The 57671-nt window shown below is 50.8% G+C and carries 44 protein-coding genes (1 of these 44 running past the window's edge); 15 read left to right on the top strand and 29 right to left on the bottom strand.

The genetic code is table 11. The annotated features are described in order from the left end of the window. Window positions 1-1293, bottom strand: the 5' portion of a protein-coding gene (locus AC1S52_RS20480) for a malic enzyme-like NAD(P)-binding protein (RefSeq protein WP_482030904.1). It extends 99 nt beyond the left edge of the window; 1293 of the gene's 1392 nt are visible here — the first part of the coding sequence; the start codon lies at window positions 1291-1293; the stop codon falls past the left edge of the window. Between the two features lie 166 nt (window positions 1294-1459). Between AC1S52_RS20480 and AC1S52_RS20475 the strand changes: the two genes are divergently transcribed. Then, window positions 1460-2383 (top strand): DMT family transporter, encoded by a 924-nt coding sequence (locus AC1S52_RS20475; RefSeq protein WP_482030903.1) that lies wholly within the window; start codon window positions 1460-1462, stop codon window positions 2381-2383. Window positions 2384-2636: 253 nt separating this feature from the next. On the opposite strand, the gene AC1S52_RS20470 is transcribed toward AC1S52_RS20475, so the two are convergent. Then, on the bottom strand, window positions 2637-3842 hold the full coding sequence (locus tag AC1S52_RS20470) for an urease accessory protein UreH domain-containing protein (protein ID WP_482030902.1): 1206 nt from the start codon (window positions 3840-3842) through the stop codon (window positions 2637-2639). A 148-nt stretch (window positions 3843-3990) separates the two neighbouring features. Between AC1S52_RS20470 and AC1S52_RS20465 the strand changes: the two genes are divergently transcribed. Further along, entirely contained in the window at window positions 3991-5061 is a 1071-nt protein-coding gene (locus AC1S52_RS20465) for a heme-dependent oxidative N-demethylase family protein (protein WP_482030901.1), read from the top strand. Between the two features lie 196 nt (window positions 5062-5257). On the opposite strand, the gene AC1S52_RS20460 is transcribed toward AC1S52_RS20465, so the two are convergent. Then, window positions 5258-7786, bottom strand: coding sequence for an endonuclease MutS2 (locus tag AC1S52_RS20460; protein WP_482030900.1), 2529 nt, complete (start codon window positions 7784-7786; stop codon window positions 5258-5260). 135 nt (window positions 7787-7921) lie between these two features. Next, complete coding sequence (arfB, locus tag AC1S52_RS20455; RefSeq protein WP_482030899.1) at window positions 7922-8338, bottom strand: alternative ribosome rescue aminoacyl-tRNA hydrolase ArfB; 417 nt, start codon at window positions 8336-8338, stop codon at window positions 7922-7924. A 179-nt stretch (window positions 8339-8517) separates the two neighbouring features. Between arfB and glgA the strand changes: the two genes are divergently transcribed. Next, entirely contained in the window at window positions 8518-9996 is a 1479-nt protein-coding gene (gene glgA, locus AC1S52_RS20450) for a glycogen synthase GlgA (protein WP_482030898.1), read from the top strand. A 201-nt stretch (window positions 9997-10197) separates the two neighbouring features. Here the strand turns inward: glgA and AC1S52_RS20445 are convergent, their stop codons facing one another. The 4 genes from AC1S52_RS20445 to rppA form a co-directional block, all read right to left on the bottom strand. After that, window positions 10198-10848 (bottom strand): SAM-dependent methyltransferase, encoded by a 651-nt coding sequence (locus AC1S52_RS20445; RefSeq protein ID WP_482030897.1) that lies wholly within the window; start codon window positions 10846-10848, stop codon window positions 10198-10200. Between the two features lie 53 nt (window positions 10849-10901). Then, the gene (locus AC1S52_RS20440; RefSeq protein WP_482030896.1) at window positions 10902-12266 is read right to left on the bottom strand and encodes an APC family permease; all 1365 of its coding nucleotides are present in this window, start codon (window positions 12264-12266) and stop codon (window positions 10902-10904) included. Between the two features lie 758 nt (window positions 12267-13024). Further along, entirely contained in the window at window positions 13025-14335 is a 1311-nt protein-coding gene (locus tag AC1S52_RS20435; protein ID WP_482030895.1) for a sensor histidine kinase, read from the bottom strand. Next, window positions 14295-14975: a two-component system response regulator RppA gene (gene rppA / locus AC1S52_RS20430; protein WP_482030894.1), complete on the bottom strand. Its 681-nt coding sequence runs from the start codon at window positions 14973-14975 to the stop codon at window positions 14295-14297. Before rppA ends, AC1S52_RS20435 begins: the two co-directional genes overlap by 41 nt. A gap of 364 nt (window positions 14976-15339) precedes the next feature. Between rppA and AC1S52_RS20425 the strand changes: the two genes are divergently transcribed. Continuing rightward, window positions 15340-15768: a hypothetical protein gene (locus tag AC1S52_RS20425; protein WP_482030893.1), complete on the top strand. Its 429-nt coding sequence runs from the start codon at window positions 15340-15342 to the stop codon at window positions 15766-15768. An 84-nt stretch (window positions 15769-15852) separates the two neighbouring features. On the opposite strand, the gene AC1S52_RS20420 is transcribed toward AC1S52_RS20425, so the two are convergent. The 8 genes from AC1S52_RS20420 to aroA form a co-directional block, all read right to left on the bottom strand. Next, window positions 15853-15990 (bottom strand): hypothetical protein, encoded by a 138-nt coding sequence (locus tag AC1S52_RS20420; RefSeq protein WP_482030892.1) that lies wholly within the window; start codon window positions 15988-15990, stop codon window positions 15853-15855. A gap of 117 nt (window positions 15991-16107) precedes the next feature. Continuing rightward, a complete protein-coding gene (locus tag AC1S52_RS20415) occupies window positions 16108-17430 on the bottom strand; it encodes a ferredoxin reductase family protein (protein ID WP_482030891.1) in 1323 nt (440 codons plus the stop codon). A gap of 25 nt (window positions 17431-17455) precedes the next feature. Beyond that, window positions 17456-18220, bottom strand: a complete 765-nt coding sequence (locus AC1S52_RS20410; RefSeq protein ID WP_482030890.1) for a superoxide dismutase — start codon at window positions 18218-18220, stop codon at window positions 17456-17458. Between the two features lie 142 nt (window positions 18221-18362). Continuing rightward, window positions 18363-19082, bottom strand: a complete 720-nt coding sequence (locus AC1S52_RS20405; RefSeq protein WP_482030889.1) for a class I SAM-dependent methyltransferase — start codon at window positions 19080-19082, stop codon at window positions 18363-18365. A gap of 8 nt (window positions 19083-19090) precedes the next feature. Then, window positions 19091-20320 (bottom strand): PQQ-dependent sugar dehydrogenase, encoded by a 1230-nt coding sequence (locus AC1S52_RS20400; RefSeq protein WP_482030888.1) that lies wholly within the window; start codon window positions 20318-20320, stop codon window positions 19091-19093. A 258-nt stretch (window positions 20321-20578) separates the two neighbouring features. Further along, a complete protein-coding gene (locus tag AC1S52_RS20395; protein ID WP_482030887.1) occupies window positions 20579-22762 on the bottom strand; it encodes an amylo-alpha-1,6-glucosidase in 2184 nt (727 codons plus the stop codon). 226 nt (window positions 22763-22988) lie between these two features. Continuing rightward, window positions 22989-26876, bottom strand: coding sequence for a PAS domain S-box protein (locus AC1S52_RS20390; RefSeq protein ID WP_482030886.1), 3888 nt, complete (start codon window positions 26874-26876; stop codon window positions 22989-22991). 346 nt (window positions 26877-27222) lie between these two features. Then, window positions 27223-28596 carry a 3-phosphoshikimate 1-carboxyvinyltransferase gene (gene aroA, locus AC1S52_RS20385; protein WP_482030885.1) on the bottom strand — a complete coding sequence of 458 codons (1374 nt, stop codon included), beginning with the start codon at window positions 28594-28596 and terminating at the stop codon, window positions 27223-27225. A gap of 121 nt (window positions 28597-28717) precedes the next feature. Here aroA and AC1S52_RS20380 point away from each other — a divergent pair, with 121 nt between their 5' ends. Next, complete coding sequence (locus AC1S52_RS20380; RefSeq protein WP_482030884.1) at window positions 28718-29209, top strand: hypothetical protein; 492 nt, start codon at window positions 28718-28720, stop codon at window positions 29207-29209. Window positions 29210-29366: 157 nt separating this feature from the next. On the opposite strand, the gene AC1S52_RS20375 is transcribed toward AC1S52_RS20380, so the two are convergent. From AC1S52_RS20375 to AC1S52_RS20365, 3 genes are all read right to left on the bottom strand, one after another. Continuing rightward, on the bottom strand, window positions 29367-31079 hold the full coding sequence (locus AC1S52_RS20375; protein WP_482030883.1) for an iron uptake porin: 1713 nt from the start codon (window positions 31077-31079) through the stop codon (window positions 29367-29369). A 455-nt stretch (window positions 31080-31534) separates the two neighbouring features. Next, window positions 31535-32842, bottom strand: coding sequence for a DNA methyltransferase (locus tag AC1S52_RS20370; RefSeq protein ID WP_482030882.1), 1308 nt, complete (start codon window positions 32840-32842; stop codon window positions 31535-31537). Window positions 32843-33004: 162 nt separating this feature from the next. Further along, a complete protein-coding gene (locus AC1S52_RS20365) occupies window positions 33005-33661 on the bottom strand; it encodes a DUF938 domain-containing protein (RefSeq protein ID WP_482030881.1) in 657 nt (218 codons plus the stop codon). 280 nt (window positions 33662-33941) lie between these two features. On the opposite strand from AC1S52_RS20365, the gene bchD reads away from it, so the two are divergent. Beyond that, window positions 33942-36017, top strand: coding sequence for a magnesium chelatase ATPase subunit D (gene bchD, locus AC1S52_RS20360; RefSeq protein WP_482030880.1), 2076 nt, complete (start codon window positions 33942-33944; stop codon window positions 36015-36017). Window positions 36018-36034: 17 nt separating this feature from the next. Here the strand turns inward: bchD and AC1S52_RS20355 are convergent, their stop codons facing one another. After that, complete coding sequence (locus AC1S52_RS20355) at window positions 36035-36445, bottom strand: YggT family protein (protein WP_482030879.1); 411 nt, start codon at window positions 36443-36445, stop codon at window positions 36035-36037. Window positions 36446-36856: 411 nt separating this feature from the next. Between AC1S52_RS20355 and AC1S52_RS20350 the strand changes: the two genes are divergently transcribed. Next, the gene (locus tag AC1S52_RS20350) at window positions 36857-40675 is read left to right on the top strand and encodes a PAS domain-containing sensor histidine kinase (protein ID WP_482030878.1); all 3819 of its coding nucleotides are present in this window, start codon (window positions 36857-36859) and stop codon (window positions 40673-40675) included. 134 nt (window positions 40676-40809) lie between these two features. Here AC1S52_RS20350 and AC1S52_RS20345 read toward each other — a convergent pair whose 3' ends face one another. Beyond that, the gene (locus AC1S52_RS20345) at window positions 40810-41706 is read right to left on the bottom strand and encodes an Rpn family recombination-promoting nuclease/putative transposase (protein WP_482030877.1); all 897 of its coding nucleotides are present in this window, start codon (window positions 41704-41706) and stop codon (window positions 40810-40812) included. A 127-nt stretch (window positions 41707-41833) separates the two neighbouring features. Beyond that, on the bottom strand, window positions 41834-42400 hold the full coding sequence (locus AC1S52_RS20340) for a type III secretion system chaperone (RefSeq protein WP_482030876.1): 567 nt from the start codon (window positions 42398-42400) through the stop codon (window positions 41834-41836). A 164-nt stretch (window positions 42401-42564) separates the two neighbouring features. Between AC1S52_RS20340 and AC1S52_RS20335 the strand changes: the two genes are divergently transcribed. Further along, complete coding sequence (locus AC1S52_RS20335) at window positions 42565-42744, top strand: hypothetical protein (protein WP_482030875.1); 180 nt, start codon at window positions 42565-42567, stop codon at window positions 42742-42744. 344 nt (window positions 42745-43088) lie between these two features. Here AC1S52_RS20335 and dapB read toward each other — a convergent pair whose 3' ends face one another. The 4 genes from dapB to AC1S52_RS20315 form a co-directional block, all read right to left on the bottom strand. Continuing rightward, window positions 43089-43916, bottom strand: a complete 828-nt coding sequence (gene dapB, locus AC1S52_RS20330) for a 4-hydroxy-tetrahydrodipicolinate reductase (RefSeq protein ID WP_482030874.1) — start codon at window positions 43914-43916, stop codon at window positions 43089-43091. A gap of 124 nt (window positions 43917-44040) precedes the next feature. After that, a complete protein-coding gene (locus AC1S52_RS20325) occupies window positions 44041-44232 on the bottom strand; it encodes a hypothetical protein (RefSeq protein ID WP_482030873.1) in 192 nt (63 codons plus the stop codon). A gap of 135 nt (window positions 44233-44367) precedes the next feature. Then, entirely contained in the window at window positions 44368-45192 is an 825-nt protein-coding gene (locus AC1S52_RS20320; protein ID WP_482030872.1) for a DNA adenine methylase, read from the bottom strand. 64 nt (window positions 45193-45256) lie between these two features. Continuing rightward, the gene (locus AC1S52_RS20315; protein WP_482030871.1) at window positions 45257-45781 is read right to left on the bottom strand and encodes a hypothetical protein; all 525 of its coding nucleotides are present in this window, start codon (window positions 45779-45781) and stop codon (window positions 45257-45259) included. A 759-nt stretch (window positions 45782-46540) separates the two neighbouring features. Between AC1S52_RS20315 and AC1S52_RS20310 the strand changes: the two genes are divergently transcribed. Beyond that, a complete protein-coding gene (locus AC1S52_RS20310; protein WP_482030870.1) occupies window positions 46541-47326 on the top strand; it encodes an FHA domain-containing protein in 786 nt (261 codons plus the stop codon). Between the two features lie 33 nt (window positions 47327-47359). Here AC1S52_RS20310 and AC1S52_RS20305 read toward each other — a convergent pair whose 3' ends face one another. Beyond that, window positions 47360-48124, bottom strand: coding sequence for an HAD family hydrolase (locus tag AC1S52_RS20305; RefSeq protein WP_482030869.1), 765 nt, complete (start codon window positions 48122-48124; stop codon window positions 47360-47362). A gap of 21 nt (window positions 48125-48145) precedes the next feature. Continuing rightward, complete coding sequence (locus AC1S52_RS20300) at window positions 48146-49543, bottom strand: SGNH/GDSL hydrolase family protein (protein WP_482030868.1); 1398 nt, start codon at window positions 49541-49543, stop codon at window positions 48146-48148. Between the two features lie 544 nt (window positions 49544-50087). Here AC1S52_RS20300 and AC1S52_RS20295 point away from each other — a divergent pair. The 5 genes from AC1S52_RS20295 to AC1S52_RS20275 all read left to right on the top strand — a co-directional run bounded on the left by AC1S52_RS20295 (window position 50088) and on the right by AC1S52_RS20275 (window position 56170). Then, entirely contained in the window at window positions 50088-50234 is a 147-nt protein-coding gene (locus tag AC1S52_RS20295) for a hypothetical protein (protein ID WP_482030867.1), read from the top strand. Between the two features lie 93 nt (window positions 50235-50327). Next, entirely contained in the window at window positions 50328-50738 is a 411-nt protein-coding gene (locus AC1S52_RS20290) for an Npun_F0494 family protein (protein ID WP_482030866.1), read from the top strand. A 238-nt stretch (window positions 50739-50976) separates the two neighbouring features. Continuing rightward, window positions 50977-52452 carry a cobyric acid synthase CobQ gene (gene cobQ / locus AC1S52_RS20285; RefSeq protein WP_482030865.1) on the top strand — a complete coding sequence of 492 codons (1476 nt, stop codon included), beginning with the start codon at window positions 50977-50979 and terminating at the stop codon, window positions 52450-52452. Between the two features lie 134 nt (window positions 52453-52586). Next, entirely contained in the window at window positions 52587-53420 is an 834-nt protein-coding gene (locus tag AC1S52_RS20280; RefSeq protein WP_482030864.1) for a Uma2 family endonuclease, read from the top strand. 23 nt (window positions 53421-53443) lie between these two features. Next, complete coding sequence (locus tag AC1S52_RS20275; RefSeq protein ID WP_482030918.1) at window positions 53444-56170, top strand: CHAT domain-containing protein; 2727 nt, start codon at window positions 53444-53446, stop codon at window positions 56168-56170. A 52-nt stretch (window positions 56171-56222) separates the two neighbouring features. Here the strand turns inward: AC1S52_RS20275 and AC1S52_RS20270 are convergent, their stop codons facing one another. Then, window positions 56223-56873: a hypothetical protein gene (locus AC1S52_RS20270; protein WP_482030863.1), complete on the bottom strand. Its 651-nt coding sequence runs from the start codon at window positions 56871-56873 to the stop codon at window positions 56223-56225. 419 nt (window positions 56874-57292) lie between these two features. Here AC1S52_RS20270 and AC1S52_RS20265 point away from each other — a divergent pair, with 419 nt between their 5' ends. After that, window positions 57293-57502: a hypothetical protein gene (locus tag AC1S52_RS20265; RefSeq protein ID WP_482030862.1), complete on the top strand. Its 210-nt coding sequence runs from the start codon at window positions 57293-57295 to the stop codon at window positions 57500-57502. Window positions 57503-57671 lie beyond the last annotated feature (169 nt).

Raw genomic sequence — 57671 nt, 5'->3', positions numbered from 1 at the left:
CCGGTTCAGGTCGGTGGGTTTGATCAGCGAGGCGATTGCCTGGGCGGCTTCCAGATACATGCTGGTGGTCAGACTGGAGGCACGGCAGTCCAGCGCACCCCGAAAAATCCCTGGAAACGCCAGGACATTATTGATCTGGTTGGGATAGTCGCTACGTCCGGTTGCCATGACTGCGACATCTTCTGCAATCAGTTCAGGCTGAATTTCGGGAATGGGGTTTGCCATGGCAAATACAATCGGGTCTTTTGCCATAGAGCGCACCATTTCTGGAGTCACCACTCCCGGTGCGCTGACCCCCAGAAAGACATCGCTATCTTTCATGGCAACTGCCAGGGTACCGGCTTGCTCAATCGCGAATTCGCGCTTTTGTTCGGTCAGGTCGAGGCGACTATTACAAAGAATGCCTTTTGAGTCACACAGGCAAATCGACTCCGCTCCAGCTTTACGCAAGAGACGGGCGATCGCCACGCCTGCGGCACCTGCCCCATTAATTACAATCTTGACTTCTGCCATTGACTTGTGAACCAACTTGAGCGCATTGAGCAACGCCGCCAGCGTGACAATGGCGGTTCCATGCTGATCATCGTGGAATACGGGGATGTTCAGTTCTCGTTGAAGGCGGGCTTCAATTTCAAAACAGCGAGGAGCGGCAATGTCTTCCAGATTGACACCCCCGAAGACTGGAGCGATATATTTAACCGTTTTGACAATTTCATCCACATCCTGAGTTGCCAGACAGATGGGAAAGGCATCCAGCCCACCAAACTCCTTAAACAGCATGGCTTTGCCTTCCATCACCGGCATCGCTGCCTCCGGTCCCAGGTTGCCTAACCCCAGAACCGCACTGCCATCAGTGACAATGGCAATCATATTCTGCTTGATGGTCAGGTTGTAGACCTCCTCAGGGTTTTGGGCGATCGCAGTACAGATCCGTCCCACACCGGGTGTATATGCCATTGCCAGGTCTGCCTGCCCCCGCAACGGAATGCGGCTTTCGACACTAATTTTGCCGCCCCGGTGCAGGGTAAAGGTGCGATCGTAAACCTCCAGTACTTTAATTTCAGGCAGTGCCTTGACCGCATCCACAATGGTTTCAGCATGTTCTGTGCTGGCAGCATCCACCGTAATGTCTCGAACCGAGATCTGGCGCGTCTGCTCAATCAGGTCAATTTGTCCCATACTGCCACCCAGGGTTGAAATGGCTTGGGTGACACTTGCCAGCATACCGGGACGGTTTGGTACCTGCAAACGAATCGTCAGGCTGAAACTGGAATTTGGAGTAAGGTCAGTCATGGTGTAAGAGGTGAGAGGTAGAGGAAAAGATGGGGAGACGGGGAGGATGGGGGAGTAAAGGGAATCATACCGGCTCCTAGCTTAAAAAAATCTCCGACTCAGGATTGTACCAAGTCACACCAACGAATGGGGTGTTGCTGAAAAGCGGGATAAAGGGAATGGGTGGATGAAGCTAAAGCAACCTGCAAACTGGCAAATCGGGCTGATTCTGCTAACTGGAATTCTGGCAACCTCGACGGCGGCAATTTTGGTGCGACTGGCTATGGCGGCGGCTGAAGTATCGGGGGTGGGCTTCAGTCTGGTACTGGCGGCATCTCGGTTAACCCTGGCGGCGATCGCGCTATTGCCCACCTGGCGAACCATTGGTCACAATCAGCCTGGGCTGTCTGCCTTTGGCTTTGCTGGGGCGGCTGGTATTGCCCTTGCGATTCACTTTGCCACCTGGATTACTTCCCTCTCTTACACGTCGATCGCCGCCTCCACGACTCTCGTTACCACCAATCCAGTCTGGGTTGCGCTGCTGTCCTGGCTTTGGTTGGGGGAGAAACCCGCCCGATTAACCTTACTTGGAATTGGAGTTGCTCTCTCTGGAGGCATTCTGATTGGGTTGGGCAGTGTTGAAACCACAAGTTCCGGTGTTAATCCCCTCTTGGGGGATGGGCTGGCACTGGTAGGTTCCTGGGCTGCCAGCCTGTACTTTCTGCTGGGGCGAGAAGCACAACGGCATGGGTTGAGTGTGGGTCACTATGCAACCGTTGCCTATAGTGTGGCAGCGATCGCCCTCCTGCCCCTGCCGCTGCTGGCAGGAGCTTCCTACAGGAGCTATCCTGCCCTTGCCTATGGTTACATGGTGCTGATGGCACTTTTGCCCCAACTGGTCGGTCATACCAGCCTTAACTGGTCGATCCGCTGGGTGTCCCCCACTCTGGTCACCCTGGCGATTTTATTTGAGCCTGTCGCTTCCAGCCTGCTGGGGTACCTGATCTTTGCTGAGTTACCAGGTTTACCAGTACTGGTAGGTGCGGCAGTACTGCTGGTCGGCGTAGCGATCGCTGTAATCCCTATCAATAGACCTAACCAGGACGTATAGCGGTTATTCTCTTATCCCCTACCCCCTATCTACCAATCCATCTCGCTGTGACTAAGATCACACAAGTGGATGATCCTAATCGCGCCATCCTGATGGCATCACCAACATACTAAAGGAGACTCAACTTTAGCCGAGTCATCAACAGGGAACACACGACTGGCCGACAGGTTTCTTTATAGAAGCTGTCGGTTTTTTATTGGGAATTCTTAGGACATCCTATTTGCTTACCTTCTATTTGCCTACCTTCTACGGCTCACGCAGCCCTATCTGTTCCTAAAAAAGACCCTATCCACCGGGAGCGGAGGAGCAGGACAGCGAGGGAGATCGCGGCAAGCAGGGCAGACAGACCTTTTTGGGTGGTTGTCCATTCCAGTCTGCCCAGGTAGCTGGAACCGATCAGGATGGCATGGGCAACGGCTAAAAGTAGGGCAGGAACGGTCAGCAAATGGAGCCATCGCCAGTATTTGCCCAGGTGTTTCACCATCCAGTCAAAGCTGGTGAGGGCAGCAGGTAGCAGGAGCAGGAGGGCGATCGCCCCGGACCAGATTGCCGCCCGGTGCATTGGCAACATAAATGCCAGGGCTTCAGAATTCCAGTTGAAGGTGTGGTCAATCATGTGCAGGGTATGGGCAACCGAGAGTAGGAATGCTCCGACCCCCAGGGCACGGCGATACTGCAAAGGCTGTGCCCAAAACCGGGCAATGGGTCGAGCAATCAGTGCCAGAATCAGCAAAAGTAGAGCAGCGTGCCCGGTGTAGTCCACCATCTGGTCTGTGCGCAGCAGGGTAAGGATGCCGATCGCAAGTGTGACCCAACTACCTAAACGGAATAGCTGGCTGCGTTGGTCTGTGCTTAACAAAGAACTAAAAAGTCCAATTCCCAGCATTGAGGGAACGGTGCCCAACCCAAATGCCAGCATGGTGGCTGCGCCCTGCCAGAGATCCCCGGTTTCTGCCGCCTTAATTTGAGCGGCGTAGAGAAAGCCACAGGGAATTAGCCCCCAGGTGAACCCCAACAGTGCTGGGGTTAGCCAGCCAGACCGTTGGGAAAGCTGCATCATGGCCCTACTTAATCGCTCGTGTAGAGGACCTTTCATCAAGGGATGGAGGAGGGGAATGCGGGGGAGCGATTGGGGCGAAATTTGAGCTAGCCCCACCCAGATCAGCAAACACCCTGTGACGATGGTGAGCGATCGCCGTAAAACACTGTCAATGCCAGCCAGTTGCCCTCCAGCAATTAGCACAGAACCAACGGCTCCAATCCCAGCACCAACCAGGGCATAGCTCACAATCCGTCCCAGATTCAGCAGCCCATGAAAAGCGAGCTGCCGTTTCCAGCCAGGAGCAGCCGTTTGCTGGGGTGTGAATGAGAAGGCAACGGTCAAGGGTCCACACATGCCGACACAATGACCAAAACTTCCCAGAAAACCCAACGCCATTACCAGCAACCAGTCAAGCATGGCAATCTACACGCCTTTTGCAATGAATGTAGCGCTCCTCCCATTCGTTTAGGATATCCTGCAAAGATTTGAACATTTGAACTGGATTTTAGTCATTCAGGCTTTTTGGATAGGCTTTAAATGTTGCAGTAGGGAGATCCATCGCAGCATGAATCATATCAACTGCTGGTTACAGGAAGCCAGGACGGTGGAAACGATTGAAGATGCGCCCCGTTACTTTCCGCTTGAAACCGGACGCTATGAGATCAAGCCGGGAATGGTTCCCCTCAGTCATGATTTTGGTAACGGGCAGGTAGACGGGCAGGTGTTTCAGTTTGACCGTGGTTTTTCTCATTATTACCAGATGAAACGGCTGGCGCGGGCTGAGCGACTGAGCAAGTATTATCAAACCCATCACTATACAGATGCCGCCGCAGGGGCGATCGCCCATTTCATCGTCCAGCGTTTAACCCAGGAGCATCCCCACCGGTTTCAGGCTGATCGGCTCAAGGATGGCAGTACTGTCCTGCACTGCCAGCAAACTGGAGAAATGCTGTATCTGGATGAAACAGGACGACTACAAGAGGTGCATCAAAAAGGGGTGCATCAAAAAAAGGGGCACCAAAGGGGACAATCTGAGATTCAGATTCAACCTGTGCCGCCCTATGTCTCTGCCTTAGATGCCCTTGCTGCTCAGGTTCAGGAGGATTTGACCGTGGTTTGCCGGAATGGAAATCATCACTGGGTCAGTGCGATCCATCTTTGCTTTCCGAATCACTGGTCTGCCGAAGGGAAAATTGGCAGGGATTTTTCTACTGTCCATGCCCCGGTTGCCGGAATGGAGAAAATCAGCCAGCGGGGAGGGGCGATCGTCGATACGATGATTACCCGCCGACCCACCGTGCGGTTTGCCTGGGGCATCAGTACAGATACCCGTCTGAACCACCATCCTGAAGCGCCTGCCCAAGTTCTGGTCAATGAGTGGCATGGCAGATCCTTTGATCGCCAGAACCCACGCCTTTACCTGCGAATTGAACGGCAGGTGATCTGGGGTTTTCCAGAACAGGAGGCGGCTTTATTCACGATCCGCGGCTATTTCAGAGATTGCAGCCTGCTCAAGCAAGACCCTACTCTGTGTGACAAACTCATTTCTGCGATCGAATCAATGACCCCTGAATCCTTGAACTATAAGGGGTTAGCTGATAGTAAAGATCAGATTTTGGCATGGTTATCGGGGTAGCGAGATTGGGAATAACGGACTCTTCACCTCACCCCACCCTGCGGGAACGCCAAAGGCGAGCACCCCTCACACCATTCCTTTCCCCTTAGGGATGTGCCCCAAAATAAAGTACCCGCTAGACAAGCTGCTCCACGATGGATTCCCGCCTGCGCGGGAATGACGTTGGGACTTTATTAATTTGCGAGTCCCTTATCTCTCATCGCAAATAAGCAACCGTCACCCCTGCCCCGCCCTCTTCCCGTTCGGCTAACTGGTAACGCTCAATCTGAGGATGCTGTTGCAAAAAGGCGTGAACTCCCTGGCGCAGTTTGCCGGTTCCGTGCCCGTGGATAATCCAGAGGGCACCTGCATCCTGTGCCTGGGCGATCGCCCGCTCAATCAGCGGTTCTGCATCGGCAACCCGACTGCCGCGAATATCAAGGGTGTTGCGGGAAGTACGGATGAGGGGAGTGTCGGTTGGGGCAGGTAGATTATTCCTTGGGACCTCTGCCCCTCTGCGCCCCTGCTCCTCTGTTCCCTTGCTCCTCTGCTCCTTCTGGCTAACGGGCTTCTCCCCATCCAGCGACTCCACATCTTCCAGGGCAACGGTCATTTTCATGAAGCCAAAACGGACAGTCAGTTCGTTGTTGTCGTCGGGTGCCGTGATCACTTCAGCCGTTTGACCCAGGCGGGGAATGCGGATGCGATCGCCCACCTGGGGTTGAAAGCCCGGTTTGGGTTTGGGCTTTTGGCGGGAAGGCAGTTGGCGCTCGGCAATTGTGTTAACCGCATCGGTTGCCTGTTGAGCCGCCTGGGCAGTCATGGGTCCTTGCTGCAACTGGCGAATGACCTGGGCAATTTCCTGCTTTGCCTGGGCGATCGCTGCCTGAACTGCCTGCTCCTGTGCCAGTTGAAGTTGCTGTTCCCGTTGCTTGAGCGCTGCCGCTTTGCGGGACACTTCCTGGTGTAGCCGCTCGGCATGTTCCAAAATTTTAGCCGCTTCCTCAGACTTGGTTTCCTGGCGGCGGCGTTGTGCCTCCAACCCGGCAATCACCTGGTTTACATCCTCCGATGCCCCTCCCACATAGGTCTGAGCCTGGTTGACGATTTCCTCATCTAGACCCAGACGACGGGCGATCGTCAGGGCATTGGAGCGTCCCGGAATCCCCCACAGTAGACGGTAAGTGGGAGACAGAGAGACATCATCGAACTCCACGGAAGCATTCTCAAACCGCTCATCCTGATATTTCAGTGCCTTCAGTTCGCCAAAGTGGGTTGTGGCAATGGTCAACCCGGCGTGGTCTGCCAGGTACTTGAGCAGAGCGATCGCCAGGGCACTGCCCTCGGTCGGGTCGGTTCCGGCTCCCACTTCGTCGAGAAGAATGAGGGAATGGGGGATGGGGGGATGGGATGGGGGGATGGGGAGAGTTGTTAGTGGTTGGTTGTTCGTTGTTAGTGAGCTTAGGGTTTCTGTCGCTCCCTCTGCGCCCTCTGCTCCTCCTCTCCCCTCTCCACCTAAAGCACCCAAAATTCGACTGATTCGCCGGATGTGCCCGGAGAAGGTAGACAGGCTTTGCTGGAGGGATTGCTCGTCGCCAATATCTGCCAGGATTTGATCGAACCAGGGGAGTTCGACGGGTTCGCGGGCAGGTACGAATAGTCCCACCTTTGCCATCAGAACAGCTAAGCCCAGGGTTTTGAGGGTGACGGTTTTACCCCCGGTGTTGGGTCCGGTGATGGCAACCACCCGAATTTGGGGCTGGATGACCAGGTCAATCGGGACGACGGGTTTTCCCTGCTCGTGCTGCTGCTGCCAGACCAACAGGGGGTGGCGCAGATGGCGGAGGACGACAGGGTCGGGGGCTTGAACAAATCGGGGAGGGTTCGCTTCCAGCCAGAGGGAATAGCGGGCACGGGCAGTGGCGAGGTCAAGGGTGGTGGCGATCGCCAGTAGCCTTTCCAGATCGGCTTTAACGGTAGCGACTTGTTCGGTCAGGGCACGACGGACGGCTTCGGCTTCGGCTTCTTCCTGGCGCTGAAGCTGACGGAGCTGGTTGTTCAGGTTGATAGTGGATTGGGGTTCCACATACAGGGTGGCACCGCTCATGGAGGTGTCGTGGACAATGCCGGGGATGGCATCTTTCTGAGGCGCTTTGACCGGAATCACAAAGCGCCCTTCGCGCTGAGTGATCAGATGTTCTTGAATGGCGTTGGCTTTGCGCTGGAGAATGCCTTGCAGAATGTCGTAGACGCGATCGCGCAGGTGCCGCTGCTGGTCTCGAATGCCTGCCAATTTTGGAGTTGCCCGGTCAGCAACCTGTCCCCGCTCATCAATACAGCGATGGATTTCCTGCTCCAACTCTGGATAGGTGCGCAGGTCTGCCACAAGCTGGTTCAGGGTTTCCAGATCGACGTGATCGTCAATCACCCGGCGCAGGTTGCGGGTGCCTGCCAGGGTCGTCGCGATCGCCAGCAGTTCTTCACCAGCCAGAATCCCCTTGTGGACGGCTCGTTCCAGCGACTCTCCCACATCGCTGATGCCTTCAAAACTCAAGCCACGAGCCAGACGGCTTTCTAACTCGTAGACCTCCTTGGTCTGATTTAGCAGCGTTTGGGTGTCTTTTAAGTGGTCAGGAATTCTCAGATGCCGAGCCGCGATCGCCCCTAACTTTGTTGCGGCAAAGGTTGAGAGGTGATGGCAAAGGCGAGTCCATTCCAGCAGTTCGAGCGTTTCAGCCTGAATCAAATGTTATTCATCCCCAGTAGTACTTTTCCTATTTTAGAGAGTTACGAGGAGGTGATGGGTAGCAGCAAACCTCATCTTCCACCACTTACAGCCGTTTCCCCTTTCACCCCTGACCCCCTCATCCAAAAAACACCCTCACTCATCAGATACCTTTCCCCTCGCTGCCTTAATCTGACTCCGCTTACTTTTGCTATCCAGACGCTTTTGTTGAGAACGACGAGTCGGCTTGCTCCGTAATCGAGGTTTAGGCATCACCACGGCACTCTTAATCAGGTCTTGCAATCGTTGCAGAGCTTCCTCGCGATTCTGCTCCTGGCTACGGTGTTCCTGAGCCTTAATGACCACCACGCCTTCCTTGGTAATCCGTTGATCGTTTAGCTTGAGTAACCGCTGCTTGTAGCGATCGGGTAGTGAGGAAGCCATAATGTCAAAGCGCAGGTGAATGGCAGTCGCCACCTTGTTCACGTTTTGCCCCCCTGCCCCCTGAGAGCGCACTGCACTCATCTCAATCTCATACTCTGGAATGTTGATGGTGTTAGAAATTCGTAGCATGGTGATTGAATCAATCAGGGACAGGGCTTTTTCAGAAAACTTTGTCGGAATACGAGCGGTATCCCTCCGTGGGGTTACCTGAGTGGGCTTACTTGAGTGAGGTTATTTGTTGAACAATAGATTGTATACTTTCGTAAAGATAAGGAAAAATACTTATTTGAAAGAATGAGGTTATAAGCATGTACATCGTACAAATTGCTTCTGAGTGTGCCCCCGTCATCAAAGCTGGAGGCTTAGGAGACGTGGTTTATGGACTCAGTCGCGAGTTGGAGAGCCGTGGTCATTGTGTTGAAATCGTTCTCCCCATGTACGACTGTATGCGCTATGACCACATCTGGGGACTGCATGATGCCTATCGGGATCTGTCGGTACCCTGGTATGACGGGATCGTTCGCTGTACTGTTTTCTGTGGTTGGGTGCATGGACGGTTGTGCTTCTTTATTCAACCGCACTCTGACGATGGTTTCTTCAACCGGGGCTACTACTACGGTGCCAGTGATGACGACATGCGGTTTGCCTTCTTTAGCAAAGCTGCAATGGAATTTTTATTGGTCAGCAACAAACGTCCTGATGTGATTCATTGCCATGACTGGCAAACAGGTCTGGTACCAGTTTTACTATACGAAATTTACAAATGGCACGGAATGGCGAATCAGCGAGTGTTGTATACCATTCATAACTTTAAGCATCAGGGTGTTACAGGAATGGAAACCCTGCGGGCAACCGGATTGAACAACCCAGCTTACTATTTTGATTATGAGCGGCTGCGCGATAACTTCAACCCCTTCGCCCTCAATTTGATGAAGGGAGGCATCGTTTATGCAAACCACATCAATACGGTTTCGCCCCACCACGCCTGGGAGGCACATCATGGAAATGAGGGTTATGGTCTGGGGCACACGCTGCACACGAAAGAATATAAATTCAGTGGCATTCTGAATGGGATTGACCCAGAAATTTGGAACCCAGAGGTCGATCGCTACATTCCCATCCAATACGGTAAAGCAACTCTGGAAGCGAAAGCTAAAAACAAGCAGGCGCTACGGGAACGGCTTTTGCTGCGGGATGATCCTGAAAAGCCCTTAATTTGTTATATCGGACGCCTGGATGATCAAAAGGGAGTCCATCTGGTTCACCATGCGATCTACCATGCGCTGAACCGGGAAGCTCAATTTGTGTTGCTGGGATCGGCAACGGAGGCAGCCATCAACGCCTGGTTCTGGCATGAAAAGCATTTCCTCAACGACAACCCCGATGTGCATTTAGAGCTTGGCTTTAATGAAGAACTTTCCCACCTGATCTATGCTGGGGCAGACATGATTGTGGTGCCCAGTAATTTTGAACCCTGCGGTTTGACTCAGATGATTGGTTTGAAGTATGGCACGGTGCCCATTGTTCGCGGTGTGGGTGGACTGTTAGATACGGTCTTTGACCGGGACTATGATGAAACCCACCTCCTAGAAGAGCGCAATGGTTATGTCTTCTACCAGACCGATTATACTGCGCTGGAATCGGCAATGGATCGGGCGATTGGGTTATGGAAGTATTACCCAGAAGAGTTTGAAAAGCTCATACTTCAGGGAATGAATTATGACTATTCCTGGAAGAATCCTGGCACAGATTACGAAAACCTTTATGAATACATCCGGCACAAGTAGGGTGGACTACGACAATAGCACGATCGCTACTCTACCGAAGGATGGGTAGATGTAGAAAACCCATCATTCTCAATCGGCAGCAAAACAAAAAAAGGCTGGGTTTGACAAAGGTTCAACCCAGCTTCAAAATCGGCGATCGCACTCGAAGCTAACGGTACATCAGGCGATGCTAACGCACCGTTAGCAATCCTGAAGCAACCACTAGGATGCTGCTTTCTCAGGCACAACCCAGTAATAAACCGTTCTACCTTCTACTTCCACAACTCTTTCAGGTTTCCAGTCGCCCATATCAAATTGGTGAGAAACAATACGGGTACCGGGTTTCAGTTCTGCCAATAGCTTAGGACGCAGCTTCAGGTTGACCTCTGGCAACAGGTAAAGCGTTACGACCGTAGCGCTACTGAAATCGGTTTCAAATAAGTCCTGCTGCCGAAACTCTACGCGATCGCCAACACCGGCTTCCTGAGCATTTTGCTTGGCTTCTTGAACCCGCTGGGGATCGAGGTCTACCCCGACTCCAGGGGTGCCAAACTTTTGAGCGGCGGTAATGACAATGCGTCCATCCCCACTCCCCAAGTCATAGAGGACATCGTCTCCCGTCACCTTTGCCACTTGCAGCATTTGCTCAACCACCTCTGGCGGAGTAGGCACATAGGGAACATCCAGCGATCGCGACTGGGTTTCAGTGGTCGTGCTTTGGGGGGATGGGGAAGTTTCGGGTTCTACCTGGCTGGTATTGGTTTGCTGACCTGCATCGGCACCAAAGTTGCGTTGTTGGTCACATCCAACAATGCCTAGACCGACAATACCCGTTCCAACAATCAGTAAGCGAAGTAAGGGTTGTAATTTCATGACAATATTCCTTGTTTATTTAGGTTGATCTAGGGAGCTAACGGGAGCGAAATTTAAGAGCGAGACGATCGCTGACGGTTCCATTGCACAAACGGAATTCCCAGGGCAACGACTGCGACACCAACTAACGCACCAATGCCGGTGTAAACCAGACTGGAGTAGAGCAAGTAGCCACAGACGATACAAAACAGAATCGGCAACACGGGATAGAGCGGCACTCGAAACGGACGTAAGCGGTGCGGCTCTCGAAATCGCAGCACCAGGAGGGACAGGGTGCTAACGAGGAAGAAAAACCAGAAGATGGGAGCCGTGTAATCTACCATAGTTTCAAACCCATTGCGGGTGATGGTACCCAGGATGACCAGAGCCAGGGCGATCGCGGCTTGGACCATAAATCCGGCTTTAGGGCTGCTGGGGCGGGGTTCCCAGCGTCCTAGAAACCGAAACCGGGGAACGTCCTGCCCCAAGGCATAGTTTGTGCGAGCGCCGGTAAAAATGGTGGCGTTAATACTGCCCAGGGTAGACACCACTACAATCAAGCTGATCATTACAGCGCCCATTTCTCCCACGGTTTGGCGAAGCAGGTCGGCTGCAATGGCTTGTGACTGCGCCATCCCTTCCAGTCCCAGCACTCTCAGGTATGCCCAATTAATCAGCACATAAAGAGCCGTGATGATGCCCAGACTCCAGAGCAGCGATCGCACAATATTGCGATTTGGGTGCTTGATTTCAGCAGAGATGTAAGCGGCTTCATTCCAACCACCGTAGGATAGCAAGACAAACACCATTGCTAACCCCCAGGAGCTAGAGACGGAACCTGCGGCAGGGGGAGCGGCGACAGGAGCAGGGGCAATCGTAAACCCGATCAGGATCACCAGTAGTAACCCCAAAACCTGAGCCGCTGCCAACCAGTTTTGAGCCAGGGTTCCCTGCCGCAACCCAACAATATTGACGGCAGTGAGCAGAGCAATCGCCAGGGCAGCATAAAGCGAAGGTGAATAGGGACCCAGTGGAAACAATTGGGAAGCGTAGTCACCAAAGACAAATGACAGTAGGGCAATCGACCCTGTTTGAATGACTGTCATCCGTGCCCAGGCAAAGAGAGTGGCGATCGGCTGACCAAAAGCCCGCTTCAAGTAATAGTAGTTACCACCGACGTGGGGGTACGTGGTTGCCAGTTCTACGTAGCACAATGCCCCAACTAGTGACACCACTCCGCCCAATATCCAGACCTGTAAAACGGCTCCCCAACTGCTCATATTGGCAGCAACGAGGGAAGGCGTTTCAAAAATCCCGGCACCAATCACAATCCCGACAATAATAGCGATCGCGTTGAGCAGAGTAATCGATGGTTTTGGAGTGGAAGGATTAATGGTTACTGATTTTTCCAGCAGGTTTGATTGCTCAACTCGATTCACAATGTAAATTCCTATCAAACAGTGGTTGGTTCAGGCTTAAACCTCATCCCGTTAAGAGGGGCTTTAAAGGTTCGACTGGTGGTCGCAAATCGTATAGATCCCCCTAAATCCCCCTTGAAAAGGGGGACTTTAATGCGGTTTCCCTCCTAAGGGGGCTAGGGGGGATCTCTGAGTGCTCAACATCACAGCCAACAACTTTTCAAACAACCTCTAAGAACCGGAGATTTTCCCAGGAAAAACTACAGGTTTCTAATATCAATCCTCTTTGAAGCTGCACAGAAGAAAGCCTGGTAGACGAGGGGCTTAAGCCCTTTGTTAAGTGCAAACTCATATTGAACTGGTATAAGTGGGTGAGATTTATTAGCTAGGATTCAACGGGGGCAGTCTTCAAGCACTACTACAGATGTAGTTTCAAAACAAGCAATCTGTAAAGCATAACTGGTAGGGGCGACCCCTGTTGATCGTGAGTTCAAAGCATCTTTACCTTTAGATAGTCGCCTGCAAATGTGACTAAAAAATGACAGGTTGTTTTTTTAACAACCCTTTGTCAGAGTCAATTCCTTGCTGGCAAAGATGTATATCCAACATATTAATAAACGTTTTATAAAGGCTTTGGTTCCAAAACAATTCGCATATCTCTAGTGATTCTATTTGAATTATAAAAAGATTTTTTTGGAATTCCATTTTTCCAAGCCTCCTCTTTTCACAACTGATTTAGAACTGCTATACATCTATATATAGGATATAGGAATCGAAACTTATTTTGATTCCAGTGGCAGCTCAATTTGAAATAGCGAACCTTTACCCATTTCACTGGCAACGCTAATGCGCCCTCCATGCGCCTCCACGATTTGATGGGCGATCGCCAGCCCCAGCCCAAACCCTCCCGTTTCGCGATCGCGGGGTTTATCCACTCGATAAAACCGCTCAAAAATGTGAGGTAGATCTTGGTCTGGAATCCCGATGCCGTTATCTTCTACTTGAATCACCGCTTGTTGCACCTGAGAAAATAACCTTAACTGAATGCATCCTCCTTTAGGCGTATATTTGCAGGCATTTCCAAGTAAGTTATTGAATGCCTGACCCAGCAGATCGGAGTCTGCCTGCACCATCACTGGATCATTAGGAACATCCAGTTCCAGCGTCACATGGTGAGCCGCTGTTTGCATCGGTTGAGACTTGATCAGATCCTTCAACAAATGCCTCAGATCAACTGACTGCAAAATCTCAGACGGAATTCTGCCGTCCCGTCTTGCCAGAAATAACAAATTATTGACCAGGGTATTCATGGACTTGGTCAACTCTGCAATTTTTTCTAGACGGGCATGTTTGGTTGCTCCCTTTTCGATGGGAGCAATCAGCCCCACCTGAGCGTTACTTAACACAGCCGCCAGTGGCGCTCGTAGCTCATGGGATGCATCGGAGGTGAACCGCTGGAGTTGGTCGTAAGCCTGCCGAATGGGGGACATTGCCAGACCACCCAGAACCCAGCCCACCAGACCAATTACACCCAGGGTCACGGGCACCATGACTACCAGCACCAGCAGAAAATCGCGTAGGGACTCGCGTACAGGCGTTAGGGGGATTGCAATTTGAAGGTAGCCAATCAGCTTCCCCTTGTGTTCAACGGGAACCGTCACTTGACGAAGCCAAAGGAGGGGTGAATTCTCCTGATTAGAAATGAGTTTGATCGTTCCGAATTTAGAGGTTTCACCTAATTGTTCCGGCGGTGGCGGACCTGAAAATTGTTGAAGTTGTCCTTCGGCGGAATACCAGCGGGCATAGATCACCTCGCTTTGAGGGGGAGGTGGGTTAATTCCCAACAACGGGACATTGCTCAGGTCAACCGTTTTTTGTTCCCTGCCCAAGGGATACACCACGCTGGCTGCCATCACCCTGGCTTTTTTGTATAGCAGGCGATCGATGGATTCCAATTGTTGATTCACTTCCTGGTAGTACAGTCCACTGGCGAACACAACCAGAATGCTGCCCATTGACAGGGTAAACCAACGAGCCAAATTGCGGCGGCTATGATTGAACATCTGGATTGATGCGATACCCCATCCCATAGACAGTTTCGATCCAGGCAGATGCCCCCAAGGGCTGTAGCCGTTGTCTTAAACGACGAACCAGGGTAGTCATAGCGTTACTCTCTGGTTCGCTGCCCCACTCCCACAATGCCTGCTCAATTTGATCGCGGGTCAGTACTTGCTGAGGATGGCGCATAAGGTATTCTAGCAACTGAAATTCCCGGGTTGAAAGCTGGATTTCAACCTGATTACGCTCAACCGTAAGAGTTGGGAGATGCAGTCTCAAGTCAACCAATTCCAGGGTATCTCCTTGCCAGAGTGGCGATCGCCGCCCTAAAGCCCGGATCCGTGCCAGCAGTTCAAACACATCCGCTGGTTTAACCAGGTAATCATCCGCTCCTGCATCCAGTCCTGTAATTTTGTCAGACGTGGTATCTTTAGCCGTCAGCATTAGAACAGGGGCCATTTTCCCCATCTGTCGATATTGGCGGCATAGATTAATTCCGCTGACTTCTGGCAGTAGCCAGTCTAGAATCAACAGGTCATACTCTCGCTGAGCCAGAATCCATTGAGCGACCTCCCCATTTTTGACCCCATCGACAATATGTCCCGCATCGGATAACACGGTATGAAGCGGTTCCAATTGCTCTGTATCGTCTTCTACCAGAAGAATCCGCATAATTCACACCTACAACGCCCCACCAAACAAACTGCCAAACTTGCTCATTCAAACCAACCCCACCCTATCACCGGACAGAATGGGTAGCTTTTTGAATAATCAGCAAAATTCAGTGTTCTCAATCACAAGGATAAAGAACTCAGTTTAAGGGAACGTCTTCCGGGAGTGAGATTTCAGCACCCGTTTGACTGACTAAGATTCTGTGAGTAAGAAGGTATAGTGGTAGCCATCAGGCTTAGGACGGAGGCGACAACGCAACCTCCTCCCACTGTTCTTTCCCCCCTGGCACCTGATACCTGCCACTGCTTTAGATCTCTAAATCTTGTCTCAGATCCGTAAACGCTACATTGTCCCCTGTTAGATAGTGCTTAAATCATTTCACAATCCGAAATTTCCAGTCAAAACCTCTCCTCCCCTACGGTTCCAGGCACTCCATGTCTTAGGCTGGGAATTCTGGCTACCACTGCCGCTACTGGCACTTCTCTTCTGGCTAGGTGGCAATTTTATGACTGATCAAGTTTTGAGCCGTCCGTACCGGACCAAGGATAAACTTCAGGCAGATACCCAGTTAGAAGTGAACCTGGCGATTACTGTGCTGATAATTCAGGCTGAAATTGACCGCATCAAAGGAGTTACGAGAGTTGATGTGCAGGCAAGCGATTCTAAATTGAAGCAACTGGAGTACGAGTTTCCGGTAACGGATGTGCGCCAGGTGGAGCAGGCGATCATGGAAGAACTGGGAATGCCAGTGGAAAAGGTGAGAAAGCTGGTGCGTTATCGATTGATTGGATGACTTTGACTAAATGACAAGAATTAGGAAATAGCGAGAGCCATCCTGTACCGCATTTCACAGAGAGGAGCGTTAAAAGCGTCCATTCTACAACTTCTCGATTCCTAGTTGGCGGCTTTGTGCTTCCGGTATAGGACGGCTCTGGATCCAGGCAAAGAGGGCAGCCGCAACCACCAATGAGAAGGTGAGGATTGTAACCAGTTGAAGCATGATGTTGTAGCGCATATAGAGGTGAGGGGGTGAGTAAGAGTTGAGAGTTGAGAGTTGAGAGTTGAAAATGACCAATGACGAGTGACCAGCGACCAATGACGAATGACCAATGACTAACAACCCATTTCCCCCTTAAGCCAGGTTGAAATGCTCCATATGAACGTTGGTCACGGGCACTTCCAGATCAAACAGGGCACGCTCTACCTGATCCATCATTTTGGGGGCGGCGCAGATGAAGTACTGGCGACTGCCGCGGTGCAGGGGAATATAACGTGCTAAAAGGTCCTTGTCCACATAGCCAGTTTCACCGATCCAGTCCTCATCGGCTTTGCGCAGAACATGAATGACCGTTAAATCTATTTGCTGTTTGAGGGCTTCGATCTCTTCCCGGAAGGTGATGTCGTCCCAGGACTGGCTGGCACCAATCAGCAGGAAGGGGCGATCGTCCTTTCGTTCGGCGGCAGTCACCAAAATGCTGTAAATCGGGCTGATGCCAATGCCTCCGGCAATTAACACAAATCCAGCCGTGTCCCAGTAGCGATCGGTAGTAAACACGCCATAGGGTCCATCCAGATAGGCACGGGTTCCCGGTTCAATATCTTTAATGGTGCGGGTGAAGTCACCCAGGGCTTTAATGCCAAATTCGATCCGTTCTGGATGGTCGCCACTGGAAGACATTGAGAAGGGGTGTTCCCGCATACTGAAGGGGGTGATGTTCAGCGTTAACCAGGCAAACTGACCGGGTTGAAACCGAAACCCTTCGTGCCAGATTGGGCGCAGTGCCAGAGTCCACACATCTCCCCGTTGGGGGATGACTTCTTCGACCACATAGGGATGTTTGGTCATCATCCAGGGCTTGACCAGGCGCACATAGATGATCAGCCAGAGCGCCACCAGCACGATCGCCGCCCACAGCACCACTTTCCAGAACAGGCTCAGGTAATTACTGACCCCGATCGCATGACCAAAGCCCAATCCCACTGCCAGGACAGCCAGGATTGTATGGGATGCCCGCCAGGGTTCATAGGGGATTCTCAGGGGTTTGCGCCAGATGGTTGTCACCACCATCGTCAGAAATGCCAGGGTTCCCAGCACTGCCATCCTGGCTCTCCAGGGGGCTTGCGGAAAATTCAACAGTTGCAGGTTTTCTGGCTCTGCAATGAACAGGATGATGGGGTGAGCCAGCACCATGAAAAATGCAGCCAGCGAAGTATAGCGGTGAAACTGGAGCAGAATATCAATTCCGTAGGAAGCTTCAATCCGGTTGACGCGGGCAGTGATGACAAACTGAACAGCCATCATCGCCAGCCCAATAAAACCCAATGCGACTGAAAATTCAATCCAGAAATCTCGCCCCTGTGGTACCGGATGCAGTAACAGCACCAGTAGCGGTAAGAGGGTAATCGTCAGGAATACGCCAATCCACATCAGGGCGATCGCGATTGGGCTTTGCATCAACAACCGTCTCATAGGGCTTCTTTTAGCTCCCCTGTTGTGATGCTAGCTGGAATCGGCGGTTCACCTCTGTCCAATTGACCACGTTCCACCAGTTGCTCAGGTATTCTGCCCGCCGGTTTTGATAACGCAGGTAGTAAGCATGTTCCCAGACATCATTCCCCATAATTGGGTAGTTGCCATCCATGATCGGATTGTCCTGATTTGGGGTTGAGACAATCTGGAGTTGCCCCTGGGAATTGCGTACCAACCATACCCAGCCGCTACCAAACTGGTCGCCCCCCGCTTCGTTAAACTGTTTTTTAAAGCTGTCAAAACTACCAAACGATTGATTAATTGCCTGGGCAATTTCACCCGTGGGTTGCCCGCCGCCATCGGGACTCATCAGCCGCCAGAATAGAGTGTGGTTCAGGTGCCCACCGCCATTGTTGCGAACGGTCGTGCGAATCTCCTCCGGAACACTGTTCAGGTCCCGCAGCATCGCTTCTATGCTGCGACTGCGCAAGTCTGACTGTTGCTTCAGGGCATTGTTCAGGTTTTCCACATAAGCGGCATGGTGATTGTCATGGTGCAGTTTCATTGTTTCCGCATCGATCGCCTTTGTCAGTGCCCCATACTCATAGGGCAGAGGCGGCAGTTGTGCTGGATTAGCACTCAATTCAGAATCCGGTTGAGCAACCGGAGGTGAAGGCTGCTGTGCCTGAGGTTCCTGCTGACAGGAGATGAGCAGCATCACCAGCCCAATGGTCAGAATCAAAAACTGAATCGGTTGTCTAAGAAAACGGTTCATAAGCTTAATCTCAAGACTCAATAAAAATTGTTTGGAACAAAAATAGAAATTCGGAATGGCAGTAGTTGAAAGTTAAGAATGCTAAGTGTTAAGAATGAAAAAAAACTCTCTAACTCAAACCTCTCAACTCAAACCTCTCAACTCAAACCTCCCCCCTTTCTGCTGGAACCACCCAAAGGTAAATCGTATGGTCACGGGGCGGACGCTTTAAGCGAACGACGCGATCGGGTTTCCACTCCCGCCCCAGGTCATAGTTATGGGACACAATCCGGGTACCCGGTTTTAACTCCTTTAACAGCTTGGGTCGCAGCATTCGATTGATGCTGGGAAGTAGATAGAGCGTCACTACGGTGGCATTGCTCAGATCGGTTTTGAACAAGTCCTGACGGATAAACTGGGTGCGATCGCCCACCCCGGCAACCTCAGCATTTTTTCGGCTTTCTTCCACTAACCTAGGATTAATCTCTACCCCTACCCCACGGGCACCAAATTTTTGAGCAGCCGTAATCACCACCCGCCCGTCCCCACTGCCGAGGTCATAAACCACATCCTCTCGCCCGACCTCTGCCAATTGCATCATCTCCATGACCACGTCTTCGGGAGTGGAAACATAGGGCACCTGAGCTAAACGCTGGGGTGTTTCCCCGATAGGAAGCGGGTGAACTGCCATCTGGAGAGCCGATGGGAAATAGGGGGGACTACTTGAAGATAATGCCTGCGTAGATTGGGTTTCGTGCCTCAACCCAACGCCCGTATTTAATTCCACTGCATTGGATCCCACCCCCTTACTTAAGAACAGAACGCCCAGAGTGCTACTCAAGAAACCCAGGCTGATAATTGGTAGAGCAGTTTTCAATCGCATCCGAATCCTCACCGGGTAACGCGCAGAATTTTGTCCTGGGCAGCGGGGCAACTTCCCCGCCCATCGCAGTTGCTGGTCGAGATGTACAGTTCCCCGTCGGGACCCATAATGGCATCTCTCAGCCGTCCCTGGCTCCCTTGCAAATACACCTCATGGCGCTGCACCTGCTGGGGCGATTGGGGATCAAACACAATCCGTTGCAGATGCTCTGAGCGGAGAGTTGGCACGATTAAGCTGCCCTTCCATTCGGGAATGGCATTGCCCGTGTAGACCGCCGCACCACCGGGAGGAGCAGCCTGCCGCCAGACGATGGAGGGAGTCACTAACCCCTGCGCCGATTCACATCGATAGATTTGGGGCCAGCCCAAATTATCTCCAGATCGGGCAACACTGACCTTGTCGTGTCCGCTTCTACCCAACTCGCCACTGGGACCATGATCCGTCACCCAGAGGGTGGATTCATTAAACCAGTCAAATCCCTGCGTGTTGCGAATCCCGGTAATGTAAACCGGGTTGTTGGCAAAGGGATTATCCCCCGGCACTTCGCCATCGGGTGTGACCCGCAAAATCTTTCCTGCCAGACTGTTCCGATCCTGGGAAATATCTGGATCTCTGGCATCGCCCGTGCCGATGTAGAGCATGCCATCGGGACCAAACCGAATGCGCCCACCATTGTGATAGAGAGCAACAGGAATGTTGTCGAGAATAACGCGATCGCGAGTCGCACTCAAACCATCCTGGGACAACTGCCAGCGTTCGACTCGATTCACCGGCGAACCGTTGGCATCCGCTGTGTAGTACACATAAAATAGGCGATTGCTGGCAATCTCAGGATGGGCGGCAATCCCCAATAAGCCGCCCTCTCCACTGTCGGTGACTTGAATCGTAGCAACGGGTTGGGTCCGCAGGTTGCCATTCTGCACCAACCGAACCCGCCCCGGTCGTTCTGTCACCAGCATATTCCCATTCGGCAGAAAGGCAATTCCCCAGGGCACTTCCAGCCCAGTTGCCACCTCTTCAACCCGCACATTCACTTGCCCCTGAGGACCAAAACCGCTCTCCACCAGATTACAGGTAGCCGTTTGAGCAACGGTTTGAGCAGAGGTTGCCTGGGGTGAACTGGCAGTCGGTTGTTCAGTCGTTTCCGGCTTAGTTGCCTGGGGTTGGGGGCGATCGCAGGCAGTCAAGCCCATCGCCCCAATCATTAAACCCGTTGTAAAAATGCTCGTCAGTTTCATACCTTCAACTCAAATGGTTGGTGTTGTGTGCCGGTACTCGCTTTTGGGCTAACTCAGGCAGGTTGACCTGATCCTTAGCTTCAATTACAAATGTGACAGGAAAATGACAGATCGATGCAGCAGCCAGAGGGGGTAGAGGGTGTTGCTAAATAGCAAGTATGAATTGAAAGTCTTCAATTCATACAACCTTTAATTCATACCCAGAATCAGCAACGCCGAAGTCGAGAGATGGAGGAACAAGAGGACCCCTGACACCTTTTACCCGATCGCCACCCTTTTTTGTGGCATCCAGGGTTGCCATGCCTGTTGTTGAACATTGATTTTACCGGACATAACGGAGGCATCCCAGTGGGTCTGGTCGCCATCTCGCCAGAATTTCAGGTCTACCTTGGCATCACCGATCTCGACATTTCGTAGGGTAATATCGGGTAGCCAATCGGGCAAATTCGGATCAACATAAAGGCAACCCTGGGGAGCATTTGCCTGTAATCCCAGGATTGCCTGAAGCAATTGGAAAATCGAAGCGGCAGCCCATGCCTGGGGAACGTTTGCCTCGCTGTAAGGCACCGGAAAAGTGCCTGGTTTGCGCTCAATCCCTGCATATAATTCTGGAATCCGATACGCCGCAAAATACTTTGCCGCATCAAAAATCCCATACGCTACCTGACTCACCGCTTCGCTAAAACCGTAGCGCTTGAAGCCAAGGGCAATGAGGCTATTGTCATGGGGCCAGATAGAGCCGAGATGGTAGGAAAAAGGATTGTAGGCAGGGTTGTGGGTAGACAGGGTACGAATGCCCCAACCGCTCCACATATCGGGTTGCAGGAAGCGATCGACCACGGTAGCTGCCCGTTCGTGGCTGATCAGCCCGCTCCAAAGGCAGTGCCCCACACTAGATGAAATGCTTTTAACCGGGTGCTTTTCTGGATCGAGGGCAAAGGCATAGAAGCCAATGTCATCACACCAGAAGTGTTGCTCAAACTGCTTCTGGAGTTTGGCTGCTTTTTGGTGCAGGGCGGCAGCGCGATCGCCCTCTCCCAAAAACTCAAACACCTCTGCCATGCGCATCCAGGCATCAAACACGTAGCCTTGAAGTTCACACAAGCCTTTCGGTGCCTTCACCTGACTGCCATCGGGATAGACGATCGCATCCCCAGAATCTTTCCAACCCTGGTTTTCAATCCCTTGATCAGAGCGAGTTTTGTACTCCTGAAAACCATCTCCATCCAGATCACCGTAGCGATCGATCCACTCCAGGCAACCCAGAATCGTATCCCGGTATTCCCGCAACAGGGAATCTTCACCCAGCCACTTCCAGGTTTCATGGAGCGTAATCAGAAACAATGGGGTGGCATCGGCAGTGCCGTAATAGGGTGTATGGGGAATTTTCTTGAAATAAGCTAATTCGCCCCGTCGCATTTCGTGCAGAATTTTCCCCGGTTGGGCATCCCGCCAATCATCAACTTCCGTTGCCTGCCATTGAGCCAACTTTTTCAGGGCACCGTGAGCCAGCCCCGGATGAACAATCATACTTTGCAGACTGACAATTAAACTGTCCCGTCCAAATAGGGTGACAAACTTTGGCACCCCTGCTGCCGGAATCCAGATATCCGCTCCCATGTCGTAGTCAAATAGCCGCAGTGAACCCACATCTTCCACCGATTGGCGATGAATTCGCTTCACATCTTCATTAGAAGAATCGATATCGGTTGCGCTATCTAACCACTGGCAGTGTAGTCGTTCAATATCTGTATTAATGGTGCTGGCATCCACCGCAGAGTCATAACAAAAATTTAATTGATTACGGATATGCTCGTTGTCAGCCAGAATGTAACTACCGCAGGTATGCCACACCTGTCCCGGTTCTAGTTCAATGTCAAATATAATGCGGCCATTGGCATAGTGGGGTTGGGAAGAGCAATTGTTCAGGCAATAGGTTAGACCTCGGTAAAAATCTTCATTACAAAACCGGGTGGATAGCTTCTGGGTTGCTTCATCCCACCGAGTTTCAATCCGCCCCCGCCGTACAAAATTGCGTGAGTGAACTTCAAAAATATCGGCAAAGTCCGATCGCAGCGCAATTTCCAAATTGAACCGAACCGGCTTCAACCCGTAGTTAATCACATCAAGATCCTCATGGATGCCGTGCTCCACAACACGGCTCATGATCAGGGAGATCGTTCCTTCCTTAATCACCCCGTCTCTTGAGGTGAAATTGGGATTGGTGAGATAGACCCGTGCCGCGTAATAGGTGGTTGTGGAGGATGTTAACCGCTGCCAGGGATGACCATCAATGTAGCAGGCATAATAGCTCAAAAAGCGCGTGTCGTCGGAGAAGATGCCCAGGTGCCCATCGGGGTTGATCTGCCCATCCAGGTCCGTAACCATGAAGGTACTGCCGTGGTTAATCGTCAGAATGGGGGGACCCACACTAATTCGCATATTTCCATCCTCCTCGCAGTCAGTCTATCCCTGGTTCCACCATCGTTAGAAAATGTGACCAAAAAGTGACAGGTAAGGGCGATCGAGTTGTTAACAATACACTCATTCAGTGGATATAGCGTTTTTGAATCCAGTGAGGTACATGGATAGCCGTAGAATCCTTGAGTCAAACAGATGAGATGTACCTCACCCAGAAAGGAAACGCTATGAATCTATTTTCGATCTACTAACTCTCCACCGGAACAGTGACTACAAAGGTTGTTCCAGAACCCAATTCACTGGTAAAGCGAATGTTGCCATTGTGAGCATCAATGCAATGTTTGACAATTGCCAAACCTAACCCGGTGCCTGCAATGGTGCCCACGTTTTTTGCCCGGTGGAATGCTTCAAACAAGCGGTGCCGTTCTTCAACGGGGATGCCAATACCCTGGTCTTTGACCTGGAAAATCACTGTTTCTGCCTCGCAAGCAAGTTCAAACTGGATGGTGCTGCCAGCGGGGGAATATTTCACAGCATTGGAGAGCAGATTGGTCAAAATCTGACGTAGCAGTTTCTCATCTACTTGAGCGATCGCCTGGGGGCAATGACTGAAAAAGTCAATTTTGTGCTTTTTACCCACACTGACTTGAATCTGTGATGTTAGATCGTGACAAAACCGGGTCAAATCCAGCAGGTTGGGGTTGAACTCTAATCGATCTGCCTCGGCTTGACCGATTAACAATATGTCCTCCAACAATTGGGTCATGTGCTGAACGGTATTTTGAATCAGGTGGAGTTGATCCAACCGTTCTGTTTCAGTCCATTGATGCCCGTAGTACTCCAACAACTCTGCCGACGACAGAATCGTGCTGAGGGGGGTACGAAATTCATGGGAGGTCATGGCAACGAAGCGAGTTTTGAGTTCGCTCAATTCCCTCTCTTTTTCCAGGGTTTTGAGCAATTCCTCTTCAAGCTGTTTGCGATGGCTGATATTCCGCTGGATAGCGACCCAGTGAGTGTACCATCCGTTCTGATCGGCAACGGGGGTGATGCTCAGTTCAACCCAAAATTCTGAGCCATCTTTACGGTAGTTAATCAGTTCAACCACAATGGGTTGCCAGGTTTCCAGGGCAGCTCGAATCTTATTCAGGGTTGCCCGGTTTGTGCTTGCCCCTTGCAGAATTCGGGGAGTTTTACCCAGCACCTCTTCTAAGGTGTAGCCCGTCAGGCGGCTAAATGCCTCGTTCACATAAACAATTTGGGGACCGGGCGGGTTGAGCGGTTCGGCTTCGGTAATCAGGACGGCATCATTAGCATTGACTACGACAGACTCTAACAATCGTAGACGTTCCTGCTGTTGCTTACGTCGGGTGATATCTTCGGCAATTCCGGCAACGAGATGAACCTCGCCCAGGTCATTTTTGATCGGAAAGGCGCGATCGCGAATCCAGCGAACGTCCCCGTTTTGCCGCAGAATACGGTACTCCTGGTCGGTAGTATCCATCGTGTTAACCGAAGCCGCAATCACCCGATCTCGATCCTCAGGGTGAATAACTGACATCCAGGACTGACCCTGTTGATAAAGGCTGTCACAGGTACAGCCCCAGATTTGCTCATAGGCAGGGCTGACATAGACAATCTGATTTTTCTGTGGGTCACGCATCCAGAAAACTTGTTTGATATTTTCAGTCAACTGCCTGAACCGCTCTTCGCTGTCGCGGAGGGCCTGCCACAGATAAGCCTGGGACAGGGCAATGCTGACCTGGTGTGCCAGTTGTTGCAGTAAGTCAACTTCAAACTCAGTCCAGTGCCGGATTTTATGGCACTGATGGGCAATAATTAACCCCCAAAGTTTGTTGCCCTGAACCAGCGGCACCACCAGCTTTGCTCTCACCTTCAACTGGCGCAGAAATTCGGTGTGACAGGGCGTGAGATTGGCGGTTTCAATATCATCGATGCTGCGAATTCTGCCCTGGAGAAAAAGGGCATGATGCTCACTAGGAAACACTTCCGGCAGAAAGGTTTCTCCGACTAAACTGGTCAAACCGGAGGTGGCAGACTCATTCAAAACAACCCCCGTGTCGTCGGGTCGCAGATGGTAAATTAGAACCCGGTCTGCCCCCAGTAATTCTCGCACCTCAGTGACAGTGGTTTGCAGGATTTGCTCTAGATCGAAGGAATGGCGAATTTTGAGCGTAATATCGGCAAACAGGCGCGATCGCAACCCCTGCCGCTCCAGTTCCTCCTCTGCTAGCTTACGTTCCGTTACATCCAGTACCAGAGTCAGGATTGATACCACATTTCCGGCTTCGTCTTGCAAGACCGAGTTGTACCATTCACAGTAAACAACCGAACCATCTTTTCGATAGTTGCGGTTAAAGGAAACCAGCCGCTGTACAGAGGTGGTAAACAATTCGCTGACTACCTGGTTGACGATCTTCTGGTCATCCCCATGAACAAAGGTAAACTCCTGGTTAATCGGCTTACCCAGGACTTCTTCTGCCGTCCAGCCAAAGATGTTTTCTGCCTCCCGTGACCAGCGCGTCACACGGGTATCGGCATCCCACTCAATCACTCCCAGGGGTGAGTTCTCAACATGAAAGTTGAGTTGTTGGAGGGCATTCTGAAGCTGCTTTTGAGTGTGTTTGCGTTCAGTAATGTCCGAAAAGGATGTCACCACGGCATAGGGTTTCGTCTCACCTCTCCGCAACAGGGGTTGGGAATTCATTCTGACCCAGACCAAATTGCCCTGGGGCTGATAGATACCCATTGCCACCCCTGTGCAGGGCAGCCCCGTGTGCAGGCTTACCGTAGCGGGATGCATCTGGCGCGGGAAAGGTCCACCGTCTTCACGAATGGTGGATGGGTCTGGGGCAAGGGAATTAGCCCCCAAAATTTCTCTGCTTGGACGACCGAGAATCCTTTCCGCGCTTGGATTACAGGCTTGAATAATACCGCTAGCATCTTGCAGCACAACCCCTTCCTGTAGTGCCAGTACAACTGACTGATAACGGCTTTCGGTTTCTTGCAGGGCAACGGCAGTTTGGCGACGGCGACTGGACTCCTTTTCTAATTGGTCGATCGCCCCCCGCAGTTCGGACGTTCGCTGTTTAATCAGGATTTCCAGTTTTTCATTGGTTTGTTGCAGAATGGCTTCTAGCTGTTTTTGGGGAGTTGTGTCAAGCACAAACCCAATGATCCGCTCTCCTGGTTCTTCCAACAGAGCGCAACCAATCAGCACCGAGACTCGACTGCCATCTTTACGGATGTATTGCTTTTCCCAGGGGGATGCCACCCCGGTCGTTCTTAACTGCTGAGTCGCCAATTCATCCAGATAAAGCTGCTCCGGTGGAGTGATAGTATCCCAGCGCAATTGCCCCGATCTCAGGTCTTCACGGGCATACCCCACAATGTTTAAAAACGCATCGTTGGCATCCAGAATGCGTCCATTGTTTTCACTGAAAATAATGCCAATGATGTTGGCATCTGCTATACGACGGAAGCGGATTTCACTCTGACGCAAAAACTCCTGGGCTTTCTGATGGTCGGCTTCACGCTGTTGGCGATCGATCACCGTTCCCATGACCCGACAGGCTGCCATGACGATGTCCTGATGGGGAAAACCCCTAGGCTGCTCCAGGTTGCGGCATTCCAGGGTCAACACGCCCACCACGGTTTGATCAACCGTCCGAATCGGAAAGATGCCCAGGTTCCCAAGATTGAGCGCACGAAATCGGTCTACGGCATTGGGATGGTTAGCATACTGTTCAACAAAGACAGGTTCGCCGGTTTCCACAACCCGCCACAGAATTCCCTGCCCGTAGGGAATGGCTTGTTCTGCCACCGTTTGCAGTTCGGCAACCAGAGGTTCTCCATAGGTTGCAATGAACTGGGCAGAAATTTCATTCAGGATTAGGGTCGCGTAACAAGTATCTTCCGTCCTTTGAATTAGCTTGATGTCTCCAAAGCTGGCTCCGGTTGCCTGAACCAGATGTTGGAGAGCAAATTTGCCCAGGTCGTGGAGGCTATTGACAGTCAGCCGCTCGGTCAGCTCCAACAGAAAGGGCACCCAATCCGGGTTGTTGGAATGAGGGGGATGGTCACCTGACGGTATTACCGGCGCATCTAAACTCATAGCAAAGATTGATTGATATAACCTGGCCGCATCGCACCATAACCGGCACGATCGCCGGAAAGTGTGCTCTGTAGCAAGTACTCAGCAGCACTCATCCCATCACTTAGACATTCTGTGATTGGTTGAACGTTTGCGTGTTTCAACGTTGCAAGCAGCATCTCCAAAATGTCTCACCCATACAGGTGATCGCTATAAAACTTGTGGTTCATTCCCCTAGTAAGGACATTCGAACACAAAATCTAACCAGGTTTTTGTTTGGAAAATTATCTATATATAGCAAATGCAGGCGTTTCGACCCGCAGCTTCCGTATTCATCAAGAAGTTTGGTATCTATTTTGACAGAATTTTATCCGAGAGTGCAAACCTGTTCCAGGGTGGGGACAAAGTCTGGGTAGGAGATGGCAGCGGCTTCTGCCCGTTGAATGGTGGTGGTGCCGCTGGCAGTGAGGGCAGCGATCGCCAGACTCATGGCAATTCGGTGATCAGTATAGCTATCGACCTCTGTACCGCTTAGGGGATGACCGCCAGTAATTTCCATCCCATCGGGTAGTTCAGTGATGCTGGCTCCCATCCGGTTCAGTTGATCTGCCATGACCGTGATGCGATCGCTTTCCTTCACCCGCAGTTCCGCCGCATCCTGAATGACGGTGGTGCCCTCGGCAAAGGCAGCGGCTACTGCCAGAACCGGAATTTCATCAATTAACCGGGGAATTAGATCTCCCGCAATGCGACAGGCTTTCAGCGGCAGGCGACCCTCCCCACCTCGATAGCGGACTCGTAAATCGGCAACGGGTTCTCCCGCTACTTCCTGCGCATTTTCCTGGGTAATATCTGCCCCCATCTGTTCCAGGGCTTCCAGTACACCGGTACGGGTGGGGTTGACTCCCACATTTTCTACGGTTAGATCGGAACCAGGCACAATTGCCCCGGCAACTAACCAGAATGCTGCCGAGCTAATATCTCCGGGAACCACCACTGGCTGACCTTGCAACCTGGAGGGACCCGTTACCGTGACGCTACAGGTCTCCGGGTCTACGGTTAAGTCTGCGCCAAAAGCCCTCAGCATCCGTTCACTGTGGTCACGGGAAAGGGCGGGTTCGGTGACAGTAGTTTGCCCATCGGTCATCAACCCAGCCAGCAGGATGCAGGATTTTACCTGGGCAGAGGCTATGGGGGAGTGGTAGTGGATGGGCTGTAAGGTCTGTCCCTGAATTGCCAGCGGTGCCAGGGAACCCTCTTTGCGTCCCCAGATCTGTGCCCCCATTTGCCGCAGGGGGTTGACGACCCGTGACATGGGGCGCGATCGCAAAGAACTGTCTCCTGTCATCGTGAAAAACCTGCCCGCATGGGATGCCAGAATTCCCAGCATCAACCGCAATGTTGTCCCAGAGTTGCCTGCATCCAGAACATCCAGAGGTTCTAACAGTTGCCCCAACCCAATCCCTCGGACGGTTACCTGGTGGGTGTTCAGTTCAGAAATCTCTGCGCCTAGTGCCCGAAAGCATTGGGCAGTACTGCGGGGGTCTTCGCCCAGCAGTAGCCCTTCAATGGTAGTCGTGCCCTCCGCCAGTGCCCCCAACATCAACGCCCGATGGGAAATTGATTTATCTCCTGGTACCCGGATCCGCCCCTGCAAAGAAAGCCCAGACGCTGGTTGGGTAATCGTTAAGTCATGCTGACCTTCAGAAATGTTTAGAAAGATTACATTTGACACGGGCATGGGGATCGAGGGGATCAGATAAACTGACATGGACACACCAGAGTAATCCTATCCTTAGTCGAGACAGCACACAATGAAGTTTCAAGGATGAAGGATGAAGGATGAAGGATCAAGGTTTCTCATGCTGACTCATCATCGCAGACCGGTTTGCCTGTCGTTTATCTCAACCGACTTCCCCATCTGTACGGAAGTTGAAACCGTTGCAACACTCTACCAGAAGGACTATGACCGGTTTCATTTACTGTTAACTGAGCCAGTGATTCGCGATCGCGAGTTCGATCAGGATGGACAGGAAATCCCTGCTATGCCCTACGGTGAAACCCCCAGACTGCTATGGCTGGAGTTTTCTCCTTACCGGGTCATCTTGACCATGCAGGGAAACGGACAGTTTAGCTATCGGCATCTACTGGAGCGGGGAGTATACGGGCTGAGCCGCTACTGGCTGCATAGCGACACTTCCAAAGAAAACCATCAGCTTTCCCTGCGCAACTATACCCGCAACCTGGTTTTGGAAGGCAATCCCCTGCCCGACTTTTTCCGGATTGAATATGAACTCTGGTCTGAAAAGGTTGCTTTAGGGCATTACGTGATTAATCTGGAGATTCATCATTAGGGGAATGGGGTAGAGGGGAAGTTGAGAGTTGAGAGTTGAAAGTTGGGGAATGAAGTTGTTTGTCCTATGTCATCTGTCCTTTGTCATTTGTAAAAACCAACTGACCAATGACCAACTTCTAACAACTAACAACTATATAACTCCCCTCACCTAAAAACTAAAATGTAAACGTCGTCCGGACCACTCCCATCAAAATATCGTTGTTGTTGCTGTTATGTTCGGGCGCGGTGAGCCAGATCAGACCGGGAGTAATGGCGATGTTGTCTGTAAGCTGGAATTGATAAAAGGCCTCCACATGCAGGGATGTGTCCAGGTCTTCGGGCAGGGCTGCATTGAGGTTGCCACGCACATTGGTGACTCTAGGTTCCATCCCTACCAGAACACCCCCCACACTACCCTTTTTACCCAGGTCAGGAAAGGCAAGACCGACCATCCAGTTCCAGATATTGGCATCTCCTCTGAGTCCGCTTGCCAGCGATCGCGCTTTGGTATAGCCCGCGGAACCATTCAGCACAATTCCAGGGGTGATCTGGAAAGATGCGCCTACCCCATAGGCATTGCTAGAAAAGGGCAAGCCTCCCGTGAAATTGACAAAGTTTGCCTGGTTACTGCCGGTTTCGCCAGCAACGGAAAAGTCGGTTTTGTAGGAGTGGATATAGGTCAACCCGAACTGAAGCCGCTCAGATGGGGTGATGGTCAGTTGGGCGATCGCCCCGTAGGGACCGTTGAACAGACCATTCTTGGCAAAGGGCAGGTTGGCGGCTCCGGTGCCATTATCCGCCAGGTAGCCAACCCCCAGTTCAAAGACGTTGCCAAAGGTATGGCTGATGCCAATGCCGGAACCACCCATGAGATAGTAAATTGGGTTGCGAGTCGCAAAATGCGACAATGCCCCAAAACCGCCATCGCCATCAAAGAAAGGATTGATGGTGGGAATAAAGTCATCCGTTGCCCCGGCATTGGCTTCGAGAGTAACGGTGGTGTTCTCGCCAACCGGGAACTGGTACAGCAGGGTATCAATGCCAACTTGATTACCACTGTCGGCATTGATCCGGAGGGAGCCTTCCGGGGTCAGGGTGACGGGACCAAATAAGTCCAAATTGCCTGCCTGAAGTCGGGTTCTCAGCAAATCTCTGCCAGTGAAGCTGGTGTCAAAGTTGAGGCGCACGCGATCGCCCAGGACTGGAACCCGATCAATCCTGTCTCCAACGGCATTCTGTCCGGTGGCAATCCCCGCCAGGGCAAAGATCACCTCGCCGTTCAGCTTGGTAGTTGTGGAAAACTGCTGGCGCTCCAGGGTGGCGGTGCGGGCTTCCAGGGCATCAACTCGACCCCGCAGGACTGCCAGTTCCGCCGCAAACTCTTCTTGAAGGCGTTGCAAAATAGCAAGGTCTTCCTTTTTCACCAGATCAGCCGTACCGGCGGCAATTAGCTCGTTGATCCTGTCCATGCAGGCATTCATGCCTGCGGCAAACTCATAACGGGTCATTGCCTGATTACCCCGGTAGGTGCGATCGGGATAGCCAACAATACAGCCGTAACGTTCCACCAGGGATTGCAACGCCTGAAATGCCCAATCCGTTGGACGCACATCTGTCAACTGAGAAACAGACTTAACCTGCCCCATGACATTTTTGGAGCGATCGCCTATCGGCGCAGACTCCAACTGCGATATCGACATGACTCGACCACTCATTCCACGGGTGTCTCCTTGAGGTACCGCCATTAAGGGATCGGTAACATTTGCCAGAGCGAGTTGAGCGATGGCTGGCAGTTGCTGAGCTGTCGCATCCGTTGCTGCCAATCCCAAAACAACAGGGCTGAAAACCGCAGGGCTAAGTACCAACCAGTTAAAAAAATACTTCTTCATAATTCCGTTTTACTCACACCAAATACACACTGAACACGCAAGCTAAAAAAACCTCAGTCAGCACTGTTTCAATTAACAGATGCCTTCTTTTTTTGGGGGGAAGCGCTGCTCAAGAGCATGAGCAATTTCCATTACCCATAATTTCGAGAATCATAATCATTCTCGTTTAAGCTGAGTTTACCAGATCAAACCATAAAGGCAAAATCAGCTAGAAGCTATCCCCCTCCCCCGGTTCAGCTAACGATCAGATGGAGGTTCTTGTTGAGATAGGGTGATGTTTCAAAGGTGCGGTCGGTGTCTGGTAGGGGCATTGCATTGCATTGCCCCTACGGAACGCAAACAACAGATCTAGAACTACCTTGTTGAGATAGGTCTGTCCTGGATGTCTGGATTTATGGACAAAATCCCCAACTTTTCCAAAAAAATGGGGATCTAGAAGGTGTACCAAGGAGTGCTCAAAAGGACTGATCGCTGAAGGGATAGGGATAGGTTGGCATCTTGCCAGACCAGCGTAACAGCACCACTTCTTCCCGCACTTGCTCTTTGGTTACGGTGGCGGCACGGGTACGAAATAGGTCAATCCCAATCACCTCATAACCCAGTCCTTCAGCAATCTCTGCCAGAAGCTCCCCCGTCCGAATCATGACTCGCAGGTAGGAGTTTTGATCGCCCACAACGTAAGCCAGTTGAGCGCCAGCACATAGGCGATGGCGTAAGTCTGCCAGATGTTTTGCCATCCCACCAAAATAGAGTTTGACGGCTCGATGGTATAACTTCTCAAACCCACTCGTTTTGCCTAGAGCCAAACGGCGTTCTTCAATTTCTTGAGCAATTCTTTGAATGTCTAAATGCCTGGATACCCAGCGATCGTCGGCATCCACCTTGAACACATTGCGAGTATTGGAACGAATCAGCCCTTCTTTAAAGCTCCGCAATTCTGCCCTATTTTTGATGAAACCTAGTAACACGGATTCCAATCGAGTCGTGCGGGTGTAATCTTTTTCGTTGGGATAGGGAGGCGAGGTAATCACCGCATGGATGGAAGGGGATTCCAAAACCTGAAGAATCTGGCGAGAGTCTGCCCGGTGTATGGTTGCAGGGGCAGTGCCCAAACTTTTTAACTGATTCAAATCCTGAACCATTGCAGCCACTTCTTGCAGCCACAGCTCGATCGCCGGGGCATCGGTTTTTGCCTTCCCAATCCCCACCTCCGGACCAAACCGCAGATTGCTGATGGATGTTACCAGGGCTTTGGCAAGTGCCAGTTCTAAATGTTGCGTATACCTCTGATCAGGAGCCTGTCTGATTTGTTCCAGAAGCACTAAGGTTTTGTGCAGAGGCAGCGGACTGATCGAGTTTGCCAGGATCAGCTTCTGGCTTTCCGCTGGCAGGGTGCGGAGCGGTTCCGGCGATCGCTGAATTTCTGCCGTCGCCACTGCCCCAATCTGCATCGCAGTTTCCATCAGCCCATCGGGATCAGGAGTCCAGTCCAGTTTTACAGAACCGGCAAACCATGCCATTGGATTTGCCTCAACCCCAACGCTGGCAATCCCCTGTTTTTTACACTCCACAACCGTTGTGCCAGTCCCACAGAAGGGGTCAAGCACCTGATCTCGCCGATCAATGGCAAACCTATGCAAATAGTCCTGAACCAGATGGGGCGGAAAGGAGAGGACAAAGCGGTACCAGTCGTGGGCAGCTTTATCTTGGGCACGAATCTGATTTAGTTCAGAATTGCCCTGAACTGGGGACTCGGATTTCAACGGACTTATGGACACTATCTCTGGAGTATCTCTACTTGAAAGTTGCATTCTAATGGAGCGATCGCCTTGATGCAACTTCGTTAGTTGGTGTGAGGTGTGAGGGACGAAGAGGTAAGGTTTGTGTTTTCTAATTTCCCCTGGCGTGAATGGCTACCGCTATCGTTATCGCCTCTGGAAAACGACTGATAGGTTATTGGCTGGCATGGCGATCGTCCTGATGGGAGTCAAATTTTGAGCCTGAGCAGCCGCAACCACTGCCTCCAGGTCACGCACGCCCCAGTCAGGATGCTGCATTTGCAGGCTCTCATCGAATGCTTCATTACTGGGGGCTGTGTGGCAACCGTTTTGCTTATAAGGTCCATACAGGTAAAGAATGCCGCCAGCGGGCAAAATTCGTCCTGCACCTGCCATTAAGCCCAAACAAGCAGCCCAGGGAGCAATGTGAATCATGTTGATGTTGGCGATCGCCCTGATCGGTTGCCGCTTTAGATCCAGTCCAGCTAACGACTCTGGTAGTGGAGTTTGTTCAACCAGCCAGACGCGATCGCACACATCCAGAGCGATCGGATGAAGCAAGTTCTCTACCGGGGAATGGTTACGCCACGCTTCAATACTGGCTCGTGCAACCGGATTGGGATCGGATGGTAGCCACTTCCGGGGATGAAGTCGGGGTGCAAAAAAGACGGCATGTTCTCCGGTACCGCTGGAGATTTCTAATACGGTGCCAGACGGCGGCAGGACTTGTAAAAGCACCTCTAGAATTGGCTCTCGGTTACGCTGGGTAGCAGGGGCGTATTGGCGGGCGTTGGAATGGGACATTGATTTGGAGATGTAAGGTGTGAGGTTTTGAAAACCTCGGAGGTCTAAGCTTGTGCTGCGGGACATTCTAAACCACGTCCAAACCCAATGAGCAACTCGGTAGCCTGAATCCCCGTAACTTAAGATCCCGGGTGTCTATGAAATATTGTTTCAGCCAGCCAAATTAATCCCAACAATACACCGGGGATCTGAGGATGATCCTTGATCCCATACCCAACTTAAAACCTGGAGTTCCCTCACCCTGCTATCCTGAAATCTGGAGCACATTTAGACTTGGTTCATGCCAGCACTCAGTACGCCCGTTACCCCCCTAGCCTTTCCCCTGACAGCCGTTGTGGGTCAGGAGGCAATTAAGCTTGCCCTGCTGCTCTCAGCCATTGATCCGGGGCTGGGAGGCGTTGTGATCGCTGGACGGCGTGGTACTGCTAAGTCAGTGATGGCGAGGGCTTTACATGCGCTGCTGCCGCCGATTGAGATTGTCCAAGGCTCTCTTAATTGCGATCCCCAAACTCCTGGAGAGTGGGATGATGAAACCCTGGAAAAGGTGAGCACAGAAAACGGTGAGGTGCCGACTGACATTCCCACTGAAATTATTCCTGCCCCCTTTATCCAAATTCCCCTGGGTGTGACAGAGGATCGGTTGCTGGGTTCGGTGGATGTGAGCCAGTCAATTAAACAAGGAGATACGGTTTTCCAACCGGGGTTATTGGCAGAGGCTCACCGGGGGGTGCTGTATGTGGATGAAATTAACCTGCTGGATGACCAGATTTCTAACCTGTTGCTGACGGTTTTAACCGATGGGCGCAACCAGATTGAGCGGGAGGGTATTAGCTTTCAACACCCGTGTAAACCGCTACTGGTGGCAACTTATAATCCAGAAGAAGGGGACTTGCGGAATCATTTGCTGGATCGAATTGCGATCGCCCTTTCTGCCGATATAGAACTGGGGATTGGCGATCGGGTTCAGGCAGTTGAGCTAGCCACCCGCTACTCTAATGACCCTAAAGAATTTCTGGCACAGTACAGCGAAGATCTGGATTCCCTGAAGACTCAGATCATCCTGGCGCGGGAATGGCTGAAGGATGTGCAAATCAAGCTAGAGCAAATTGAATATTTGGTGACTGAAGCGGTGCGTGGAAATGTCCAGGGGCACCGGGCAGAACTATTTGCGATTCGGGTTGCCAAAGCCCATGCGGCTTTGGAAGGGCGGACTGAGGTGACGGCTGATGACCTGCGCCGTGCGGTTCAACTGGTCATTATTCCCCGCTCCATCATTACCCCACCTCCACCGGAACAGGAGCAACCACCACCGCCACCACCGCCACCGCCCGATCAAACCGAAGATTCGGAACAGGAGCAGGACGACAAAGAAGAAAATGAAGACCAGGAAGATCAGCAGCAAGACCCACCCAGCATTCCAGAGGAATTCGTCTTTGATGCGGAAGGGGTCATCCTCGATCCGGAGGTCCTTTACTTTGCTCAGATGGCAACCCGTCAGGGCAAATCGGGGAGCCGTACCCTGATTCTTTCCGAAGATCGGGGGCGCTATATCAAACCGATGCTACCCAAAGGGAAAGTGCGCCGAATAGCTGTAGATGCCACCTTACGAGCCGCTGCCCCCTACCAAAAAGCCCGCCGACAGCGGGCAAGTACTTCTCATCCTTCTCCTACCTCCTATTCCCCATCCCCTTCCCGTAAGCGAGTCTTTGTCGAACAAAGTGACATCCGCACTAAGCGGCTAGCCCGCAAGGCAGGAGCGCTCGTTGTGTTTGTGGTCGATGCCTCTGGCTCCATGGCATTGAACCGGATGCAGTCGGCAAAGGGAGCTGTCCTGCGATTGCTGACCGAGGCATACCAGAACCGGGACCAGGTTTCCCTGATTCCGTTTCGGGGAGAACAGGCGGAGGTGTTGTTGCCCCCCACCCGTTCGATTGAAGCTGCCAAACGGCGATTAGATCGGCTGCCCTGTGGTGGGGGGTCTCCCCTGGCACACGGTTTAACGCAAGCGGTTCGGGTAGGGATGAATGCCAAGCAGTCTGGAGATATTGGTCAGGTGGTGATTGTGGCAATTACCGACGGACGGGGTAACATTCCGCTGGCACGATCGCTGGGTGAAACTATCCCGGAAGGCGAAAAGCCCGACATCAAAGCTGAATTGCTGGACATCGCAGTAAAGATCCGTGCCCTCAACATTCAGCTATTGGTGATTGACACGGAGAATAAGTTCATCTCTACCGGGTTTGCTAAGGAACTGGCACAGAAAGCAGGGGGCAGGTATTACCACTTACCGAAGGCAACGGATCAGGCGATCGCTGGGTTAGCCCAGACTGCGATCGCGGATATGAAAGCCCGTTAAGGAACAACGATGGGTTGCTATCGCCCGCGCAGATAGCGCACGAACGTAATCGCTAACCAGCCCAGAAGCGAATAAACTGCGATCGCAACCAAAACATTCACATCAAAAATGCTCGCCCCACCCCCGGTCACGGGGCTAATAAACAGCGTCGAAAATGGAGCCACAAAAGGCTCTGATAGATTGAGAATGAATTGGGCGAAGGTGTTTTCTGTATTGGCTCCCAGCAGCCGTAGCAGAAATCGCATGATCAGTAAAATAATCAGCAGACTCACCAGCAGTGAAATGCTGTTAACAATCCAGGCAAAAGTCGCACTTCTTTTCGCGGCTTCAAGGCGTTTTTCTTCCTGTCGCAGTTGAAATGCTTCCTCTTCCTGAGAAAGTTCCCGCCGTTTCTCAAAGTTATTAGGGTCGTCTGGTAGCTGGCTCATGGTTGAGATACGTTAAATTGAATGGTTTGTTATGAGAAGTGGTAGGAGTTGAGAGTTGAAAGTTGAGAATTCAAAGTCTTGTTAACTGCCGACCCTGACTTCTGACTAACCAACTAACAACCAACAACTGACCACTAACCTCCCATTACCTGTTACCCATTATCCATAAACTTCAAAATTCTCAACTCTTAATTCTCTGCACCCGACACCAGTTATAACGTTTCCTTTCTGGGTGAGGTACATCTTATCTGTTTGACTCAAGGATTCTACGGCTATCCATGTACCTCACTGGATTCAAAAACGCTATATTCAGACCGATTCCATTCCCTCTCACCACTTATACCAGCGTTAATTCAGGGATGGGCAGGGGCATAATGGGGGAGGTATTCTCTATTTTTCTCTTAGCGAGATATGGCAAGTTACCCGCCGGACAAGCCCTGCGGCTTTGAACAGACTTCTTCGCAGACAGAGCAGGGCACAAGCTTTGATGGGCTGCTGCATCCATCCATGCAATCAGTTCCAATGGATCCTATGCAGACATTGATTGAGTACTGCCCTGCGGCGATCGCCCTGCTGGATCGGGATCTGCGCTATTTGCTGGTCAGTCGTCAGTGGCAGGAAAACTTTGGACTGGGCGATCGCGACCTGCGGGGATACTTGCATTACGACCTATTTCCAGAAGCAATTCGGTGGCAGGCTATTTACCAACAGGGCTTGGCGGGTGAGATCGAGCGCTGCGATGAAGACTCGTTTAGCCGTTCCGATGGCACGATTGATTGGCTCCGATGGGAAATACGCCCCTGGTACAACAGTGCAGGCGAAATTGGCGGACTGGTCATGTTCGCAGAATTGATTACTCAGCGTCGGTTGGCAGAACAGTCTTTGCAGCAGGCAAATGAAGACCTGGAGGAGCGGGTTGAAGAGCGCACGGCTGAATTGCAGCAAACCATTGAGCGCTTGCAAGCCGAAATTTGGGAACGCAACGCTGCTCAACGGAATCGGGAGCAGGCAGAGGAAGAACGCGATCGCTTCTTCAATCTTTCTCCCGATATGCTTTGCATTGCTGGATTTGACGGTTACTTCAAGCGGGTCAATCCTTCCTTCGAGCGGATTTTAGGCTATACAACTGAGGAACTGCTGACAAAACCGTTTCTTGAATTGGTTCACCCCGATGACCGTCCAGCAACCCTTACTCAGGTCACTGCCCTATCCCAGGGAGAGGAGATTGTTCGGTTTGAAAACCGCTACCGCTGTAAAAATGGCTCCTACCGCTGGCTTTCCTGGACATCTACTCCTCACACTGAGGATCAATTAATTTATGCAACTGCCCGTGATGTCAGCGATCGCAAACGAGATGAGTCTGAACGAAGGCTGGCAGCTCAAAAACTAAGGGAGTCTCAGCAACGGTTAGAATTATTGATTCAGCAAACCCCGATCGCCATCATTGAATGGAATCAAAATTTTGAAGTAACGGAATGGAACCTGGCAGCAGAAAACATTTTCGGCTATGGCAAAGAGGAGGTTCTGGGTCGTCGGCTTGATTTTCTCATCCCTCAAGCGGCTAAACAAGACATTCATCAACTCATCCAGCTACTTTTGAGCCAGCAAAGCGGCAATGTCCATGTGAATGAGAACCTGACGAAGGATGGGCGTACCATTATTTGTGAGTGGCATAATACGCCGCTGGTCAATTCTAGCGGTGAACTGATCAGCGTTGCCTCCTTGGGAATTGATATCACAGAGCGGAAGCAGGCAGAAGCCGCGCTGAGAGAAAGTGAAGCCAGACATCGGGCACTGTTGGAGGCAATCCCTGACCTGCTATTCCGCTACAATCGGCAAGGTGTTCACCTTGACTTTTTTCCTTCCAGAGAATGGAATACCATTGTTGAGCCAGAGCTATTTCTGGGTAAACCGCTGGATCAGGTACTGCCGATTGAAGTTGCCCGAAAAATTGTGGCGGCAATTAATACGGCACTAGATAGTGGCACTATTCAGTTAATTGAATATCAACTCGAATTCGACGGTAACGTCAACGACTATGAAGCTCGCATCGTCACCAGCGGAGAAAACGAAGTCACAACCATTGTTCGCAATATCAGTGAACAAAAGGCGAGTGAACGCGATCGCAAAGCGGCTGAATCGGCACTGCGAGAAAGTGAACAGCGTTTCCGAGATGTGTCAGAAGCCGCTGGAGAATACATTTGGGAAATTGATGCGAATGGGTTGTATACCTTCGTGACAGACAAGGCAAAAGCAGTCAAGGGCTACACACCCGCAGAGCTACTAGGGCATTCGCCCTTAGAGTTCATGTTTGCCGACGATATAGAACCTGTACAAGCGATTTTGCAGGAGTCTTCCAATCGCAAAGGTAGCTTTAAACTAGAGTACCGAGACATTTTGCCCTCAGGTGAGATTGTCTGGGAAGAGGTCAATGGTATTCCGATGCTAGATGACAGAGGCGATATTATTGGCTTTCGGGGTGTCGGCTTGAGCATTACAGAGCGCAAACACGGGGAGATGGAACTGCGGGAAACACAAAATTTTCTGGCATCTGTGTTGGAAAATTTGCCCGTTTCTGTGTTTGCAAAGGAAGCGGAGAATTTGCGGTTTATTTTGTGGAACACGGCTGCCCAGGAGTTGCTAGGCTACACTGCCGATGAAGTGATTGGGAATCATGACTATGACCTCTTTCCAGAGGAGCAAGCGAGAACCTTTACCACTCAAGATCGACACGTCATTAACAGTGGTAAGGTCGTTGAAATTCCAGAAGAGCCGATTCAAACCGTCGAGGGTGAGACTCGTATCTTAAAAACCACCAAAACGACGATTCTGGATAGTGAAGGGAAGCCGCAATACCTGTTGGCGATCGCAGAAGACATCACGGAACGTAAACAGGCGGAAGCACAACTGCGAGAAAAAGAGCAATTTTTGCGCACCATTTATGATGGCGTTGAGTGTTGCATTTTTGTAATTGATGTCCTTAAAAATAACGAGTTTCGCTATGTCAGTTACAACCAGTATGCCGAACAAATTACGGGTTTAAGCAGTGCCGATGTCGCTGGAAAAACTCCTGAAGAGCGGTTTGGGACCGTTGAGGGAACAAGACTGTGTCAGACCTTTACCCGTTGCGTAGAAACTGGGACTGCCCTGACGGAAGAAGAATGCCTGATGTTTGGCGATCGCCAGGTTTGGTTTTTAACCACCTTTAACCCCTTAAGAAACGAAGACGGACAAATTTATCGGATTGTCGCCACTAGCTCTGACATTACTGAACTGAAGCAGGCAGAAACTCAGCTTAAACAGCAGGCTACCGATTTAGAAGAGTCATTTCAAGAGCTACAGCATACCCAGGCACAGATGCTTCAAAGTGAGAAGATGTCGAGTCTGGGTCAGCTAGTGGCGGGCGTTGCCCACGAAATTAACAATCCAGTCAACTTTATCTTTGGCAACCTGAACCATGCAAATGCCTACACCCAGGATCTACTGAGCTTGTTAGGGCTTTATCAGCAACACTATCCAGATCCTCACCCTGACGTGCAGGCAGAAGCTGAGGAAATTGATCTGGATTTTCTGGTAGAAGACTTACCCAAACTGCTGAATTCAATGCGGGTTGGGGCAGACCGGATTCAAAAAATTGTGGCATCCCTGCGAACCTTCTCCCGCATGGACGAAGCTGAGATGAAAGCGGTGGATATCCATGAAGGCATCGATAGCACACTGATGATTTTGCAAAGTCGCATCAAGGCAAAGGATAGCCGTCCTGCGATTGAAATTGTGAAGAACTATGACAACTTGCCTTTGGTGGAATGCTATGCAGGGCAGCTAAACCAGGTATTTATGAATATTGTCAGTAACGCAATTGATGCGATCGAAGAAAATCTTGAGTTAAAGGGTTTGAGTTCTGATTTGAAAGACTCTCCTACCCCCAATCCCCACGCTGCCCCCCTGAGCACCCCCCCCTCTCCCACCATTACAATTTCCACCTCACGGCTTGAATCCAACTATGTGAGAATCACGATCGCCGACACCGGACCTGGGATTCCCAAGGACGTTCGCGGTCGGTTGTTCGATCCCTTTTTCACAACAAAACCTGTGGGGAAAGGAACTGGTATGGGTTTATCCATCAGCTACCAAATCGTGACTGAGAAGCATGGTGGCTCCCTCTACTGCCTGTCAGAACCGGGACAGGGCAGCGAGTTTATTATTCAAATTCCCTTAAACCAGCGGTAAGAAGGGAGGTGCTGAGTAGCAGTATGAATTGAAATTTCGTTCCAGTTTATATAACTCTCAATTCATACCCAAAATCCAGCAACGCTGTAAGAAGAGATGTGTAGCCATCCAGAGGTTGTGGAGCCATCGCCCCCTTACTGCCCCAACCAGTCCATCAGATCGGAAATGTTGGAGAACTTGAGTAACGCAATTGCCAGTGTTTCAAGCTGTGGTAAATCGAGCGTGGAGAGGCGATCGCGCAAATCCTCCGGTAACTGCCCGATGCGCTGTTCCAACAACAGCAGCACTAGTGCCAATCCTTCTTCCTGTCTGCCTTCCTGTCTGCCTTCTTGCCGTCCTTCCTGTCTGCCTTCTTGCCGTCCTTCCTGCCTGCCTTCCTGTTTGCCTTCCTGTCTGCCTTCCTGAAAGATTTCTTGATAAATGACCGACTCTCTCATAGCCCCCTCCATAAAAACTTGTCGAATTAACTGTTTATCAAACCTCAACCCAGCCAGTAGTTGGGCATAGCCAGAGACTTCCTGTCGCTGCTGAGTTGATTTTATCTCACTGATCACTTGGGCGACCCGATGTAGTAATTGGGCAGGAGCAGAGGTTGCTGCCAGGGAAGCGAACGGTAATAGGGTTGGATCATTCAGAAAAATGGTAGGGTCTTGCTCCCATAACTTCACAACCTGATACTCATGGCGGGTTGATTCCACATTAAAGACGGTTTCAATTTCGGTTGCATCGGATGGAGGCAACAGCAGAATCACTACCTGCGTTACGGGCAGGCGATAGAGCCGATGTAGCCGAATCCAATAATCTAGCATTCGGAGCGGAAGCGGAGGATTGGACTCGATTCTAGTTTGAAATTCCAGGTGAACAATACGCTGATCGGTTTGCAGAAAGGTTACCGAATCGGCTCGAATGGGTTCAATACTCAATTCAGTCTTAAGGACTGCCACAGTTTGGGGCACTTCTCCTAAAAGCCAATTTACAAAGCGATCTGGGTGTTTTTCTGACAATAGCTTGCAGAGATTGTCAAAGGACATGGAGTAGATATTTAAGCAATCGCCCCATTGTAGGGTGATTAGTCTTTCATAATTCACAGAACAGTGGTTGACTCGCGGTTCAATCAACTTTCATCCTTAAAGGAACGCGATCGCTTCAGGGTAAAAATTATGGCTCAAATTCTCCCCACAGACTTTCTAACTGGTACTTCCAGGTTGCCATTGTCTCTTCCCGGGTCTGAGGACTATCCTCCAAATCGCCCATCATTCCTTCCTGGTAGAAGCGATCGAGCATTTGAAGGGTCATTTCAAGAGACTGTCCCTGTTGTTTGGCAACTTTGACAATTTGACGGACACGGGTTTTAACCAGTTGATTAAAGCAATCAGACAGTCCTTGTTGATGGAGAGTTACCAGTCGCTGAATAGCCGCTGAAAAGTCGGCGGGGTTCAGGTGGGCAAGGTTGTGTTGAAAGACAACCCACAATACACCTTCTTGCAAGGCATAACGAGTTTCTTGAGTACTATCAAAATTGGCTTCCAGCAGTTGCTCGGCAAACGGTAGCGCATCCTGGGCAGAGGCAATCGGAATTAAGAGCCGCAACCAGGACTGGTCTTCTGAAAGGATTATTAGCAGACGGAAATCGGAAGTTTCGACTTGCCAGGAGCCAGCGGCGATCGCTGCTACCTGGTCATCAAAAAGCTGGATTAACGCACTGTTGATTTGTTCCGGAGTCATAAGATAGATGGAAGTGTAGAATTAACAATTCTGCAAGTATCTGAGAAGCCGTTTAAGCATGGTGCATTGGCAAAATCCTCCGTGCATTCACGCAGGCTGGTCTAATTCCTGTAAGGCAGAGTAGAAGCTGGTTTTGCCCTGTACCTACAGGAGGATACGTGGTTGTGCCTGTAGCCATTCTCTGCATTGGCTGGATTGTATCAATTAGTGTCCAAGAATTTGGTCATGCTGTAGTTGCCTATTGGGGAGGCGACACAGCGGTCAAGGAAAAAGGTTACCTTGCCTATAATCCGATTAAGTACGCTAACCCCTTACCGAGTTTGGTGTTGCCGGTCACACTCTGACTGCTTGCCGGAATCCCTCTACCTGGGGGAGCGATTTACATTAGCGATCAGCGGTTACAGAGCCGATGGTGGCGAAGTGCAACCGCTGCAGCTGGACCTATCAGCAAGCTCTTACTGGCACTCTTTCTGGCGTTACCCTTTCGACTTATAGCGTTTCCTTTCTGGGTGAGGTACATCTCATCTGTTTGACTCAAGGATTCTACGGCTATCCATGTACCTCACTGGATTCAAAAACGCTATAGCTGGATTTCAACCGCAGTCAATCGGACGCTCTAGCCATGTCACCATTGCCTGTAGGACCCTTTATGGAAGGTGGGAGGGGTGAGGGGTGAGGATAACAAAGGCTAGAGAATTTTTTCTAGCCCATAGACGAGCGACTTGAGCTGAATTACTTTGCGAATGGCTAGCAGCACTCCTGGCATATAGCAGGCGCGATCGCTGGTGTCATGCCTGAGGGTATAAATTTGACCGGGAGCGCCAAAAATCACTTCCTGGTGAGCAATCAAACCGGGCAGACGGATACTGTGAATTCGGATATCGGCTTCGGCTTGGCTACCCCTGGCTCCAGGTAGTTTTTCTGTTTCTTGAACCGTAGGCGGATTAAACGATTTACCAAATTCTGCTAGCAGTTGAGCAGTTTGCAGAGCAGTACCGCTGGGAGCATCCGCTTTCTGATTATGATGCAGTTCAATAATCTCGACGTGATCAAAGTACCGCGAAGCTTGAATAGCTGCTTGCTGGAGCAGAACCATACCAATTGAAAAATTGGGAACAATCAAACAACCCGTACTGGCTTTATCGGCAAATTCTGCCAGATCCTGAAGTTGTTCTGGGCTTAAACCTGTGGTACCCACCACGGGGCGAACTCCATAGGCGATCGCCGATCGAATATTGTCATAGATAGAGTCAGGGTGGGTGAAGTCCACCATGACAGCAAGCTGTTTCTCCTGGGAAACAAACGCCAGCATTGGCTGGAAGTCATTAGTAATCGGAACTTCTAATGTTCCACACCCAGCCAGTTCACCAGCATCCTGTCCCTGATAGTCAGGGTTCAGATCAACAGCCCCCATTAAAGTCATATCGTCTGCCTGGGCGATCGCCTTCACGACTTCACGCCCCATTTTGCCCCCTGCACCATTGACCAAAACCGGGATGGGAAGCTGAACCGACATAATGTAAACCCTATAAAGTGGGAGGACTTCAGGTATTTTAACCGGGAAAAGCCACCCCCTTTATGGAGAAAGATACGAGATCGCCCAGCCTTCCCTAGGGTTGCAAAACTTTCGTTTTGTTGTACTAGTAGCTGGATTCGCCAGGAACGCGATCTCCCTCCATCTCTGAGTCATTTTGCGCCAGGGAAGCATCCCGAATTGCCAACCACTGACAAAACAGGTCAACGCCCTTCAAATTACTTGTCCGGTAACGCTGAATCGCCCGCTCCAACTCTTGAGGCGTTTTAGGAACAGAAATATTACAGAAATCTGACATTGCTTGACCTCTACTCAACAGCATCGGTAGTTGCCTGTATTATTCACCATTATTTCAAATAGTCCAGGTAAATAGGGGAAAAGTATCAAAAAATACACTTTTGGAAAAGATTCTTACCCGCTGAATCCCCATTTCTTAGCATGTGATTAACAGTTCGGTAATCTTTCCACGTTTCTCGCTATTGGAATTAATTGATCGCGATGCATAAATCGTATAAATCGTGAAATCTTTGTAGAGGTCTCGAATAAAGGGACAGTCTGAATTTGAAAGCATGACTTGAACCCCTCGGTTTGCTAACTGCACAAACGTATCCCGTAATCGAAGCTGATCTTCCTGGGAAAAAGAATAGCGGTTATAAGAGGTAAATTTACTGGTGGCGCTGATGGGATGGTAGGGGGGGTCGAAGTAAACAAAGTCTTCCTTGCTCTTGGCGTAATTCAACACAACCTCAAACGGTTGAACTTCAATTTGGGTATTTTGCAAACTCCACGAGGCTGCACGCAACAATTCTGGATCACAGACGGCAGGATTTTTGTACCTGCCAATGGGAACATTAAACTGCCCCTTAGAGTTTTCCCGGTAAAGACCGTTAAAACAGGTTTTATTCAAATATATGAGGCGAGCAGCTCGTTCAATGCTTGAGCCAGCCGCACAGGAGCGGATGTAATAGTAATAGTCTGCACAATGGCGATCGCGGTGTTGCTTGAGCAATCTAATTAAGGTTTCAACTTCATCCCTGACGCAGCAAAATACATTGACCAACTCAGAATTGATATCCATCAAAAATGAGCAATTCGGTTGCAAATAAAAGAAAATAGCCCCTCCCCCAAGAAACGGTTCGTAGTAGGTTGAAAACCGCTTGGGAAAATAGGGAATGTATTGTTGAATCAGTTGACCTTTTCCACCTGCCCATTTCAAAAAGGGACGAGGATAAACGGATTGCACAAGTGGGGTTTGCATTCACCCATAATACGGGGAATTATTTAGGGTGAAACGATTTTTCTGTCCAGGGCACTGAGAACCCCTACAGAAATTCACGGATAAACTCGAAGGGATTGTCTTCCCAGCATGGCTCTGGTAAAAGATGGAGCAAGCGATCGGCAATATCTGCTTCAATCTGAAGCATATCCTCTCGCTGAAACAGAGCCAATAGCGCCTGTCCATCTCGTTCTCTCAAGGGTGACAGAGGCGCTGCATGACTACTCAATGGTTCTAAAATGCCGGAATCATCCAACGGGGCTTTGTCACGCAAACCAATCCGCGACTTTTGGCGTTCTCCCTGCCTCGCCGCTTGCTGCAATGCTTCCAGTTCTGGTGCCGGTTGAGGAGATACCGGAAAACCATAGCCCTGCTGACGCGCAACCAGTTTAGCTTTTTGCAGTTTCTTCAAGAGCAGCCAGTTTTTCTGCAAAACCCCAGGTCTCGGTGTTCCAGGAGGAGCAGGCAAATGATTCCCATTCCTGATACCCGCTGGCGGGTCAATACGCTCCAGGGCTAAAGGCTTAGCAATCCGGGAATGACGCTCATCCCCCGATGAAGGAATTAACATAATGTAAAAATAGGAATTGCGCCAGCCCATACATGGAACCAGCGGGACAACATTTTGTGTCGCTGAAGACTCTCTCGCCTTATTTAGGCTCGTTCGCCTTACTTAGCAGATACACGCGACAGCAATAAATTTCGGTAGATGCACAGGTCAGCGGGTTGATGGATTTGAGGGGTTTAACAAAATAACACGCCAAAATCGACCCTTCACTTACTTTATGGCTCTAAAAGCCATATCAAACCTCCATCAAGTGGATTATTTTATCTTTCTATAGCGTTTTTGAATCCAGTGAGGTAAATGGATAACCGTAGAACCCTTGAGTCAACAGATGAGATGTACCTCACCCAGAAAGGAAACGCTATCTAGGGATATCGAGAGACTGACCTTCTAATCTATTGTAGAAAAATATGGGTTGTGCTAGTAAACTGCGCTGTCAGTTTGGCAACCTTTGCTCAGGAGGAGAAGCAAAGGTCAAACACCAGAAAAAATTTCGTAAAGAATATCCTGGTGAATCCACCATTGACAAATTCACCAGAAGATGAGCTAGAAAATTAACCCGTGATCATGCGGTTATGTCTAAGTCCGCAGAGGTTTAATCTAAGAAACAGGCTATTTGGGTACTGGCTTATAAAATTTATTAATAATTCCATAGCAATTAACTTCGATGAGTGGGAATACTTTGGGTTGTCTGAGTTTTCCATTTTGTCTTATCTGTGCAACCAAACTTTTTAGTCTTGCAACTGCTCAGGCATGGGTTTAGTTATGATCGATTCACAATCATTGGCTGAATACTCGTCTCAAGTGCTCACAGCTTCCGGTGATAAAGAGCTGGAGCAACGTCTAGGTCTTTATCGAGTATTTTTGAAGCTTTATGAGCATCACCGGGGTCTGCTTGACGAAATTCTGGATCTGGAAAACACAGACGGTAAGGGACGTACCCGGACTGCATTACGCTATGTGCAGGGGGTAGTACAAGGGAAACAGACCCATTTAATCACCAACTTACTCAAAGGTAAGACTCAGGCACTTTACCAGCCAGAATCAGTTTGGGTGATTGGGCGCGATCGCAAAGCGCCAATCTCAGTGCAAGATAAGCGTCTATCTCGCCGCCATGCGGCTCTTCAATACGTCGAAGGTGAAGGCTTTTACCTGATTGATTTGAATAGCACGAATGGCTCGTTTGTAAATGGGGAACCTGTTCGATACTGTACGCCCCTAAAAGATGGCGATCAGATTCGTCTGGGCAGTCTAGCGTTTACCTTTTTCGTTTGCAATGCTTCCAAAATATCTGATTCCCTACCATCTGATGTGTTGGAGCAGGTTCACGCTGCTCGAAAGGCGAGTGTTCCCCCAGAAAAGGACTTAACAGACTCCACCTATTCCTCTCTGCCCGTTGATTGGGAAAGTTCGTTACCAACAGGACCCGAAGAAACCTCCATGTTTTTGGTAACACCAACCCCTGCAAGCAAGTTCCTGCCAGAACTGGCGATTCCTCAGCTCAACACAAACCAGCAGGCAGAAATTCTGGATCGCTTCCTCAAGCGCTAGTACACTCCACTCTGCGGAAAATTCGCATCGCACCTATCTGGGTTCCAGCAAGTATTTTGCTAGTGCAAGGTCAAAATAACTAGCACCGTTGGTGGAACCCGCGATCGCTTGAAACGGTAGATCTGGTTCCCCTAAATGGTTCAGTACCAGCGCTGCCGCAGAAAAATCCTCATCCTGGGTATAGCCATTCACGGTAATCACGGTTTTTAGTCCTGCGGCGGTTGCTGCCCGTAAGCCCTGATGGGAATCCTCAATCGCAAGACATTCATCAGCGGACAAAGCTAGCTTTTCCAGGGCATAAAGATAGACATCAGGGGCTGGCTTTTTAGTGGCAACCATATCCCCAGCGGCGATCGCCTCAAACCAGGTAGCACTATCGGGAGCAAGGGCCGTTTTTAATAGAGCCAGGACATTTTCCGGATCGCTGGTGGTGGAGATCGCCAACCTCATCCCCTGTTCTTGTGCTTCCTGGATTAGCCGTCGCACCCCAGGTCGCAAGGGAATCAACCCTGCCTGCATTAACTGCTGGTAGTGGTGTTTTTTTGCCCGATGCAGTTCTGCTGCCCATGCCCACAGGTCATCTGCCGGATGAAAACCGGGGCGATCGCTCTGTAAGTAAGATAGGATGCGCTCCTTTCCCCCCGCGACCTTGATCAGATCTTGATAGCGTTCGACAGACCAGTTCCAATCCAGTCCTGCTTCTGCAAAAGCCTGATTGAATGAAACCCGATGGGCATCTCGTTCAGTGTCTGCTAGCGTTCCGTCAACGTCGAAGATAAGAGCCTGGAGCCTGGGCATAAACGAGTAGAGGGGGCTGTTTTAGCGTGAAGGTGTGCCTGATTCACTGTAGGGTTTGGGTTGAACCAATAGTTGTTTGGCGATCGCCTCATACAACTGGGCTGCCAGTACCGTGTTGCCTTCGTCTGTCAGGTGAATCGCATCCTGAAAGGCTTCCCCAGCAAAGTTAGAGTAGGACTCATTCAGATTAAGAGTAGTCACCCCTTTTGGGAAATCTTGTCTGACCTGGGCGATCGCTTTCTGAAGCTGAGTATAGCCCCCTTTCACCTGCTGGGGATAGGTTGAGCCTAACTGCTCCAAAATTTCCTTTTCTTTGGGAGACAGGGTCTGCGGGTTCCGGCTGGTAATTTCAGGTTGCAGCGCCAGAATCAGGGGAATGTTGGCAGAGGTGGTCAAGCGGGCGATCTGCTGCAAGTTGTTGCGATAGCGGCTTGTCCGACGGTTTAGCTCCTCCGCATCTGACGAAAAATGCTGGGGCAACGTCTCCTGATTGTCTGCCGGTGGAATGAACTGGTGCAGAGTGTTTTGGGGACGTAATACCCAATATTGAAAACCTCGCACCAGGTAGGACTGATAGACCCAATCCTTGAAGGACTGGTTGAGATTGGCGAAAAAGTGCTGGGAAGCGTTGGTCAGCAGTGCCTCCTGTCCAGGAATATCCGTGCCTTCCTGGTCGCTGGGTACCACTAAATCACCATAGCCATCCACCAGCACAATGAAATCAGGCTTATATGTCAGGATTTGGAGCGATAGCTGCACCAGTTCATTGCTGGAAATATAGCCCGGTACTGCCGCATTTATTACCCGGTAGCGGCTTTCCCGAATGCGGGGCGGGAGTGCCATTGCTTTAGTCAGTTCATCGGCAAAATAGGGCAACACATCTGGACGATACTTTTTGGGGTTGCTCTTTTGAGTGGCGACTTGCTGATTGAGTAAGGTTTCGAGCTTACTGGCAAAGGTGGTCTGGTTGCTGGAACTCATTTGCCCAAATGCCGCCGAGCCACCCATGACAAAAATCCGGATTTCGTCTTTGGGTTTTGCCAGGGCGATCGCCTGCTCCGCCCGAAATCCCTGGGCATTGATTTGCCAGAAATTGCTCTGCTGGTTGCCGACCAGTCGATAGCCCATCAACGGGCTGCGCTTGACCTTCAGCCGTCCCTGGTTCGACAAACCATCATAGGGGTTACCAGCAGAATTGAGGAATTTCAGCCGGTAGGCAGTAATATTCAACGGCTCACCCTGGTAAGCCTCTAGCTCTGCCGTTTTGCCATTCAAGCCAGTGACGGTTCGCATCAGCAATTCTGCAACAACAAGCGTAGCCGGAATGCCAATTAGAATTGCCCAGAGCCAGGGAAATGGACGTTTCTTGCGATTTAGCCTATAGCTAGATCTATACGGTTTGCGGCTAGATCTCAACATCAGTAATTCCTCAAATGACTGGCGCAGTATGTTTCAGTGCTCAAATTTAGGATTTAAAGCCTATCCGAAAACTTCCTGGGTCTAGGACTGGGGTTTAGCGGTTGGGATTTTTTTAGATAGGCTTTTAATCAGACTCTTCTCAAAAAAATAAGCACTTCAGGGTGAAATGAACATTCAGGGACACACTCTCGACACAAAAGCTCTCTATAACAGAAGCTGAAAAGTCAGTGCAAGTTCCATTGGGCACCCGACTGCACGACTGATAGGACTCCAAAAACGACAGAAAAAAGCATTGAACTGAACCAACAAAAGCAGGTAATGATGATTACTCGCCAATACTGCAATGTGCACCTTGGTAGCCAGGATCCCCAGTGTCTTGTGGAAATTAGATTGAATGGCTAAAAATTTTTTCAGACACCAGGGCTCGGTCAATTGTCGCACACCACGTCAATAGGTTTTGAATATTACAACTAAAATGTTCACTCTGAGCAGCATAAAAAAATCTTTATTTCCTGCAAACTCGAAAATATTGGAATCAAAATCTATGTCACAGGATGCAAAGCTTCCCCGTGTGGTGGTGGTTGAAGCTGGTTGGACGGGGTTGGGAGAACCTATCACCTGGCGAACCAGAGCTATGACGTTCTTCCCAATATTTACCTGCCGGACTGGAGGTAGCGTCTCCCATGTTTAACAAACTCATCTGCACGTAGGAAAACGCATAAGATAGAGAACATCAGCATTACTTTACAATTTCGCTCAAAAGTTCAATTTCTACTTCACCCAAATGACTTCTGCTAACAGAACCCGCCAATCCATTCAATATCCCAATCAAACTCTGGAACGGGCAGAACAGGCAATACGGTGTGCTCCCTTTCGACTAGAAATGTTCATCACAATGGTAAGCCAGAGTGTCTCTCTAGGCGCGATCGCAGGCAGTTCCGGTGTCCAAAACCAGTACACTATGAAACCCCTGTCTGAATTGACCGCCGAAAATGAGCTATTGTGGCTGATCCAGGTTGGGGTGCTGCGGAGAGAAGTAGATGGGCAGGGTTTAACGGACAGTTTCCGGGTGACACCCCTGGGACGACAATTGATTCAGAAGTGGCAGGAGAGTGGAGACACTCCTCGCTATGCGCCGACTTTGAGTGATCACCTCTATAATCTTTTGAATCGTTGGCTAAGACTACCGATTTAGGGAAGGATGAGAGATAAAAGATGAAGGATAAAAGGTGAAGATAAAGAATAATAGATGAAGGACAAAATCATTTAGTTTTCTGACCGGGTATACCCTGGAAACAGTCTTTTGCCCCTCTTAAAATCCTGATTCTCTCGACTCCCTCTTCTAGAATTGTCACAAGAAGTTTGACAAACCCTTCTGTCTTCCGTTTTCCGCCTTATCGCCTGCCTTTAGCCTCTGGGCACGGGAGTTACTGATGAAAGCCATCATGGTTGTGGGAACCACATCCCACGCAGGAAAATCACTGCTGACGACTGCCATCTGCCGCATTTTGAATCGGCGGGGGTGGCGAGTTGCGCCATTTAAAGGACAGAACATGGCACTGAACGCCTATGTGACACCCAGCGGTGGAGAAATTGGTCATGCCCAGGCAGTGCAGGCATGGGCAGCCGGTATCATGCCGTCTGTAGAGATGAATCCCATCCTGTTGAAACCCCAGGGAGATATGACTTCTCAAGTCATCCTCAAGGGTAGAGCCGTGGGTAAGGTTGGCGCGGCAGAATACTATGCCCAATTTTTTGAGGCGGGCTGGCAGGCGATCGAAGAGTCGCTCCGTCGCCTGGGAGAAGAATTTGATCTGGTGGTTTGTGAGGGAGCAGGGAGTCCGGCTGAAATTAACCTCAAACACCGTGACCTGACAAATATGCGGGTTGCTAAATATCTCAATGCACCCACCCTGCTGGTTGTGGATATTGACCGGGGCGGTGCTTTCGCCCATGTGGTTGGTACCCTGGAACTGCTAGAGCCAGACGAACGGGCGCTGATTAAAGGCGTGGTCATTAATAAGTTTCGCGGACAGCGATCGCTACTGCAATCAGGGATTGATTGGTTACAAGAGCGTACCGGAATTCCAGTGATTGGGGTGATCCCCTGGCTTGACCAGTCATTTCCCGCCGAAGACTCTCTTAGCCTGTTGGACAGACCGTCTGCTAACTCTACTGGAGAAATCAATATCTCAGTCGTTCGTCTGCCCCGAATTTCAAACTTTACGGATTTTGATCCACTTGAGGCTGAACCCAGTGTTTCAGTTAAATACCTTAGTCCCAAGCAGCCCTTGGGGCACCCAGATGCGCTGATTATCCCCGGTTCCAAAACCACGATCGCCGATCTAATTGTTCTCCACAAAACTGGTATGGCAGAGGAGATTCTGAACTATGTGGCAGCCGGGGGGACTGTTTTAGGCATCTGTGGCGGTTACCAAATGTTGGGCAAAATTCTGGCAGATCCAGAGGGAATTGAAGGTCAGGAAGGACGTTATAAAGGCTTAGGACTTTTACCCCTCAAAACCGTTATTGCTGGACAGAAAGTTGCCCGCCAGCGACTGGTGACCTCCAACTTTCCCCAGGAAGGGTTACCCGTTGCTGGTTATGAGATTCATCAGGGCAGAACCCGCCCGATGGAAACTGAGACCGACGAAACGCAACCTCTATTTGATGACCCCAGCCTGGGCATCGTGGATGCTTCTCAAGCCGTTTGGGGAACCTACCTGCACGGGATTTTTGATAATGGTCCGTGGCGACGCGCCTGGTTAAACCGCCTGCGCCAGCAGCGTGGGCTAAAATCTCTCCCAACCGGAGTTTCTAACTACCGGGAACAGCGGGAATTGATGCTTAATGCGCTGGCAGATGCGATCGAGCCTCATCTGGATTTGACCCCTCTGTTGCCATCCTAATAGTTTTAGACCTCCGAGGTTTTGAAAGACTTGGAGGTCTGGAAGGCATTGATTGCGTTAACTACAAGCGATCGCCCCTTTCAATCACGGCAATGCTATGGTAGAGCCATTCCTGTTGAGTTGAGGAATGCCCGATGAATCCTTCCGCCCACCAACTCGACTTTGAGATTGTCTACCCCGATGGCGATGGGCAACCGATGACCGAGAGTGATCCGACTCGTGATTATCTGATTTACTGCGTTGAGGCGCTCAACATTTATTTTCAGAATCGACCGGATGTTTACATATCGGGTAATCTGTTTGTCTATTATCGGCAGGGCGTACCAGATGCGGTTGTTTCCCCTGATGTGTTTGTGGTGTTTGGAGTTGAGAAGAAGAAACGACGCAGCTACAAGGTTTGGGAAGAAGGAGGACATGGACCTGACTTTGTGTTGGAAGTGACCTCCAAAACCACTCAAGAAAACGATGAAAAGGAGAAACCACAGAAGTACCAGAGCCTGGGTGTGCAAGAGTACTTTCAGTATGACCCAACGGGAGACTATCTTCAGCCATCACTGAAAGGTTCTCGTTTAGTGGATGGACGCTACCAACCAATACCGCTTCAGCGACAGGCAGATGGCATCGTTTCGATTTATAGCGAAGTCTTAGGTCTTGATTTAAGAGTCAGTGATGGCGCGTTGCGGTTCTACAACCTGCAAACCAACCAACGGCTTCTTAGTCATGCAGAAACGGAAGAAGCAAGGCAGCAGGCAGAATTAGAGTGCCAGCAGGCAGAATTAGAGCGTCAGCAGGCAGAGCTAGAGCGTCAGCAGGCAGAATTAGAGCGTCAGCAGGCAGAACAGGCGTTGCAACAGGAAGTGCAGCTACGACAGGATGCAATTCCCCGTTTGTTAGAACTGGGATTAAGTGTGGAACAGGTAGCCGCCGCATTGAACCTTTCTGTGGAAGAGGTGCAGCGCTTTCTGTAGAACGGGAACTGGGTTTGGATACCATGCGAATTGACCTGATGTGGCTGACGACCTTTGCAACGCTGGTAATGGCGATCGCTCCGATTGCAGTCAGCCAGGCACAGGAAAGTCCCACCGCCCCTGCTCAACCAGAAAAGACGACTCCCTCGCCCACTTTCAATCAGTCAATTAGAGCTGCGGATCAATTTCTGAACCAGGGGCGTGAACATTACCAGGCTGGACAACTGGAAGCGGCGGTCAAATCCTGGCAACAAGCCCTGGGGCTATATCGCCAGCAACAAAACCAGCAGAGAGAAGGGACCGCTCTGGCAAATCTGGCAGCCGCCCTGGTGCGACTGGAACGATACCGGGAGGCAGTCGCCCACCTGGAAACTTATTTGCCGATTGTCCGATCGCTGCAAGACCGCCAGGGGGAAGCACAGGCATTGGGCAACCTGGGAATCGCCTATACCTCTCTAGGACGCTACTGGGACGCTATCAGTGCCCACAGGCAGGCAGGCAAATTGATGCTGTCCCTAGGCGATCGCTCCCGCTTAGGACAAGTCCTACTTAATCTGGGTAATGCGTTTGAAGCGGTGGGAGACTATGACAATGCCATCATCGCCTATCAGCAAAGCCTCAAGATTGCAAAGCAAACCAGCGATCGCACGGCTGAAGGAATTACTTTAGGCAACTTAGGGCAGGTCTATGCCAATCAGGGCAAATACAACGAAGCGATCGCCATTCATCAGCAAAGTCTGGAGATTGCCCGGTCTATTAACAATCGCTCCAGTGAAGCCAGCACGCTGATTAATCTGGGGGCTACCTACCACTCCTTAGGCAAGCGAGATCAAGCTCTGGATTACTATCAGCAAGCTTTGAAAGCGGCACAGTCAGCCGCAGACCGCAGACGAGAGGGGGAAGCACTGGGTAGCCTGGGGCTGGTTTATGACGACCTGGGGCAGTACGCCCAGGCAATTGAGTACCTGCAAAAAAGTCTGGCGATCGCCCGTGCGATTGGTAATCCTGAGGCGCAGGGATTCGCCCTCAATAATTTGGGACATGCCTTGTTTGGAGCAGGCAAACTGGCAGAGGCAGAAACAAGTTTGCGAGCCGCCATCAAGCTCCTCGACTCCTTGCGTTTGGGTTTAAGCGATACCTATAAGGTCTCCATTTTTGATAAGCAGGTTCACTCCTACAGTCTGTTGCAACAGATTTTAGTTGCGGCAAACAAAACAGAAGCCGCTCTGGAAGCCGCTGAGCAGGGAAGAGCCAGGGCGTTTGCCGAGATGCTGGCAAGACGGACTGGGGCAGAAGGAAGGCAGCCGCCATCAGTCAGTAACCAATCGGAAACGGGAGCCGAGCCAGGAAAAGAGAAACAAGCTGGCGATCTCCCTCAACCCCGGTCAATCAGCCCGCAGTCTTCGGACATTCAACCAATCAACCAACCCATTAGCATTGAGACGATTAAACAAATTGCCCGCCAGCAGAATGCAACCCTGATTGAGTATGCGATCGTCCCCGATGACGACTTTAAGTTTCGCGGCAAACAGCGTGCCAGAGAATCTGAACTGTTTATCTGGGTAGTTCAACCCAGCGGCAAAGTAGGATTTCGTCGGGTAGATCTCAAACCCCTCTGGCAAGATAATGCCACGCTAACGGATGTGGTTCAGGTTGCCCGTTGCCTGGTGCCGGGAGAAGACTGTGGCGCAGTTGCCCGGGCAATTCGTGGCATTGGGGTTGTAGGGAGTGGTGCAGGTACCTCCGATGGCACCCGTGCCAATGTCTCTCCTGACCCTACTGAAAGACCCCGCGTTCGCAAACAGGCGGGACTGCGAAAACTCCACGATCTGCTGATTGCTCCCATTGCTGACCTACTGCCCTCAGACCCCAACGCTCACCTTATTTTTATTCCCCAGGAGGCACTGTTCCTGGTTCCTTTCGCTGCCCTGCAAAACCCCAACGGTACCTACCTGATTGAACAGCACACCATTCTCACCGCACCCTCAATTCAGGTATTGGAATTAACGCGGCAGCAAGCGAATAGGAAAGAGGGGAGAGAAGGGAGGGATACGCCAAAGACGAACACTCTAACGAACACTCCATCCCTCCATCCCCCCATCCCCTCTTCCGCCCTCATCGTCGGCAATCCCACCATGCCAAAGGTGGCACTTGAACCTGGACAGCCGCCCGAACTTCTCGCTCCCCTACCAGGTGCAGAACAGGAAGCGCAGAAAATTGCCGAACTACTGCAAGCGACTGCCCTGATTGGGGATCAGGCAACCAAGGAAGCAGTCAAACAACGCTTACCCCACGCTCAAATTATCCATTTGGCAACTCACGGGTTGCTGGAATATGGTAGCCAGGGCAGCTACGTTTCCTTACAAGGACTGGGGGTACCGGGTGCCATCGCCCTGGCTGCTTCTAACCAGGACGATGGGCTGTTAATGGCAGATGAAATTTTGGATTTTAATTTAAGGGCGAATCTGGTGGTTCTAAGTGCCTGTAACACTGGACAGGGAAGGATTACTGGGGATGGCGTAATCGGACTTTCCCGTGCCTTTATTTCGGCGGGAGTTCCGAGTGTGGTAGTTTCCCTTTGGGCAGTGCCCGATGCCCCCACCGCCCGGTTAATGATGAGTTTTTACACCAATCTTCAGCAGCAGTCCAACAAAGCGATCGCCCTAAGGCAGGCAATGCTGGACACCATGCAAGACTATCCCCAACCGCTAGATTGGGCAGCATTTACACTAATTGGAGAGGCAGAGTAAGGTCAAGACAAACTCTGCCTGTAAACCTGCCCTTCCAGACCTTTTACCTGCATCAGCCCTCGGCAGCAGGCTCCTGTACTTTCTCACTAACAGGGGCTTCAGGTGCCGATGATTCAGGTATTGGAGTTTCCACAGGGGCTTCTGCCGTGGCTTCCTCAACAGCAGGGATTTCAGCCGCGGGAGTTTCCACAGGAGCTTCTGCCGCGACTTCCTCAACAGTAGGTGCTTCAGCGGCGGGAGGTTCTACCGGAGGTTCTGCCGCAGGGATCTCCATTGTGGATGACTCAGGTATGGGAGCTTCCGTAGGAACTTCCATTGTGGCTTCCTCAACAGCAGGTGCCTCGGCAACGGGGGCTGCGACAGTGGCTTCCTCGACAGTGGCTTCCTCGACAGTGGTTTCCTCGACAGTGGCTTCCTCTACGGGAGGTGCTTCCGCTTCGACAGGTGCTTCCTCAACCGGAGGCTTTGGTTTTTGTGGTTTGGGTCCGCGCATTAAAGCCGGGTTGACCATCTGCTTTGGCTCGTCTTTGTCATCTCTCCGAGAGCCTTTTTTCCCCTTGTCTTTGCCCTTACCCCGATCGCGATCAGGAGCGCGATCGCTGCGACTGCTAGGCTCTCTTGATGGCTCAGAAGCGGGACGAATATCATCACCCGCATCAGCCTTTGCCTGACGCTCCGACTTTTTAATAGGACGCTCTACCATTGTTAAGACCTGTTAACTAAACGTATCGTACCTTAGAACCGATACCGGAAGGTGACAACCCATTAAGGGTAGCTATGCTTATACCAGTTCAATATGAGTTTGCACTTAACAAGGAGCCTAAGCCCCTCGATCCCCAGGCATTCTTCTGGGCAGCTTCAAAAAGAATTGGTATAGATGAGTCAACCCCACAACTGCGTGGGGCTGGGTGGCTGGGTGGCTGATGCAAAGGGAAATAGCGGTAATAGAGCATTGCTATATTTTCTCTTCTCCATTAAGAATTTTTGAACGCTCACTGATTTATCCGGATAGACCTCCATTCTTTCAGGAAAACTTATTCAGTCAGTAGGCAAACCGCTTAAGAGAAAATCTGGTAGGTTTTATTGCCTCCTGTATTGAATAACCTGTAAAAGGAGATAGCTATGAAAACGTCCGAGAAACCAGCCTTATTTACTGAAATCACTGCCACAGAAGCCGCTACCATTAATGGTGGCAACTACTACTCCCGCAGGCGCTACTACTACAACCCCTGTCGTAACCCTTACTCCTACGGCACCTACTACGATAACTACGGTTATGGCTACAATTATGCGCCGGTCTACAGTAGTTATGGTTACGCGGTCTACTATTAACTTGCAGGCGCGGATCTGGATAGCCTGACCTAGTAGTCTGTCAGCTTTGATTTGAGGGGTAATTCGATGATAATTTAAGCCATCGCGTTTACTTGAGATTCATGGCAAAAAAGAAATACATCGTCTCTCTGAGTGCTGAAGAACGAGAAGAGTTGGAGGGGCTGACAAC

Source organism: Kovacikia sp. CALU 1929 (genome assembly GCF_056784235.1).
Note: the sequence above shows the minus strand (reverse complement) of the source record. Positions and strands in the feature narration are given on the sequence as shown.

Bases quoted from the DNA above. Each gene is read 5' to 3' on its own strand.
- AC1S52_RS20410 (WP_482030890.1), bottom strand. From the start codon at position 18,220: ATGAACCGTTTTCTTAGACAACCGATTCAGTTTTTGATTCTGACCATT.
- dapB (WP_482030874.1), bottom strand. From the start codon at position 43,916: ATGTCGGTTCAGCTTCCCATCCCGGTTTTGGTCAATGGTGCAGGGGGC.
- AC1S52_RS20350 (WP_482030878.1), top strand. From the start codon at position 36,857: ATGGCAAGTTACCCGCCGGACAAGCCCTGCGGCTTTGAACAGACTTCT.
- AC1S52_RS20395 (WP_482030887.1), bottom strand. From the start codon at position 22,762: ATGCGAATTAGTGTGGGTCCCCCCATTCTGACGATTAACCACGGCAGT.
- cobQ (WP_482030865.1), top strand. From the start codon at position 50,977: ATGAAAGCCATCATGGTTGTGGGAACCACATCCCACGCAGGAAAATCA.
- AC1S52_RS20280 (WP_482030864.1), top strand. From the start codon at position 52,587: ATGAATCCTTCCGCCCACCAACTCGACTTTGAGATTGTCTACCCCGAT.
- glgA (WP_482030898.1), top strand. From the start codon at position 8,518: ATGTACATCGTACAAATTGCTTCTGAGTGTGCCCCCGTCATCAAAGCT.
- arfB (WP_482030899.1), bottom strand. From the start codon at position 8,338: ATGCTACGAATTTCTAACACCATCAACATTCCAGAGTATGAGATTGAG.
- AC1S52_RS20380 (WP_482030884.1), top strand. From the start codon at position 28,718: ATGCTGACTCATCATCGCAGACCGGTTTGCCTGTCGTTTATCTCAACC.
- AC1S52_RS20415 (WP_482030891.1), bottom strand. From the start codon at position 17,430: ATGCAAAGCCCAATCGCGATCGCCCTGATGTGGATTGGCGTATTCCTG.
- AC1S52_RS20295 (WP_482030867.1), top strand. From the start codon at position 50,088: ATGTCACAGGATGCAAAGCTTCCCCGTGTGGTGGTGGTTGAAGCTGGT.
- AC1S52_RS20470 (WP_482030902.1), bottom strand. From the start codon at position 3,842: ATGCTTGACTGGTTGCTGGTAATGGCGTTGGGTTTTCTGGGAAGTTTT.
- AC1S52_RS20310 (WP_482030870.1), top strand. From the start codon at position 46,541: ATGATCGATTCACAATCATTGGCTGAATACTCGTCTCAAGTGCTCACA.
- AC1S52_RS20390 (WP_482030886.1), bottom strand. From the start codon at position 26,876: ATGAGTTTAGATGCGCCGGTAATACCGTCAGGTGACCATCCCCCTCAT.
- AC1S52_RS20405 (WP_482030889.1), bottom strand. From the start codon at position 19,082: ATGCGATTGAAAACTGCTCTACCAATTATCAGCCTGGGTTTCTTGAGT.
- AC1S52_RS20320 (WP_482030872.1), bottom strand. From the start codon at position 45,192: ATGCAAACCCCACTTGTGCAATCCGTTTATCCTCGTCCCTTTTTGAAA.
- AC1S52_RS20290 (WP_482030866.1), top strand. From the start codon at position 50,328: ATGACTTCTGCTAACAGAACCCGCCAATCCATTCAATATCCCAATCAA.
- AC1S52_RS20355 (WP_482030879.1), bottom strand. From the start codon at position 36,445: ATGAGCCAGCTACCAGACGACCCTAATAACTTTGAGAAACGGCGGGAA.
- AC1S52_RS20270 (WP_482030863.1), bottom strand. From the start codon at position 56,873: ATGGTAGAGCGTCCTATTAAAAAGTCGGAGCGTCAGGCAAAGGCTGAT.
- AC1S52_RS20420 (WP_482030892.1), bottom strand. From the start codon at position 15,990: ATGCGCTACAACATCATGCTTCAACTGGTTACAATCCTCACCTTCTCA.
- AC1S52_RS20325 (WP_482030873.1), bottom strand. From the start codon at position 44,232: ATGTCAGATTTCTGTAATATTTCTGTTCCTAAAACGCCTCAAGAGTTG.
- AC1S52_RS20435 (WP_482030895.1), bottom strand. From the start codon at position 14,335: ATGGGATGGGGTATCGCATCAATCCAGATGTTCAATCATAGCCGCCGC.
- AC1S52_RS20345 (WP_482030877.1), bottom strand. From the start codon at position 41,706: ATGTCCTTTGACAATCTCTGCAAGCTATTGTCAGAAAAACACCCAGAT.
- AC1S52_RS20315 (WP_482030871.1), bottom strand. From the start codon at position 45,781: ATGTTAATTCCTTCATCGGGGGATGAGCGTCATTCCCGGATTGCTAAG.
- AC1S52_RS20275 (WP_482030918.1), top strand. From the start codon at position 53,444: ATGCGAATTGACCTGATGTGGCTGACGACCTTTGCAACGCTGGTAATG.
- AC1S52_RS20445 (WP_482030897.1), bottom strand. From the start codon at position 10,848: ATGAAATTACAACCCTTACTTCGCTTACTGATTGTTGGAACGGGTATT.
- bchD (WP_482030880.1), top strand. From the start codon at position 33,942: ATGCCAGCACTCAGTACGCCCGTTACCCCCCTAGCCTTTCCCCTGACA.
- aroA (WP_482030885.1), bottom strand. From the start codon at position 28,596: ATGCCCGTGTCAAATGTAATCTTTCTAAACATTTCTGAAGGTCAGCAT.
- AC1S52_RS20300 (WP_482030868.1), bottom strand. From the start codon at position 49,543: ATGTTGAGATCTAGCCGCAAACCGTATAGATCTAGCTATAGGCTAAAT.
- AC1S52_RS20465 (WP_482030901.1), top strand. From the start codon at position 3,991: ATGAATCATATCAACTGCTGGTTACAGGAAGCCAGGACGGTGGAAACG.
- AC1S52_RS20305 (WP_482030869.1), bottom strand. From the start codon at position 48,124: ATGCCCAGGCTCCAGGCTCTTATCTTCGACGTTGACGGAACGCTAGCA.
- AC1S52_RS20475 (WP_482030903.1), top strand. From the start codon at position 1,460: ATGAAGCTAAAGCAACCTGCAAACTGGCAAATCGGGCTGATTCTGCTA.
- AC1S52_RS20400 (WP_482030888.1), bottom strand. From the start codon at position 20,320: ATGAAACTGACGAGCATTTTTACAACGGGTTTAATGATTGGGGCGATG.
- AC1S52_RS20340 (WP_482030876.1), bottom strand. From the start codon at position 42,400: ATGACTCCGGAACAAATCAACAGTGCGTTAATCCAGCTTTTTGATGAC.
- AC1S52_RS20375 (WP_482030883.1), bottom strand. From the start codon at position 31,079: ATGAAGAAGTATTTTTTTAACTGGTTGGTACTTAGCCCTGCGGTTTTC.
- rppA (WP_482030894.1), bottom strand. From the start codon at position 14,975: ATGCGGATTCTTCTGGTAGAAGACGATACAGAGCAATTGGAACCGCTT.
- AC1S52_RS20365 (WP_482030881.1), bottom strand. From the start codon at position 33,661: ATGTCCCATTCCAACGCCCGCCAATACGCCCCTGCTACCCAGCGTAAC.
- AC1S52_RS20265 (WP_482030862.1), top strand. From the start codon at position 57,293: ATGAAAACGTCCGAGAAACCAGCCTTATTTACTGAAATCACTGCCACA.